Raw genomic sequence first — 57,671 nt, forward strand, 5'->3', positions numbered from 1 at the left:
AAGTTCAGATTGGCCGAGAAGTTGAGGTCAGGCCTTGCTTTTGGGTCCTGGGAATGGGACCACGAAATCTGGAAATCACTCTGATTGGTGTAGCGACCTATTTCCGCAAAAATAGGCCGGCCTATGATCAATCGGTTATAAATAATGTTGAAATTGCCATTGAATTTATATCTGCGGGCATATCGGGTAGTATTTCGGAGTTGAAAACCACCCATCGTAAAAATGTCGGCCGAAAACAACATGTCGTAATACTGGCTTGCAGCCCAGTAAAATCCAAGGTTGGTAAGTCCGTAACCCCTTTGAGCATTATTGGTATACCCCGGTAGGATGATTCCGGATTTTTGCCTTTGTATAGTAGGAAAAAATCCAAATGGAACAATGACAGGTGTAGGGATATCGAGCATTTCGAGAAATGCAGGTCCTGTTACAATTTGCTTGCCCGGGATGATTTTTGACTTCTGGGTTACAATACGAAAGTGCGGATGCTCATGGCTGCACGTGGTAAACGATGCTCTTCTGATATAAAGTACCTGATCGTCCATCATCTTTACTTCCTCTCCGTGCAGAAATCCTTCGCCCTCTTTGGTGATTACTTTTTTGATTTTGGCCTTTTTCGTATCGAAATTATAACGAATCGTATCGGTGTTGTACGATTTGCCATCCTCTGTAAACACGGGTTTTTGAATCACTCTTCCGGCAGAATCTCTGATACCCATTGCGATCAGTTCATTTTCTTTGAAATATATGATGATCAGACCAGCCTGTAGAGTGATGTTCTGATATTCGACACGGGCATTGTTGTAGAGCCTGGCAGTATTTCCATCCAGCGATATCGAGATGGTATCATCAGCACTGTATTGTACTTTACTCTGAAGGGCAGAGGATTTTTTAATTACTCTTGTTGACTCACCGAGATTCGCAGGTATTACCAGCGAGTCTTCAGACTGTGCTACTCCACGGGCAGAGTGCAAAAGGAACATCAACCCACATATAAAAGTTAAAAAGTTTCGCTGTGTAAGTTCAATCAACGGAAAAAAAACTGATAATTTTGAACCAAAGCTCAAGGCAGCAAAGGTATTTTGTATTAGGAACGAATTTTGAAAATATTGGTTAACAATTGTTGGAAGTTTACAATGAAATCCGGAATTAACTTACGAAGTGCCTTGGTCTTTGTCTGTATGATTCTTTTTTTACCCGGATTTGAAACGCTCAAGGATATCAACGATGGAGCCATCCGTACAGTGGTCATAGACCCAGGTCATGGAGGTCAAGATACTGGCAACAGGGGTACCGGCCGAAAACCAAAAAAGGAAAAAGACATCGCACTGGAAGTATCCTTACTTGTTGGAAAATACATACGTGAAAACCTACCCGATGTAAAAGTAATTTACACTCGCGACAGAGATATCTTCGTGCCACTTTATGAGCGCACCAACATTGCCAACCGCGCTAAGGCAGATCTCTTCATCAGCATCCATTGCGATGCTTACACATCTCCTGCGGCTTTTGGTTCCACAACCTTTGTGATGGGAACAACCCATAGCGACGAAAACATGCGCGTTGCCATTCAGGAAAACTCCGTAATCTTTCTGGAGGAAGATTACAAAGTGCGCTATGAAGGTTTTGATCCTACAAAACCTGAGACATATATAGCTCTTACGCTGTATCAGAATGCCCATTTAAATCAAAGTATCGAATTCGGACAAATGGTTCAGGACCAATTCAGAGATCGGGCCAAACGAAAAGACAGAGGAGTCCGCCAGCAACCGCTTTATGTAACTTGCCGCACCAGTATGCCCGCCGTGCTGATCGAGTTGGGATTTCTTACCAATCCTGCAGAAGAAGAATTCCTGAACAGTAAAGACGGACAGGAAATTATGGCATCGGCCGTTTATCGCGCTGTAAAGGAGTATAAAAACACTGTAGAAGCAAGAACAAGAAAATCGATCCCAGCACTTAGAGAACAAACAGCTGACAACAATCTATCCGCCTCCGCTCAGGCACCAGCAGCGCCTGGTAATCAAGCCTCCCAAAGCCACATACCCAATAATACCACAGATAATTCAGCAGCTGAAAACCATGCTCCCGGAAATAAAGGAGTGCATTTCAGAGTTCAATTAGAAACCACAACTTCCCCAAAACCCAAACAAGACAAGCTCTTTCAGGTAGATACTCGTATAATAGAAGTGAAAGAAGGCAACCTGTACAAGTATCAGATCTGCTGCTTTAATTCTCTGAACGAAGCAGTACAAATTCAAAACAAAATTCGAAAAAACGGGTACAAAGACGCTTTTGTAGCTCCGTACCACGGAGATCAACGCATCTCAATAATCGATGCCGAGCGCCTCCAACAGTCAAAATAAAAATGTTATTCAGCCAAGTAGAATCCCATTGGGCTGGTAAGAGGTTGTAATATTGCAAAAAATTTTAATAAATTGAAATTCTCAAGGGAATTCAAAGCCGGTTTTATCGCCATTCTTTCCATTGCTTTTTTGTATTGGGGAATCAACTTCTTGAAAGGAAACGATATATTTGTTACCAAAACAACCTTTTACGCCGTATTTGACCAGGTGAATGGCCTTGCAAAAGCACAGCCCGTCATATTAAATGGTTATAACATCGGTCAAGTAGACCAGATTTACTTCTCCGATGCATCTGGTAAAAAGCTGATTGTTCAGTTTTCAATCAGAGAAAAAATTTCCCTTACTCGCAATACCATAGCCATGATAGCCACAACGGACTTGCTCAGCGGCAAGTCCATTGTACTCAGACCGGGCGATTCTGCTGAGCTCTTAAAGTCTGGAGACACGCTGACTTCAGCCCTTGAAACAGGTTTTGCCGAGGAACTCGTACAACTAAAAGACAATTTTGAAAACATTACACATCACCTGGATTCCTTGCTCATCAAAGTCAACACCATACTGGATGAGCACAATGTAAACCAGCTTCAAAAGAGTATATCCGTCATCAATAGAACCATTGACCAAAATGCAGAGAAAATTTCCAATATAGTTAGCAACCTGGAGCGAATCTCTCAAAGCATTGCAGGTCAGAATTCCGCCCTCAACCGGACGCTGGAAAATGCTGCTGAAATTACAGAATCTATCAAAGACGAAAATCCCGCCCGACTGATCGCTACCTTACAGCAAACCACAGGTGAGTTAAAAAAAATTCTGGAAGATATTAACTCCGGCAGAGGCAATCTGGGTAAAATGGCTCGGGACAGCCTCTTATATCAAAACCTTCTCATTACCACCGACCAATTGAACAAATTAGTACTTGACCTGAAATACAATCCCAGGCGGTACATCAATGTTTCCGTATTTGGCAAAAAGACAAAACCATATTCAGACCAGGAAATTCATAATAAATTCAGGGAAGAAAAACCTTTAAATCCCTAAATTTGTCTAAATTATAAGATGTTGACAGTATGAGTTTTGGATTGAGCAATGTGATATTCCTGCTTGCGCTATTTACGGCGATTTATTTTTTCGCAAAAAATGTAAAGAAGATACGACGCAACATACTTCTTGCGCGCGATTCACTCAGAACTGACCAACCAGCTACACGCTGGAAAATCATGACAAGGGTGGCACTTGGTCAAAGCAAAATGGTAGTCAACCCCGTGGCCGGTTTGTTTCACATTGTGATCTATGCAGGCTTCTTGCTAATTAATATTGAGGTGCTAGAGATAGTTCTCGATGGAATACTAGGCACTCACAGGCTTTTTGCACAGCCGCTTGGCGCGCTTTATACAGCCGCTATCAATTTTTTTGAAATACTTGCAGTGGCAGTGATCGTGGCATGCGTGGTGTTTTTGTGGAGGCGAAATGTGATGAAAATCGACAGATTCAGGAAACCAGAATTACAGGGATGGCCCTTTAGAGATGCCAATTACATTCTGATTATTGAGATTGTGTTAATGATAGCATTACTTTCCATTGGAGCAGCTGAAGCCAATATGGAAAATCCTCCTGCAGGTCCGTTTATTATCTCATCCCTATTGGCACCTGTGTTTTCCGGCCTCTCACAAGATGGGTTGCACATCGCCGAACGCATAGCATGGTGGGCACATATCCTTGGAATCTTGGCATTTCTGAATTATCTGCCATTTTCAAAACATTTTCACATAATACTTTCTTTTCCAAATACCTGGTACGCTAAATTGACACCCTATGGAAAATTTCCCATACACCAAAGGGTTAAAAAAGAGGTCGAATTGATGCTTGATCCTCATGCAGACCCATATACCGCCCCCTCAGATCAATCTCAGGAATCTTCTGAAAAGTTTGGCGCAAAAGATGTGATGGATCTCACCTGGGTAAACGTGCTCAATGCATACGCCTGTACAGAATGCGGAAGATGTACCGCTGAATGCCCGGCAAATCAGACCGGAAAAAAATTGTCACCACGCAAAATAATGATGGATGTGCGTGATAGGGCAGAAGAAATTGGCAGAATTATAGACGCAAACGGTGGAAAATTCGTAGACGATGGCAAAAGTCTGCTCGATCATTACATCACCAGAGAAGAAATTTGGGCCTGTACCAGTTGCAATGCTTGTGTAGAAGCTTGTCCGGTGCTCATTGACCCATTAGACATCATCATGCAGCTGCGACAATATGTAGTGATGGAAGAAGCTAAAGCACCTCAAAGTCTGAATCTGATGATGACAAATGTGGAAAACAATGGCGCACCATGGCAATTTGCCCAAGCTGACAGAGCTAACTGGGTATACCAATAACTAATAAACGCAGCTATTGACAATGGAAAAGAACAATTTTCCCCTACTATTGGATGCTGAAGAAAATGGGAAGAAAATCAGCCCTCAACTTCCACCCGGGGTTAAAAACTTTCTTATTGATATCGACGGTACTATTTGCGAAGATATTCCCAATGAAGAACCATGGCGTATGATAGACGCCAAAGTGTATCCAGATGCTTTGAAAATTTGTAACCACTGGTACGAGCAAGGGCATATCATCACCTTTTTTACATCAAGGACGGAACAGCACCGGGAAGTGACAGAAACATGGCTCAAAAAGCACGGCTTCAAGTATCACGGCATCCTCTTTGGAAAACCACGCGGTGGCAATTATCATTGGATTGATAACCACATAGTCCGGGCTACACGCTACAAAGGAAAATTTACCGATCTAGTAGAACGAAATGTAACCATAGAGGTTTTTGAAGAATAATGAGCATTCGCCTTACTACTTGCTATCTGGTCAGCCTGTTGTTTTTACTTCACTCAGCATGTAAAAAAGATTCAGAGATTATCATTCCCGTACACCAGGCAACCCTTGGCATTATACGAGATTTTAAAGATTTTAAAAGATGTCTATCATCCGATGGTGACACATTTGTTGCCCGCCATAAATCGGATACCACATTTATGGCTGGTGAAACAGTCAATAATCAAAGACCGGTCTTCCAGGTAATACGTCATATTCTTTACATCAGCGAAATCGATTTAGAAATTACCTTTGAAATCACGGCAGATTATCATCCTGACCAATTGACAAGAATACATGACAAAGTTTTAATGAAAATTGTGAGCAATGACAAATTCAATGAGATGACCCTTGTCACTTTACCTAAAGATTGGGTATGTCTCAACAATTGTGAATACAAATCGAGTCTGGAATTGCTGGGTCAGACCTATCAATCTGTCCTGTGCATGAGATTGCCGGAACATCCAAATATTTACTACAGCATTGGAAATGATGGAAAATTTGCAGGATTTTCCTGCAGTGCTGGTAAAATATACAGATGGATTGATTAACAGTTTGATTATGACGGAAAAAGTAAAAACTATGGCCGAATGGGCGGCCGAAGGCAATACACCCGAAATACTATTTTGGGTGGGATGTGCCGGATCATTTGACGATAGGGCTAAACGAATCACAAAAAGCCTGGCTTCGATTTTACAAAAAGCAGGGATTACCTTCGGTATATTGGGTACTGAAGAAAGTTGTACAGGGGATCCTGCCAAACGAGCCGGAAATGAATTTTTGTTTCAGATGATGGCCATGCAAAATATTCAAATTCTCAATGGTTATGGCATAAAAAAAATTGTGACCGCCTGCCCCCATTGTTTCAACACTCTAAAAAATGAATATCCTGAACTTGGCGGTGACTACCAGGTCGTTCATCATTCCCAGCTCATCGATGAGCTGTTAAAATCTAATCAATTGAGAATTGAAGGCGGCAGCTTCAAAGGCAAGAAAATCACGTATCACGATCCATGTTATCTCGGAAGGGCCAATGGCGTGTACGAAGCTCCAAGAGCAGTGATTGAAGCGCTGGATGTGGACCTTGTGGAAATGAAAAGAAGCAAAGCAAAGGGGTTGTGCTGTGGAGCTGGTGGCGCACAAATGTTTAAAGAACCAGAAAAGGGTCATAAAGACATCAATATAGAAAGAACAGAAGAAGCCCTTGCTACTGGTAGTGAGATTATAGCAGCTGCATGCCCGTTTTGCAATGTAATGATGACCGATGGGGTTAAAAATAAAGAGAAAGAGCAGGAAGTAAAAGTTTTGGACATCGCCGAGCTGATCAATGCAAGTCTTTGACGCTATCTTCCTGTTGCCCGCGCAATACTATCAGGGTAGTCCGTGATAATTCCATGAACCCCCATTTTTATTAGCTTTAATGCAGTAGGTATGTCGTTCACAGTCCATGGAATGAGCTTTATTCTCCTGCTGTTACAAAACTTTACCCATTGTGGTAGAATGTGGCTGTAATGTGGACTCATTACATCCGGTAAAAATCCCAACATATCGAGCTTCTCCGAGGGTTTTTCATCCGCATCGATGAGCAGGGCAAGTCTTAAAGCAGGATGAGCTTGCCTCAAATATTGCAAGGTAGGAAGGTGAAAGCTCTGTACCAGACATCTGTCGACGATCTTATGCCTGTAGATTACGCCAGCCACAAGGTCAGCAAAGGCCCTGTAATCGGGGTGAAAAATACCCTCCCATTCATCCCGGGCTTTTATTTCTATATTGTAATAAAATTTCTTTCCTTTGTTTTTGGCAAATACTTCTACAGTGTCAATTACATCAGATAGTTTCGGTTTGAAATATTCTCTTTGTTTCTGTAGTGGAAAGCGAGGATGAGGATATGTGCCGCATTTGGTTTTTTTTACCTGCTCATAGGTAAATTCATAAATGTTGTAGGCTTCTTGTGTGCTTTCATAGATTCGGTTGCCATTCGGGTCGAGACATATTTCATGCTGAAAGAATGGCTCATGAGATAGGATGACCTGTAGGTCTGAGGTAACTACCACATCCATCTCAAGAGCATCGACGTCCATCTGAAGGGCGGCAATCATACCGTAAATGGAATTTTCCGGCCAGTAACCCCGGCAGCCCCGGTGTCCGTGTATTTCGATATTGCTATGCTTACAACTTGTAAAAATGCCCGTAATTAACAGCAACAGGCCAATTCTTAAGTCGTCTGATGTCACTTTCTAAATTTTGCAAGCTCATCCCATTGCTCTGGAGTCAGTGCCTCCAGAAAATTCATTTCTCCTGCACCTTGCAACCATTCCCCACCATCGATTACTACCACTTCCCCATTGATAAATGAGGCGTAATCACTTACGAGATATGCAGCCAGATTGGCCAGTTCACTGTGTTCACCAGCCCTTCGAAGGGGGATTTCGTTGATGACATTTAATTTTTTGTCCAGCCCACCGGGAAACAGCCTTTCCCAGGCTCCTTTTGTAGGAAATGGCCCCGGAGCAATGGCTACCTGTCTGATTCCATACTTAGCCCACTCTACTGCCAGACTCCGGGTCAGAGCCAGCACGCCTGCCTTGGCCATCGCCGAAGGCACCACATACCCACTACCGGTAAAAGCATAGGTGGTTGTAATGTTGAGCATTACTCCAACGCATTTTTTTTCAATCCATTTTTTGCCCACAGCTAGTGTGGTGTTTTTTGTTCCTTTAAGCACTATGTCGATTACTACATCAAAAGCATTGGCCGACAGGCGCTCCGTGGGGGATATAAAGTTACCGGCTGCATTGTTTACCAACACATCCAGTTGTCCGTATTTCTCAAAAATTTCATCGGCCAGTTTTTCAATCACCTCGCTTTCGCGCACATCACCGCTGATTCCGATCACCCGGCCTTCAACTCCAGAGGTATTAATCTCTTCTGCCGTCCGATCGAGGACTTCCTGCCTTCTGCTGGTGATCACCACAGTAGCTCCCAGCTCTGCAAAATATTTGGTCATTGATTTTCCCAGTCCGGTACCACCACCAGTGACCCAAAAAACCTTATCCCTAAAAGTGCCCGGAGGCATCATGGACCCGGTATTAGCTGTATTCAACATAGTTTGACCTTTGGTTTTTTTTACCTATTCTTGCCTGCAAATAAAACCTATGAAGCCACAATTTGCAGCTCTATTTGCTCTTTTCTTGGTTTTTTCTTGTAAACCGTTTAATTCATCAAATACTATGAAACCTCCTGTAGCAAAAAAAAATCCCAAAATACTGGAAATTCATGGAGATAGGCGAGTGGATTATTACTACTGGCTCAATGAAAGGGAAAATCCTGAGGTCATCGATTATTTAAAACAGGAGAATCAATATACGGATTTTGTAATGGCTGAGCTAAAGCCATTGAAGCAAAAGATTTTTGAAGAGTTGAAATCCAGAATTATAGAAGACGAAAGCTCGGTGCCTTATGAGCGAGACGGATATTTTTACTACCACAGATTTGAGAAGGGAAAAGAATATCCGATTTACTGCCGCAGAAAAGGGAGCCTCGAAGCACCGGAAGAAATTTTGCTGGACCAAAATCAGCTGGCTGAAAATAAGAAATTTCACAGCATCGGAGGCCTGTCCGTCAGTTTCGACCATCAATTGCTAGCTTTTTCGGAGGATTTCATAGGTCGCCGGCAATACATTATTCGAATTAAAGACTTAAGAACTGGAGAGATATTACCAGACAAAATAGAAAATACTACCGGCCAAATCGTCTGGGCTTCAGACAATGCTACCCTGTTTTACAACATTAAAGATGACGCTTTGCGTTCGTACAAAGTCTTCAGCTATAATTTAAAAACGAAAGAGCAGAGGGAAATTTTTCATGAAAAAGATGAAAAATTCAGCTGTTATGTTTACCCGTCGGCCTCTCGTAGATTTATTTTGATCGGAAGCAACAGTACACTTACATCGGAAATCAGATATCTGCCAGCTGACCAGCCGGAGGGTGAATGGAAAGTGTTCCATCCAAGAACTCATGGCGTATTGTACTCAGTAGCCGATGTGAACGATTATTGGATGATTCGAACCAATATCGATGGCGCCGAAAACTTTAAGATTATGACCACACCCTTCGGTCGTACACCAGCTGATAATTGGAGAGATGTAGTTCCACACAGAAACGAAGTGTTTTTGGAATCCTTTAAGCTGTTTGTATCGCTCATGGTAGTGGAGGAAAAGTACGATGGACAAACACATCTGATCGTGTACGATCATAAGGGGGTGAAAAAAGATGAAATATCTATGCCGGAACCTACCTACTCGCTCGCCATTGGCATCAATGAAAATCAAAAATCTCCCTGGGTGCGATTTGAATATCAGAGCATGGTCACACCTCCATCTACCAGAGAGTACAACCTCTTTACCAAAGAAATCCGGGTATTGAAAACCAAAGAAATACCCGGATACAATCCGGAGGACTATTTGAGTGAATACATCTTTGCCCAAGCTTCGGATGGCGAGCTAATACCTATATCTTTGGTGTATCGCAAATCCACCAAATTGGATGGAACAGCTCCCGGGGTCCTGTATGGATACGGAAGCTATGGTTACAGCCTTGAAGCCACTTTCAATGCCAATCGCCTCAGCCTGCTTGACAGGGGTTTTGTATATGCCATTGCGCACATTCGGGGCGGTCAGGAAAAGGGAAGAAGGTGGTATGAGGATGGTAAGTTTCTCAAAAAGAAAAACACCTTCACCGACTTTATTGCCTGTGCCGAATTTCTCGTCGAAAAAAAATATATAGATCCTTCCAGGTTGTTTGCCTGGGGAGGTTCTGCCGGCGGATTATTGATGGGGGCCGTGGCCAACTTGCGACCCGACCTCTGGCGTGGGATGATTTTGGACGTGCCCTTTGTAGATGTTGTCACTACCATGCTCGATGAGTCACTGCCGCTTACTGTAGGCGAATTTGAAGAATGGGGAAATCCAAAAGACCCGGAGTATTACTACTACATGAAGAGCTATTCTCCCTACGACAACATCGAGCAAAAAAACTATCCGGCTATGTTGGTTACAACTGGGTTGCACGACTCTCAAGTCCAATATTGGGAACCGGTAAAATATGTGGCCAAACTCAGAGCCACTAAAACCGATACCAATCCCTTATTGCTTTACACCAATATGGACGCAGGACACGGTGGGGCCTCAGGCAGGTTTAGATATTTGGAAGAGGTAGCTTTAAAGTTTGTCTTTTTGCTTGACCTTGCCAACCTGGCCATCAACGAATTGCCATAAAAAAACCCCGACATCCCGTCGGGGTCTATGGCCTGAGCCAAAACTATGAAAACTCTACTCCATTTATTAAATTTCAATTCACATACCATATTTGAAAATATTTCTAAAAAACTGATAATCAGATGATGGGTATTTTCGTTTGGCATAAATCTTTTCCTTTTTTCGGAAAAAAATTCCAAAATTTGGAGTTCTTGAGTCTTTTCCTGCTTTCCATAATGAACAGTGCGCCTTCTTTTGCGCAACACGAAGAACTCCGGCAACTGGCCAACGCCCTGTATTCAGCAGTTTCTGATACGTATGACAGAAAGCTTTACAACCTGGCAACCAGAGATCACGGCAAGATTCGTCAAACCAACCCTGAAACAATCGAAATGCTGCTCACTACCTTATCAAAATCAGACGAAACCGGCCGTAAAATGAGGGCCTACATCACCCTATATGCATATTCGGACCGGGACGAATGCCGGTTGGCTTCCGACTTTTGGTTAAAGCATTTTATAAAAGGCAATTCCATGAAGCCCAACAAAAAAACCACAGTCAAAAACACAGAACATCACTATTTTGTCCTATTCAATGCTGAGTACATACTGATAGTGGATATTCCGTGCTTTGAACTCGACCAGCAAGCATGGAAGTCCTTAAAAAAGAACGTATTGAAAATTTTTGAAGAACCTTTAACCTCTGCCCTCGAAATCAATTGCAAAGGCGAGGCAGTTTGGTCGCTCAGCGCATATTAATCATATCCGATGAATATAGAACAATTTCTCAATCCGATAATCCTGTTTTTTTTTCTTGGGGTGCTGGCACATTTTGTAAAAAGTGATTTTCAACTTCCTCAGTCCATCACTAAGTTCATTTCTTATTACCTGCTGATGAGTATCGGTCTGAAGGGAGGTTATGAGTTACATGAAAATCCCATTACCATCCAGGTATTATTAATCCTGATCTCAAGTCTGGCCGGTTCATTGCTGATTGGTTGGTATGTCTTCCATTTTTTCAGGAAGCGGACAGACATTGAAAATGCAGCAGGTATAGCCTCTACTTATGGCTCTGTTTCTGCAGTTACGTTCATTACAGCCGTTTCTTTTCTCGAGCAGCATGAGATTTCCTACGGAGGATATATGGTAGCTGCTCTCGCTTTGCTTGAACTTCCAGCCATCATCCAGGGGATTTTTTTTGTCAGAAAAAATCAGCCCGATCAGCAGTTGGGTCTTTCTGCTCTGATTGTCGACACATTAACGCATGGCTCCGTGTTCATTCTGTTGGGATCAGTTCTGATAGGTGCCATTTCAGATCACGACCTCATGGAAGACATCAAACCATTCACACACAGTATTTTTAAAGGAATGCTGTGTTTTTTTCTAATGGATTTGGGCATAGTAGCAGGCCACAGAATGAGTTTTCTCCCCAGACTCGGAAAACGCGTCATAGTTTTTGGTCTCATCGCACCCTTGGTTCATGCCATAGCCTTCATACTTGTCGGGAGGCTCGTAGGAGCCTCACCTGGCGATGCCTATTTGATGGGTATCCTCGGAGGAGGCGCCTCCTACATTGCTGTACCCGCAGCATTTCGCACGGCAGTGCCCGAAGCAGACCCAGGTATCTATGTACCGTTGGCTCTGGGAATTACTTTTCCCGTAAACATTCTTTTCGGCATACCTTTATATTACCAAATCGTCCAATGGCTATGGCAGTAAAAACAAAGCTCGAAATCGTAATCCCCAAACCAGACTTACACCGTCTGAAAAAAATCCTAGAATATCCGGGCGTAGGAGGCTACACCATCATAGACGACGTCAAAGGGCAGGGCCAACGCGGTGAAAAAGACAACCTCGGACTAAGCGACTCATTCACCAATGTAATGGTAATAGTAGTCTGCGATACCGAAATAGCAGAAAAAATTAAAGAACCCATCAAAGCCCTCATCAGCCGGGTGGGTGGAATAGCATACCATCAGGAAGTCAATTGGATTTGACAAACAGCTCTTAAAATTTCTTTAAACATTCTTTACCCCAATTTCCTTTTTTAAACCATATCACACATCCCCTGTCTAAAAAACACATTTTTTACCAACTATGTCGGAAAAATTCGCACTCTTTTTAGTCACTTTTGTATTGATTTTTTCATCCGTTTCAGCTCAAAATTCTACCATCAAAGGCACAATAATCTCTTCTACCGACAATCAGCCCCTGCCCGGAGTCAATGTAGTAGCCCGCAAAACTGCCGACAACCGCCTGGCCGGAGCAGCCATCACAGACCCAAAAGGAAAATTTGAGCTCTCCATCCGAAAAGGACAGCAATACAAAATTCAAATTTCCTTTATAGGATACCGAAACTTTACCGTCGAATTGCTACTAAACAAAGACACCACGCTCGGTACTATCGCACTTCGCCCCGATACCAACCTCCTCGAAGATGTAATTGTCATCGGAGAAGTCATCCCCATACAAGTCAAAGGCGATACTACCGAATACGCAGCCGATGCATTTAAAGTAAATCCCGATGCCAGCGTAGCTGATTTGCTGAAAAAACTACCCGGCATTACCATCGAAAACGGCCAGATTAAATCCCAAGGACAAACCATCGACCGCGTATTGGTCGACAAAGAAGAATTCTTCGGAAACGATGCCCTCAGCATCGTCCAAAATCTACCCGCCGATATAGCCGATCGCATCCAGATTTTCGAAGAGCGCAGCGAGCAAGCCAGATTCTCCGGATTCGACGACGGCCGAGAACGACGCGTACTCAACATCGTCACAAAAAAAGAAAAGCGATTCGGCAACTTCGGCAAACTCGAAACCGGCATAGGCACAAGCGATAGATTCGCAGCCGGCGGCAATATCAACTTCTTCCGAAACAAAGAGCGCATCTCCATCACCGGACAACACAACAACCTCAACCAACTCAATGTAGGCCAGGAAGATCCCTTGGCCGGCTCCCAGTTCCGTCGCTTCCGCCAATTTATGCCCACCGAATCAGCAGTCGACGGTATCAATACCCTCTCCACCTTCGGCCTAAACTACCAAAATAGCAGCACCCGCTGGAAGCTCACGGCAGGCTACAACTTCCGCAATAACCTAAACGACCTCGAAACCAAACGCATACGAGAAACCTTCCTCAATGAATCCACCAGTCAGTTTACCGACGAAAACCGCCTGGCACAGACCACTACCCAAAGCCATCGCTTCAACGGCAGATTCGAATACAACTTCGACTCCCTCCACTCCATAGTATTTATCCCCAATATTAGCTACAACATCACCGACCGCTTTGACTCCACCATCACCCAAACCACCATCGGAAAAGACATCCTACTCAACTCCGGCAATAACCGGCTCAACAATCGCTCCGAAACCATGGCCCTCCAAACCCAACTTATCTTCCGAAAAGCCTTCCTAAAAAAAGGACGAACCCTTTCATTAGATGCCTCCTACAACCAATCCAACACCACGACCCTGAATCTCCTGCTGGCCAACAACATCTTTGCCCTCACCAACCCCGACACCACCTTCCGCGACCAAAAACAAGACCGCATCAACGACGCCCTCAACACCACCGCACGCCTCTCCTTTACAGAACCCCTGTCCTCTACACATTCTCTCGAATTCAACTACGCACCCGAGTACCGCATCACCCGCTCCAACCAATATACCGCAGCCATCACCGCCTTCGGCCAGACCGTCTACCTACCCGACACAGCACTCAGCAACGAATTCGACAACTTCATCCACACCCAAAGAACCGGCCTGAAGCACCAATACCGCAGTACCGACGAAAAAGTTACCCTCACCACAGGCCTCGACTTCGCCTATACACGCCTCTTCAGCCAGCAGCTCTTCCCCAAAACCAAAGAAATCGACCAACCCTTCCGAAACTTCTTCCCCTCCATCTTCTTCCGCTATCGCATAGGACCCCGCCAAAACTTCCGCATCAACTATACCACCACCAATAACCTCCCCTCCGTCAGCCAGCTCCAAAACGTCATCGACAACTCAAACCCCCTGGTCCTCACCACCGGCAATCCCAACCTCCTGCAAGAATTCACACACAACATCCGCATCGCATACGGCTTCTTCAACTTCAGCGGCAAAGGCGGCTTCATGAGCCTCTCCTACGGCCTGACCAACAATGTCATCTCCAACGTATCCAACATCCTCCTCCAGGATACCATCCTACCCGATGGAACCCCCGTCAAACGCGGCACTCAAATCATCACCCCGGAAAACCTCCCGGCACGCACCAATGCCAACTTCTTTGGCGCCTTCAACATGCCCATCTCAAAACTCAAAATCAACCTCAGCCTCATCGGCTCCCTCGGATGGCTCCAAAACCCCTCCCGAATCAACGGAATCGACAACCGCGTCGACAACTACTCCACCAATGGCGGCATCGGCATCAGCAGCAACCTCGGAGAACGCATCGACTTCAACCTCCGCACCAACCTTACCTACTTCATCGTCACCAACCGACTCCAGCCCGAACTCAACAACAACTACTACCTCAACCTCAACTCCGCCTCAGCCACCATACTCCCCTGGAAAGGCCTCGTCCTCAATTTCGACCTCGTCCAAACCCAATACTACGGACTGGCCGACGCCATCAACCCCAACTTCATACGGCTCAACTCCTACATCGGCTACAAATTCCTCAAAAACCGCGCAGGCGAATTCCGCCTCTCCGTCTTTGACCTCCTCAACCAAAACACCAGCATCAACCGCACCGTCAGCGAACTCTTTGTTGAAGATACCCAATCCCTCGTCCTAAACCGCTTCTACCTCCTTTCCTTTATCTATCAGTTTCGCAACTACAAAGGCAACCGGGCTCCCCAACCCGCCACCCCCGACGTCATGATGCGCTGACCGTTTTACCACTTTCCTTTTTTTTTATTGGGCCGTGCCCCCTGTGGCGAGCATCGGCCTGCAGCCGAGAGCTCACCACAGGGGTCGGGCTGCTCCGGGGTACGCTTCGCTCCCGTGCTTCGCACCGCCCTTGCGGGCGCCCTCCGCATCCCTCACGGAAGCACACAGCAAACTCCTCTTACCATCAAACGACCATAAACCCAAATCAGCTATTAAAAAGATTTTCATGCACAATGTAAAATCCTCAATACCAGGACCAATAAGCATATGCACCTCCCTCCAAATCCTTTTATACTCAAAAGAACCAGATACCCTCCCGGAAAATCTGGACAAAAAGAGCCCACTCCTACCGACACACCACCTCGTGTACCCCATCTTAAAACCTGGACACATTACCCCCTCTAAGACCTGATCCCTCCAATCACCACGACCTCCAGGTCAAAATACCAAAAACCACAGCCATCAGATAACCTGAAAAACCTGCTCACCCTCCCCGTAGAAACCAAAACTTCCAACCCATCTAAGCATTCCCAATGGTGGACATAAGTCACGCAACTCAACGAACTTCGGAAGGGATATAAAAGAAGAGGACATCACCACCAAATCAGCGCAAAAAGACCGCACCATGCGAAAGCAAACCCGCAAAACCACCAGTCCATTGCAACATCCTTTTCCAAAACCAGCATCCAGACACATCACCTGAGCCAAATACAAAGCCCGTCGGCTTGAAATTTTAAATACACGGTCAACAGTTCAAATCCCTGGCGACCATCATAGACTACCTAGCCTCATTAGTCCGTATTGTGCCTTTTTTAATAGCCCAGCACCCCCCGAGTATTTTACTTTGCAATTTGAATATCTGTCCCCATGAATCCTTCAAAAAAAGTATTTGATAACATCCTCCAGGCCATAGGCAATACACCTCTAATACGTCTCAACCGAGTCGCACAAGACATCCCCTGTCCCGTATATGCCAAAGTGGAGTACTTCAATCCCGGCCACAGCACCAAAGACCGCATGGCGCTCAAAATGATTGAAGACGCTGAGCGCGACGGCAGATTAAAACCCGGCGGCACCATCATCGAGTGCACCAGCGGCAATACAGGCATGGGGCTGGCACTTGCAGCCGCTGTAAAAGGTTACAAGCTCATCTGCACCATGAACGACAAGCAAAGCAAAGAAAAAATGGATATCCTTCGGGCCATGGGTGCAGAAATCTACGTATGCCCAACCAACGTACCACCAGAGCATCCCGACTCCTACTACTCCGTAGCCCGTCGCCTCAATCAACAAATTCCAAACTCCTTCTTCCCAAACCAATACGACAACCTGAGCAATCGTCAGGCACATTATGAAACTACCGGACCCGAAATCTGGGAACAAACCGAAGGCAAAATCACCCACTTTGTAGTAGGCGTCGGCACAGGAGGCACCATCTCCGGAGTAGCCAAATATCTGAAAGAGAAAAATCCCGACATAAAAATCTGGGGAGCTGACACCTATGGTTCGGTCTTTAAAAAATATCACGAAACCGGCATATTTGACAACAACGAAATTTACAGCTACATCACCGAAGGCATAGGAGAGGACATCCTTCCGGCTAATGTCGATTTTTCGTTAATAGACCTTTTTGAAAAAGTAACCGACCGCGACGGAGCTTTATTGGCCCGAGAGTTGGCTAAAAAAGAAGGGCTTTTTCTTGGCTATTCAGCTGGCAGTGCTTTTGGTGTAGTTCGTCAGTTAAAGCACCTGCTGAAACCCACGGACCTTGTCGTCGTACTCTTTCATGACCATGGCAGCCGCTACGTCGGCAAGATATACAACGACGATTGGATGCGCGAGCGGGGTTTCTTACCGCAAAACAACAAAGTGGCAAAAGACTTTGTAGACCGCCACTCCCGATTGCCACTCCTTCGGATAGGAGTAGGAGAGCCGGTAAGCAATGCCATCCGACTGATGCGAAAATACTCCATCTCCCAGCTGCCCGTAGTTAAAGACGATACGTTCATCGGCTCCCTTGACGAAAGAACACTTCTCGACGCCTTGATCGAAGACCCCTCAGCCGTCGACAGGCTCGCCGGTGAGCTGATGCGGAAACCCTTTCCAATCGTAGAAGCCACCACCCCGGTAGAAGAGTTTCGCCAATTGTTTACCGCTGATTGTGGAGCTGTATTAGTTCATCTCGGCGATGGAGAATATCACATCATCACCAGAAACGATCTGATAGCCCAGCTGGGATGACCCGAATTCTCCTGCGTTGTTCTGGGACTTCCATTCCGATTTTTTAAAGAGCGGTCACGCGATATACATTTGTCAATCCCAACAAACCTTCCACGTTATGTCCCGTCCGGTTACCCTCGGAGAGTTTATCATCGAAAAACAAAAGGATTTTCCCTATGCATCCGGAGAATTATCCCAATTGCTTAGTTCTATCCGATTAGCCTCGAAAATTGTAAATCGTGAAATTAACAGAGCAGGACTCGCAGATATTTTAGGCTCAGTAGGACAGCAAAACATACAGGGCGAAACCCAAATGAAGCTCGATGTATATGCCAATGAGGTTTTCATCAATGCGCTCAGAGCCCGTGGATTGGTCGGAGGCCTTGCTTCCGAGGAAAACGACGACTACATCGCTTTCGACGAAGAAATTCACAAAGACAGCAAATACGTCGTACTCATCGACCCACTGGACGGCTCCTCCAATATTGACGTCAATGTATCCGTAGGCACCATATTCTCCATTTATCGAAGGCTGTCAGCACCCGGCACTAAGGTGACGATTGAAGACTTCCTGCAGCCCGGTCACAAGCAAGTAGCCGCCGGATACATCGTTTATGGCAGCAGCACCATGCTGGTATATACCACAGGTCATGGAGTGAATGGGTTTACGCTAGACCCTTCGCTGGGTGTCTTTTTGCTCTCCCACAAAAATATCAAAATGCCGACAAGTGGAACTATCTACTCCATCAACGAAGGCAACTATGTCAAATTTCCGGAGGGCGTCAAAAAGTACATAAAATACTGTCAGGAAAGCGATCCAGCCACGAAAAGACCTTATACCAGCCGCTATATCGGCTCGCTGGTGAGCGATTTTCACCGCAATCTGCTGAAAGGGGGCATATACATCTACCCTCAAGGTACCAATGCACCTAATGGTAAGTTGCGCTTGCTGTATGAGTGCAATCCCCTGGCCTTTATCGCAGAACAAGCCGGAGGCCTTGCCACTGACGGGTACCGGAGAATTTTGGACATACAGCCAAATGACTTGCATCAGCGGGTGCCGTATTTCGTAGGAAGCGCTGATATGGTGTCTAAGGCAATGGAATTTATGAACCAGTTCAATCAAAAATTGTAAATAAACCAAAATCCAAACACCTTGAAAAGAGAGTGGACCACACTAAAAGAGTACGATGAAATACTGTTTGACTTCTACAAAGGAATAGCAAAAATCACCATCAACAGACCCCGATACCGCAACGCTTTTACGCCAAAAACGGTCAAGGAAATGATCGACGCCATGCACATTTGTCGCGAAAATTCCGATATTTATGTAGTAGTGTTTACCGGAGCAGGAGATAAAGCTTTCTGTGCAGGAGGCGATCAAAATGTGAAAGGCATAGGCGGATATGTGGATGATAGCGGTGTACCACGTCTCAATGTACTTGATTTGCAGAAGATGATTCGCAGCATACCAAAACCTGTAATTGCCATGGTAAATGGATATGCCATTGGTGGGGGGCATGTGCTGCATGTAGTTTGTGATCTGACCATTGCCAGTGAAAACGCCATTTTTGGCCAAACCGGCCCTAAAGTTGGAAGCTTCGATGGAGGTTTCGGCTCCTCTTATCTCGCCAGAATTGTAGGGCAGAAAAAAGCCAGGGAGATTTGGTATCTGTGCAGGCAATATTCTGCCAAGGAAGCATTGGATATGGGTCTGGTAAATTGCGTAGTGCCACATGACCAACTTGAAGACGAAACTGTGAAATGGTGCGAAGAAATCATGGAGAAAAGCCCGATCGCTCTTCGAATGATAAAAGCAGGTCTTAATGCAGAGCTCGACGGTCAGGCCGGTATCCAGGAGCTTGCAGGCAACGCCACTTTACTCTACTACTTTACCGAAGAGTCTCAGGAGGGCCGGAAGGCATTTCTCGAAAAAAGAAAACCGGATTTCAAGAAGTTTCCGAAATTTCCATAAGGGGTTCATTAGTTTTTCCTTATTTTGTTGAGCTCTGAAGTGTTCTGTGCTTCAGAGCTTTTTTCTTTGGTTAAAAATCCAGTTGGATTATTGCGAATGTGAAATTTTGTTATTTTAGCTATGGATTAAAGAGATAAGATTTTCAGGTGCTTTTTATTACCCAACATGGAGTTCAGTTTTCCCAAAAGGCAAAATTTTTGGCCAGGCTTAAGACTATGGATGGACCGGTCTATGTATTCGACATTCAACTACACGTAGTTAATCACAACAACTACCCGGTAATGCTTACCAGTAGGCACTATGAAATTATCGATATTTGCAATCAGGTAAGTGAATTATCTGGCGTAGGATTCTTAGGCAATGTGCCGATCATACCTCCCAAAGGTGATTTCTCTTACCACAATATGCTGTATTTTAGGAGTTTTACAGCCAAGATTAAAGGATATTACACAATAATTTCACAGAGTGATTTTTCTGAATTTCGCATTGATATTCCTGAGTTTCAATTTTTTGCTGACCATATGCTCAATTGATATGGTCTATTTGGCCATAGCATTGGTGATCTACTATACCCTTCATTCTGTGTTGGCTGCTGATTTTGTTAAATCTTTGGTACTGAGAAACATTCCACCACATACGTACAGACTGATATACGTTTTGCTGGCTGTAGTTCTTCTGTTCATACCTGTGAAGTATTACCTCTTAGCTCCTGACAATTTGATTGCTGAATCAGGACTTTTCGGCAGATTGATTTTTTTTACTTTAACCATAATCTCGCTCAGAATTTCTGCTCTTTCCTTCAAAAAAGTGAGTTTGACTCAGTTTTTAGGCCTGAGATCATACAGTAGCACTCGCCTTGTGGTCACTGGTGTTTTTCAATTTGTTCGGCATCCACTTTATTTGTCAGTGATGTTGATTCTGACGGGTTGGTGTATCGCTGTGCCAAGTCAGAGAAATCTGATGCTACTTACCATTACCCTGGCTTACATATTTATCGGCTATACATGGGAAGAGCAAAAGCTCATCCAAGAGTTTGGAGAGGATTACAAAAAATACAAAAATCAGGTACCGGCTTTATTGCCCGTTGATTGGAAAGGTTTTCTAAAATACGTTTTTGCTGCATGATTGGGTAGATGCTGTTAGTACAGGTGCATCTACCTTTGTTGCCTGTTAAGATAAATGGCTGTCAATGGAATACAACCATAAGGAAATTGAGCGCACATGGTCAAAGTATTGGTCTGAAAATCAATTGTATAAAGTAGTTGAAGACCCAAATTTACCCAAGTTGTACGTTTTGGACATGTTCCCTTACCCCTCAGGAGCAGGTCTGCATGTGGGTCACCCTCTGGGCTACATAGCCAGTGATATCTATTCCAGATTTATGAGGCACAGAGGGTTTAATGTGTTGCACCCGATGGGATACGACAGTTTTGGACTGCCAGCTGAACAATATGCTATCGAAACAGGTCAGCATCCTGCCGTTACTACCGAAAACAATATAAAGCGCTATCGCAGTCAGCTGGACCTTCTTGGAATGAGCTATGACTGGAGTAGAGAAGTGCGCACTAGCGATCCGAAGTATTACAAATGGACCCAGTGGATTTTCCTCCAATTTTTCAATTCCTGGTACAATAAAAAAACCAACAAAGCAGAACCTGTCAAAACACTACTACAACATCTGGAGGAATTTGGTACAAAAGGTCTGGATGCAGCATGTACACAGCAGCTTTCTTTTACGGCAGAAGAATGGAATACCTGGCCCGAGGAAAAAAAACAGCAGACTTTGCTAAACTACAGACTCGCCTACAGGTCAGAAAGTGTTGTAAACTGGTGTCCGGCACTGGGTACTGTACTTGCTAATGATGAGGTAAAAGATGGTTTATCCGAGCGTGGAGGTTATCCCGTGGTTCAAAAAAAAATGATGCAATGGAGTCTAAGGATCACGGCCTATGCCCAGCGATTGCTCGAAGGGCTGGAGCAAATCGATTGGAGCGACTCCATCAAAGAAGCTCAGAGAAATTGGATAGGTCGCAGCGAGGGCGCTATTGTAAATTTTTATACTCCGGATCAGGTCCCGATCAGTATTTTCACTACCCGGCCCGATACCATATTCGGGGCTACCTTTATAGTGATGGCTCCTGAGCACGATGCAGTAGACCAGCTGACCACTGACGAATTTAAAAGAGCCGTCGAACAGTACCGCGATTACGTAAAATCGCGCAGTGAGCGCGACCGTTTGGCAGATGTAAAGAACGTAACAGGTCAATTTACTGGTAGTTATGTCATTCATCCTTTTTCTGGTGAAAAAATTCCGGTGTATATCAGCGAATATGTATTAGCCGGCTATGGCACTGGTGCCATCATGGCCGTACCTGGCCATGACAGCCGCGACCACCGATTTGCCAAAAAATTTGGACTGCCCATCAAGATGGTCGTAGACCCCGGTAAGCCATGGGATGTAGACGCAGAGACCTATGAAGAAAAAAGCGGTACTTCAATAAACTCTGAATTTCTATCAGGCCTCCCGGTCGAGGATGCTATTTCCGCCATTATCACAGAAATTGAGCGACGTGGCATCGGACATCGGAAAGTAAACTTTCGCCTTCGCGATGCCGTATTTGGCCGTCAGAGGTATTGGGGAGAGCCTATCCCGATTTACTATAAAAACGGGATTCCGTATCCACTGCCAGAAGAATTGCTTCCGTTAGAATTGCCACAGGTAGATGCTTATCTGCCCACCGAAGACGGAGACCCTCCTTTGGCAAGGGCTAAAGAATGGTATTATACTGATGATGAAGGAAATAAATGGCCGTTGGAAACAACCACAATGCCAGGCTGGGCTGGCTCGAGTTGGTACTTTCTGCGGTACATGGACCCGGCAAACGAAAAAGAGCCATTCTCGGCTGCAAAGGAAAAATACTGGAAATCTGTTGACCTGTATTTCGGCGGCTCTGAGCATTCTACCGGTCACTTGCTCTATGCCAGATTCTGGCATAAATTCTTATTTGACCTCGGATTTGTGACCTCCGACGAACCCTTTGCCAAGCTCATCAACCAGGGCATGATTCAGGGCACCAGTGCTTTTGTATACCGGGTAAAAGGACAGAAAAAATTTGTGACCTTTTCAAAAAAAGACGCCTATGACACCCAATCGCTCTATGTGGATGTAAATCTGGTTGAAAACGATGTACTCGATATAGACGGCTTTAAAAAATGGAGGCCGGAATTCATGGATTTTGAATTTGAAACGGAAGACGATGGGAGTTACAGAGTAGGTCGTGAGATCGAAAAAATGTCCAAGTCTAAATACAATGTGGTAAACCCTGACCACATAGTTGAAAAATACGGAGCCGACACGCTCCGCTTGTACGAAATGTTTCTGGGACCTATTGAGCTATCAAAACCCTGGAATACCGATGGGATTACCGGGGTGTACAATTTTTTGAAAAAATACTGGAGACTGCACTTTGATGAAGCGGGCAACTTCTGTGTAAAGGATGAAAAACCGACAGATGCAGAGTTGAAAACCCTTCACAAAACGATCAAAAAAGTGACCAATGATCTTCAAAATTTCAGTTACAACACCTGCGTGTCGGCATTTATGATATGCGTAAATGAATTGACATCCCAAAAGTGCCAAAAACGCGAAGTGCTCCAGCCGCTTTCCGTGCTACTGGCTCCTTTTGCCCCACACATTGCCGAAGAAATTTATCAAAGAATGAACAGCGGTCAATCTGTTCTATTGGCCAGGTGGCCTTCATGGGATGAAAAGTTGCTTGAAGAAGATCATGTGATTTATCCGGTGAGTTTCAATGGAAAAACAAGATTTACGCTTTCACTTTCAAAGTCGCTGACAAGTGAGGAAGTCGAAAAGGCAGTATTAGCCGAGCCAAAAACCGCTAAGTATCTCAACGGAAAAAATCCCAGAAAAATAATTGTTGTTCAAGGAAGAATAATTAACATAGTCATCTGATGAAACTACCCAGACCGTATACTGTATCCGAAATAGCCAATCTGCTGAAGTGTAGATATGAAGGCAATAAAGACCAGTTGATTACCGGATTTAATGAAATTCACAGGGTGGAGCCCGGAGATATTGTATTTGTGGATCATCCCAAATACTTTGAAAGAGCTCTTACATCGGCCGCTACAGTAATATTGATCAACAAATCGGTGGAAATCCCGCCGGGCAAATCATTGTTAATTTCGGAAGATCCCTTCAGAGATTTTAACAGACTTTCATCTTTTTTTAATCCCACCATTTACAACACTACGCCGATTTCTGAAAAGGCAGTAATAGGTGAAGGAACAGTAATTGAGCCTTTTGTCACTATCGGTGAAAGGGTAGTCATCGGAAAAAATTGCGTACTTCACAGCGGGGTACGGATTTTAAACGACACTACTATAGGTGATCATGTCGTCATTCAGGCAAATACCGTGATTGGCTCCCATGCCTTTTACTACAAAAAGCGCCCCGATGGTTATGACAGATTACTGAGCTCGGGTGGAGTGCTCATCGGCAATAACGTAGAGATTGGAGCTTGCTGCACCATTGATCGCGGAGTTACTTCATTGACAATCATAGGACAGGGCACCAAAATAGACAATCAGGTACAAGTCGGACACGATACCGTGATTGGGAAGAACTGTCTTTTTGCATCGCAGGTAGGTATAGCAGGGTGTGTCAATATAGGTGATGAAGTGATTTTATGGGGTCAGGTAGGAATCGCTTCCGGATTAAACATCGGCTCTAAAGCTGTTGTTTTAGGGCAATCGGGTGTAACCAAAGACTTAGAGGGAAATAAAACGTACTTTGGTTCTCCAGCAGAGGATGCGCGCAAAAAATATAAAGAATTAGCTTCCATTCGTGTACTTCCTGAGATAATTGAAAAATTGGAAATGTAATGAACTAACTTATCTCATACCTTTGTCGTTAAATAAAAAAAGTATCTTAGTATGAAAAAGTTAAATCTTCTGTATGTATTCTTTTTGACTGCAGCTGTTTTCAGCTGTAAAAAAGACAACGACAACAATCAGCCTCAACAAAAATCTCTTGCAGACGTAATCGTTGGAGGTTGGGAACTCACTAAAATGGACGTATCGGCCACTGCAATGTTTCTTGGACAACAAGTAAATGTTGTTGGTGTAGGTTCGCAGTTTACTGGGGTTGCTACTTTTAAGGATAACCCAAAGGAAATCAGTTCTACAGCTGGAGCCAGGGTGGCTGTGAGCATTGAGCTGGGCGGCACTTCTATTCCTTTTGATACCCTGGAATTTGAGAATGTTTTTGACCTCTATAAATACGCTGTATTGAGCAATCAGCAAGTACGACTTATCGGGCCTGAAAATGATACCATCCTTATGAATGTCAAATCATTCACTGAAAATACCATTGATATGGAATTTCTTCAAAATATTGAAGATGATGATACAGGTCAGAATGTAGCTACAACTTTTAAGATCAGCGTACGCAAGAAGTAGTTTGCGATCTTGACATTTGTTTTTTCTGTGCCCGGGTATTGCCGGGCAATTTTTTTTAAAAATCGCACACTGATGAATGGAAGATTTTATTTATGAAAAAGTTTTATGGCTCGCGAATCTTATGAAAATGAATCGCTTAAAGTCAATTTTTGCCTTTTTTCTGTTAATGTCAAATTCTCAACAACCAGGCATCTGGAAATTCGGATTTTATAGAAGCTACATCTGCTTTTGCTTCGCGAAGCGAATTATAGGATTTGTAAACAACTCGGAAGTAGGGGGTTCCGGGCAGTTTTATGATTTCATAGGATGGATTGATAGCAGCGAAGGCACGAGCATTTTCTTCGCTGGTGAAGGAACCAATTATAACCATCCAGCTTGCGGAAACACTCTTTTTATCAGTGGATATGCCTGAAGTGGTAGCTGAGGTAGAAGGAATTGTTCCGTTTTGGCCAAAATAATCTCGTCCACGGATAAAAGCCCCATTTCGGGTAAGGACTACGAGTCTGTCGATGAATGCTTTTTGGGATATGTAAGGTTTTTCTTGTTGTTCTGCTGCATGTTCCTTTGGGGACGTAAGAGTGGGAAGGGTGCGTGGACTATCAGTGGATTTTGATGATGGTGTTGCAACATTTGTGGGTGCTGAAGGGCTTTGTTTTGTTTGTTCCGATTGGGGTAAAGGTGATGGAGACGCTGATGTTTTTGACTCTTTTTCAGTAGAGGGAACTTGTTGATCTTTTTTGGTCTCTTTTGTAGAATAAGTGGTTGTGCTATCAACGGGTGTTTTCGAAGCCGATTTTTCTGTGGTTCGAGAGTCTTCATATTCAATTTCATAAGTATTGAAAGCAGAACCAGTGGCGGATGTTGCGGATGTTTTTTGCGAAAGCAACGCCTGCATTTTTCTCACTCCATAGGGTATGGAAGATTCCTGATAGTCGATGATTTGTGATGAGATGAGAATCTTATTTTCTCGTGAAAAGTCTGGTATTTCAATGCTTCTCTGGACTGTGCTTGTCCGCTTGGGAAGAGGGCGAGGATTGGTACGGTCGATGCGCTCTTTACGAAGATAGTAGTCGTAGAAGATTTTTTGAAGGAGCGGTTGGTAATATTCCCAGAAGAATTTTCTGCGATCGTTAAAGTCCTGATTGTTGTAAAAGAGTTTTCGAAGCCAATAAATTCCTTTAAAATAAGAAGAGATATATCCGATTGGATTGTCACTGAAATCACCGGCAAAGTAAAATCGCAAATTTTCGGCGGAATCACCGATCACTGCCGGGTAAATTTTGGGGATCTTATAGTACTGGAGAAAACTGTCGCCACGTTCGTTGGTGTGTACTTTGTAATTGGCTATGACATTGGATTCTGAATACGGTATCACCACATCCTGCCAAAAGGGATATCGAAGAAATTCCGGGATTTTATAGTATTCAGCGTATTTTTTCTTGGTATTTATGACCGGTATTTCTGAGATCAGATCTTTTTCTTTAGTCAGTATGAAAACAGTTCCCCATTCGCTTACGTATGCGATTCCTGGTCCTTTATAGTTCCATCGGTTTTCTTGTGTTTGATCATGAAGTCGAACCATCCATTTAGGGATATCCTGGTTTTTTGCAGTGTCAAGTTCGGGATAATAGCGAAGTGTCCAGCCTGTGTATCTGAATTGGAACAAGTCTTCAAGTGCCTTTCGCACATCATATGGGGTCGGGGAGGCCACCAGGTTGAATTCGCCGATCAGGAGCTTTCGTTGTTGAAAAATTTTTTCCATCAAGGTGACTTCTGAAAAGTTAGCTCCTCCATAAATCAGTGAAGAACGTTCGTTGATATCGCCTTTCAGATACCATTCGTTGGAATACACTCCATAGGCATCTGTGTAGTAAAACATATCGTAATATTGGGAAATGGAATCAAGCTGCTCGTCAGAATACAACGTGAGGTCTTTTACTTTAAACTGAGGCCTGTTGGTTGGAAAGAAGCCAAAGTAGTCTTGAGAAGCCCGATAGCGAGAAAGATTTTCCTTTGTAAACCGATTGTAATTGAGCACCCACATCAGGCTCATGTGCTCGTCGTAGGAAGTACGCGACACCGTTTTGTCCAAAATGAAGATTCGCATGGGCTTTTTAGGCCAGAAGTACCAAGCCAAAAAACTCCACAATGGGGTGAAAATGATCAAAATAACAAAAAGCTTCCGGAAGAAATACTTTCGTCTGGATGGCTTTTTTTCCTTTTCTGGTTTTGAGGAGGTAGCAGCGCTCACTTTGATATATTCTGGGATACTCAATAGTATTGAGTTTTTTTTGATGTAGTAAAAGTTGAAATAATAATTTTCAATAATCAATTGTTGATAATCAAGGGAGTAAGACTGAAATTTTTCGGCGATGTACTACATGGATATCAACAATAAATAGATTGCTTGTGGTATAGAGAAACAGTCTTTGTCAATAAGTTTATAACAAGCACAAAAACAATATTATAAGTCAGTTATTTCAATCCTAAATGTGCGTTGATTAGTGTTAAAATAAATGAATTAGGTTAAAATAGATGTACTGATTTCAGTTGATTAAAGGAGCAAGTCTTCTTGGTATCTGCTTCAAAAGCCGGATTGAACATTCTGTTCCTTTATTTGTGATGTGAGTAAAAATTCAACTTATTCTATTCATATTTGTGTGGTGAAATGCGATTTTTAGATTGGACCTTGGATACAAAATAAGAGAATAGTGATTGGTAGCCGTTACTACATTTTTAACTATGAAAAATTGGATAGTTGTTTTGTTTTTCTTATCGATGCAATTAGTCTTTGGACAGGAGCGAAAAAGCTATTGGGTAGAATTTTCCAATAAGGGGACTTCTTTTGATCCTTTCAGTTATTTTGACCCTAAAGCCATTGAACGCCGAATTGTGAACGAGGTGAACTTATGGGACAGCACCGATTTTCCTGTTAATGAAAGGTACGAGCGTTCGCTTGAAGCGTGCGGTGCAGAGGTCATTTACAGCTCCCGTTGGCTAAACGCTTCGTATGTAAAAGCCGATTTACAAACCATCGAACGCATCAGGAAATTTCAATTTGTAAAAGAAGTACTACCAGCTGAAAGCGAAATTATTTATGCTGAAACAACACCTGACGAATTGGTAATGTCCAATGAAAATAATTCGATAGCCGACCTTTCATTCATGCAAATTCACCTGATGAACGGATTTCTGTTTCCCAAAAACAATATAACAGGCAAAGGCGTGAGGATTGCCGTATTTGATGGCGGTTTTCCAAATGTAGATGTTCATAGGTCTTTTGAGCACATACGAAACGAGGGCAGAATAGTGGGAACATTTGATTTTACGAAAAACAGGGCAAATGTGTATCGAGGAAATAGTCATGGTCTTGCTACCTTATCAAACATCGGCGGGTACAACGCAGAAAAACAGCTACTCGGTTTGGCACCCGATGCAGAGTATCTGCTCGCCGTGACAGAGATCAACTTAGAAATTTTAAAAGAAGAAGTTTGGTGGGTAGCAGCGGCAGAATGGGCGGATAAAAATGGAGCCCATATCATCAACAGTAGTCTCGGATATACTGAGCCGCGCTATGCTCCAATGCATATGAATGGCCGGTACACGATGGTAAGTCGCGCTGCCAACATAGCTGCCTCCAAGGGTATTCTTGTGATTAATTCAGCAGGTAATGAGGGTGCTACACCCAGCTGGCAAATCATCGGGGCACCTGCAGATGCCGACAGTGTTTTATCTATAGGAGGTGTGAATCCAGAGAATGGGATAAAAATCAATTTTTCTTCATTTGGCCCCACTGCTCATCGAAAACTGAAGCCCAATGTAGTAGCCAGTGGTACCACCGTAGCTGCCAGTGGTAAAAATGGATATAAAATCGTAAACGGTACCTCGTTTTCAGCTCCCTTGGTCAGTGGCTTTGCCGCCTGTGTAATGCAAATGAAACCCGGCCTCAAAACCATGGAATATTTTAATTTAATACAACAATCAGCGCATTTGTATCCCTATTATGATTATGCCCATGGATATGGGGTTCCCCAGGCTGATTTCTTTTTTGATGGAAAGCCAATAAAAGAGGCCACTTTTTCGGTGGTGTACAATGATGACTCTACCGAGGATGATGTTGATAACAATCTAACGAAAACAATCAATGAAAATGCACAAAACAAAAAGCCTAAAGCATTGATCATCCGGCTAACCAATAAACATACACCAGAAGCTGAATTTAAAGGGTTTGACTACTTTTATTTTCATTTGGCGGATGCGAACGGTGAATTGGTTGACTATGAGGTTTTGATTCCTGAAAAAGAATTTACTCTACACATATCTCATCCAAAGGCCGTAACTTTCAGGGCCTATTACAAAGGATATTATTTTGAAATGAACTTATAATTTTCTACACATGAAATATGCTCTATTCATTTTGTTTGTAGGGTTAGGGACAATGACTTTTGGCCAGACCACTGTACTTAAAAAGCCAAAAAGCGTTTTCGATGAAGACTATTCATATGGCAAAAACAGAAAACACTACGTTCACAGCGGCTTTTCGATACTAGGAGGGATCTCAGCCGATCAACTGCCTGATCTTGAATTTTCTGCTTTTAATTCAGGTGCATTTCAATTTTTCATTCTCTACAAGTATAAGCTCAACAACATTTTTTCGCTCACATCGGAATTTGCCTTTGGAGGTACTGGCATAGTATACACATACAAAGGTTCCTTACCACTTTACCCATCTGTATTTTCGGAGCACAGAAGTGACATTATCAACAGAGGTGAAATTGAGTTGAGGCAAAACCTGCGTATACGATTCGGAGGTGGGCCTAATCGAATAGGCACCTATCTGGAAGGAGGGGTGCTGGGAGGCTTTGCGACTACGAATGACTACATCCACCGTGGCGTATCCATCTATAATACTCGTATGGAAATGAAGTTTATCAACGAATCGGTAATCTTGGCAGATGGGAACAGCTACCGAATACATCGCTGGTATTATGGTTTTAGAGGTCGCTTTGGGTTCAATCGGTGGTCACTTCCTGTGCAAGTGGTCAGAGCGGGCAGTGTAAACTGGGTGTTAGCAGGAATAGAGTTTTCCTTTTTATAAACGAAAAAGATGTTTTCGAAAAATGACAGAAATTGATATAAAAAACAAATTTCCCGAATTTGAAACAGAACTTATTAAAGAAATTTTGCAAAATGCAGTAATCAGAGATTACATGGCGGGAGACTACATCATCCAGACAGGACAGTACTTTAAACATTCGATGCTCATCTATGAAGGGGTGGTGAAGCTCTATCGCGAGGGTAGTGATGGAAATGAATTTTATCTCTACCACATCAAATCCGGCGAACCCTGTGCCCTGAGCATGAACTGCGCTATCCGCCAGGAGCGAAGTGAGGTGATCGCCAAAGCTGTGACAGACTCGACTTTGATCTTCGTATCATCATCGATGGTAGAGCGATGGATGCTTAAATATCCCGGATGGAATCGATTTGTATTGGACAGCTACAGAAGGCGTTTTGAGGAGATGCTTGAGACTATCGATCAGATCTCCTTCAGGGCACTTGATGAGCGACTTGAATTTTATTTGAAAAGACAAAGAGAAATTTTTGGTTCAAATGAGATCAATATTTCTCACCAGCAAATTGCCGATGAGCTTAACTCTTCGCGTGAAGTGATTTCAAGGTTGCTTAAAAAGATGGAACAGAGAGGGTGGGTAGAGCTTCATAGAAATCAAATTGTTTTGAAGCCTGAATTTAAGTAATTGTTATTTTTACAAAAAAATTTCTGCCTTTTGAGAAAAATCTACTCACTTTCATTGGCATTGCTTCTGACTGTTTCGCTCAGTGGCCAGCGATATCTGACAGAAGTGTTTACACAGATTGATTCCATTAAAGACATTCAGTACGGTCAGGCACTTGCATGGAACAATGACACAGTTAAGCTTTATTTTGATCTCTACAAGCCAGCGAACGATAGCATCAACAATCGTCCTCTGATCATCCTAGCGCATGGTGGGTCATTTATATCTGGCAGCAGGCAGGATGAGCTCATAAATGATTTATGTCGTCGGTTTGCCCGCAGGGGATATGTTACCGTTTCAATTTCCTACAGATTAGGAGTCAACCAAATGAACTTCCTCAATATTTCAGAGGAGTTTATCATGGCTGCTGTGAGGGGTACTCAGGATTTCAATGCTGCCGTGCGGTTTTTTAAAAAATCATTTACCCAGGGCAATCCTTATGGCATTGATACTACAAGAATAGCAGCCGGCGGGTACTCGGCGGGTAGTCTTGCTGCTTTGCATTCGGTGTTTTTACGAGACACCAATGTAGTGTCGCAGCAGGTCAGATCGTTGATTAATTTGCTGGGGGGAATAGAGGGCAATAGCGGAAGTGCCGGATTCAACTCTCAGTCGCATCTGGTGATCAATATTGCCGGTGCTGTGCTGGATACTCAAATGATATTGTCTGCGTTTTTAAAGCCGGTTATCAGTTTTCACGGTACTGCGGACAATACAGTCAAATTCGGAAGAGGTTTTGTGCAGGTCATTGGATTTAATATTCTCCAGTTGGATGGCTCGAGTCTGATCGATGTAAGAATCAGAAATCTCGGTGGGAACAGCAGCTTGTTTGCTTTTCAAGGGGTAGATCACGACTTGCCGTATGATGCTGCCCGAAGAAATACCATTGTGACCGAAACTGCCAAATTTTTATTTGCATGGCTGAACGGCACTTTGGGTCAGAGAGAATTTGCTGATCTAAGGGTGGCTGTCTATCCGAATCCTGCACGAGAGTGGCTTTCGGTGACAGTGGAACAAGGTGCGGTTTTGAAAATTTACTCTGCTACCGGACAATTGCTCCTTGAGTCGAGACTTAGTGCCGGTGAGAATCAGATTGATGTTCAGAAGCTTCCGAGAGGACTTATGTTTTTGAACCTGGTGGAAGGGCAACGGTCTGTAACCAGGAAAGTTCTTTTGCAATAATTTAACTTAGGGTGATAACGGGCGATGGCATAATTTTGCGGCCCGTAAAATGGTCCGGTAGCTCAGCTGGATAGAGCAACTGCCTTCTAAGCAGTAGGTCAAAGGTTCGAATCCTTTCCGGATCACGTTGTGAGCCACCTCTTGTGAGGTGGCTTTTTTTTTCTGTGAGTGCATATGGGCAAGTGAGGCTACAGGCGGGGGCAGTGGGGTGATGTCAGATTCATTTGGGACTGCAAGAGCTTTTTTGCTGGGCTGACATATAGAGGAAGGTGGGCGGATGGTATGGGAGGGGTGATTCCATTGAGAGGGGTAGTGCGTGAGGGATGCGGAGGGCGCCTGCAGGGCGGTGCGCAGCGCAGCGGAGCACGGGAGCGAAGCGCACCCCGGAGCAGCCCGACCCCGCGCGGTAAGGCCGCAAGGCCGGCGCGGGGGCACGCCCAAAAAAATATTTGCTGAGGAATGGACAGTGACTTGTTTTAGTGTAAGTCTTTTTAGTTTGGAAGACAGTGTAAAGAAGCGGAGGAGCGGGTATTGGAAGCGAGCTTCGGATGCTGAGAGATCGGTGTCTATTCAGCGGTCACTCTTCACCACCTTCGGTAAGCATGAGGTATTCCATTATGTTTTCGGTGTTGATGACTGCGGTGATGGTGTTGTTTTCCAGTACAGGGGCTATAGGGATTTGATGCTCGTGCATGAGTCGATAAGCTTCTTCCATGCTTTGGTCGGGACTGAGTGTAAGGTTAGAAGGTTTGTAACATTGGCCGACGGTGGTGTCTTCGGGTTGGTTGCTCAGATGGGCAATGAGTAGGTCCCGGGTGAAAATGCCGACGGGTCTGCCTGTGTGATCGACGACGACAAATTCCTTTTCGGCTCCACTGAGGATTAATTCTCTGACTTGTGCGAGTGTGGTATCCAGGCTGAGCAGTGTGAATCGGGTCATGAGCGCGTCGCGCACCTGGTGAAGGCTCAATACGGAGGTATAGCGGACGCTGTTGTATTCCTGTGCTGCGCCGAAGAAGACGAATGCGCCAATAAGGATTAGAAAGGGATTGCCCATGAAACCTTTGAAGATGAAGATTACAGCGAGTATCTGGCCAACGATCATGGCTATTTGGGTAGCTTTAAGGCGGCCAATGGCCATAGCCAGTACGGAGCGAAGCACTCTGCCGCCGTCCATTGGAAAGGCCGGGATCAGATTGAAGACTGCCAGGAGTAGATTGACGGCTGCAAGGTTGATCAGAAAGGTGGAGGGGGAAATGGTGAGACTGGCGTTTTCGAGGTCGATTCCTTGAGGTGTGAGCCAGCTTGCCAGTAGCCAAAATAGAATTCCCAGGACTACGTTGACCAGAGGTCCGGCCAGGGTGACGGCGAGTTCCTGGATGGGTTTTTCTGGGATTTTTTCCAGGGCTGCGATGCCTCCGATGGGATAGAGGGTGATGCTTCGGGTGTGAATGCCGTAGTAGAGGGCGGTGAGTGCATGCCCTAACTCATGCAATACGACACATGCAAAAATAGCCAGTACGAAAACAAGTGCCCAGATGACCTGGGGAGTATCGGCTCCTGCACGGACGTTGATAAAAGCTACATAGCCCAGAATGAGCAGGAAGCTCCAATGGATTTTAATGGGAATGCCCTGAACGTGACCTAAGAGTACGGAGGAGGATGTGGTTTTCATGGTATTAGGGTATGGATGTGATAGAATCCGGCTGATGCCCTGTATCTGGGGTCTTTGTAGTGGTCGAAGAGCTCATCTATGAGGGCTTTTACTTTGTCGAAACCGATTTCCTTGCCCCATTGCAGCAGTCCTTTTGGGTAGTTTGCTCCGTACATCATGGCATTGTCTACGGCTTGTGGATTGGCTATGCCAAGGTAAACGGCATCTACGGCTTCGTTGATGAGCATGCTTAGAATTCTTTGAAATATGGTATTGGCGGTTTTTTCGGTGAGTGGATGTATTTCTGTTGGGGGATTTTGGGAGCGGTAGTCATAAAATCCGATTCCGGTTTTTCGTCCAAGGCGTCCGGATTCCATCATGCGCTGCTGCAGGATGGAAGGTCTGTAGCGGGGGTCGAAATACATTTGTTCAAATACTGAATAGCTCACTGTAAAGTTAACGTCTAGACCGATGAAGTCCATCAGTTCAAAAGGTCCCATCCGAAATCCTCCCAACTGTTTCATTACCTGGTCGATTTGCTGGGGGGTAGCTAATTGTTCTTCTGCTATTTTGAGGGCTTCGCCGTAGTAGGGTCGGGCTACGCGATTTACGATGAAGCCTGGGGTGTCTTTGGCCAGGGCGGGTACTTTGTCCCAGGACTTCATGAGTGATATTAATTTTTCGGTTATTGTAGGATGAGTGTTAAAACCGGGTATTATTTCGACAAGTTTCATCAGGGTGGCTGGGTTGAAAAAGTGTAGTCCGGCAAATTTTTCTGGTCGTTTTAGGGTGCTGCTCAGTTTATTGATGCTCAGACTGGATGTATTGGTGCACAAGATGGTGTCTTGTGTGAGCTGTTCGACCTGTTGAAAAAGCTGTTTTTTTGCGTCAAAATTTTCTGCTATGGCCTCAATGAAGAGATCGGAACCGGCTATGTGGGTAAGGTCATTGGAATAGAAAATTCTATTGGAGATTTCAGACGGATTTTCGCTGATTTTTCCTTTTTCGGCGAGTTTTTTAAGGTTGTTTTGAATGGTGTTTTCAGCTCTTTGAAGGGCTGAGTCGGAAGTGTCGAAGAGAATGACAGGATGACCCATCTGGGCTGCCCATTGGGCGATTCCCATACCCATAGTGCCTGCGCCTGCTATTGAGATTTTTTTCATTTATTCTTTTTTATATGCTTTGAGTGTGATATAGAAGGTGGTTCCTTTTCCTTCCTGGCTTTCAAAGGCGATTTGGCCTTGGTTTTTATCCACAAGTTCTTTTACCAGGACAAGCCCAAGTCCGGAGCCTTTTTCTCCGCTGGTTCCTTTGGAAGAGGTTGTGGCGAGTGAAAACAGATTTTTTTTCACATTTTCATTCATTCCAATTCCTTCGTCCCGGATGGTTATTTGTACCATATCATCGGCAAACCGGGCAGAGATATGAATTTTTCCATCTTTATGAGAAAATTTTATTGCATTGGACAGCAGGTTTCGTAGGATGAAATACAGGCTGTTTTCGTCGCAATACAGGATAATTTCCTTTAGATTTTCGGTGTGTATAATGAGGTTTTTTTCCCGGATGTTTATATCAAAACCTTCAAGTACTTTTTCCAGCACTTTGCTCAGGATTACGGGGGTGGGTTGAATTTTCAATCCATTGAGTTGGTTGGAAGCCCAGGTCAGCAGGTTGTTGAGCAGTTCGCTGGCGTTTTTTAGGCTCAAATTCAGTAGTTTCAGATAGCCTTTGATTTCCTCAGTGCTGACCATGTCGTAATTGTGATACAAAAGGTCGCTGATGGCCTGACTGTTGTACAACGGGTTTTTGAGGTCGTGTGCGATGATGGTGAAAAATTTGTCTTTTATCTGATTGGCTTCTTTGAGTTGCTTGATTAATTCGAGGTTTTTCTTTTGTTTGTGTTTAAGCTCCGTAATGTCTCTTGCAGTACCTAAGATGATGATTCTGTTTGATTTTGGAATTACCAGTTTTTTCAAATGAGTCTGCCAATATCGAGGCCCTCCGGGAAGCTCGAGGTATTCTTCGTATGTGATGGTTTCATCTGTAGTGAGTGCTTGTTTGTAGTTGTTTTCAAGGATGGTTCCCAGCTCATCGCCTACCAGCTCACGAGGGGTTTTGTTGTGAATCATTTCGAAGGAGATTCCGGTCTTGATCCGGTGGATTTTGTTGGTGGTGATGTATCGGAATTCTCCGTTTTTGTATTCTATTAAGAATATTGCATCGCTGGAATTAAAAAAGACATTTTCGTAGAAATACCTCAGTTCGTTGATTTCTTCAAATTCGCGGAGTGTTACCTTGTCGTCTGCAGATACGTATACGTGCTGCTGGTCACCTTTCAGCTCATAGTGTATTTTGTAGATTACTTCTTCGTATGGCCGATTGTAGAAATAAAAATTGCCAAATGGGGATGCATCGAGATTTGAGACAAACATTTGAAAAAAAGTACTGTTGAAATTGTACTTTGACTCGAGTAGTTTATAGGACATAGGGAGTTGAATTTTTTCGTTTATATTCAGTAATTCCAATGCCTCATCATCCATTTCGGTAATGTAAAAGTCAGAAATTGTATCGAATTCATCTCTGATAATTTTTATTTTGAACGTGTATTTTTTTTCTGGTGTTGGGGTCATTTTTTTACTGTAACAAGAACTTATTGATTGTGTGAATAATTTCGTCTTTTGTATACGGTTTGGCGATGTAATCGTCAAAACCTTCATTGAGAAATTTTTCTCTGTCGTCGGCCAGGGCGTAGGCGGTGAGTGCGATGATGGGTATTTCCTGTTTATCCGGCAGTTTTCGAATTTCTTTCATGGCTTGGATTCCGTCCATTCCTTTTCCCAGATTGATGTCCATAAGGATAAGGTCAAAATCTCGGTTTTTCACCTTGGCTATGCCGTCTTCCGCGTTTTGTGCCAAAGTGATGTGGTACAGCTTACCGAGGCTGATTTGCAGTAGTTTTTGGTTGAGGTAGTTGTCTTCGACGTATAAAATGGAGTTGGATCTTGATTTTTTTGGGGTTACGATGGTTTTTTCGGGTTTCAGCGTACGATTGGGCAGCGTGACGGTAAAGGTGGAGCCTTTTGAAATTATGCTTGTGACCCGGACTTGTCCGCCAAGGTGGTTTACCAATTTTCGCACGATGCCCAGACCTAGACCTGAGCCTTCGTAATGTCTGTTGTATCCCTCGCTGAGTTGTTTAAAATCCTCAAAGATTTCATCCAGTTTTTCTTCTGGAATTCCAATGCCAGTATCTTCTATTTTCAGAGTACATTCGCTATGGGTCAGGTGATAAGATACATTTATACTACCCTTTTCATTGAATTTAATTGCGTTGGAAATCAAATGTTTAAGGATTATTTCAATTTTTCCGCCATCACTTACAAAGGGTATATCAGGAATGATTTCACTGGATAATTTCAGGGATAAATTTTTGGCTTTCGCCTGATAATAAAAGGAGTTGCAGACTTTTTTTACGATTTTTTCCAGGTCTATGGTTTCATTTACCAGGGTGACAGTATCGGATATGAGCATCGTAAATTCATTGATGCTGTTGAGCGTTTGGACCATTCGGTTGGCTGATTGGGTCAGTCCATCGATATACGTCATGGCATCCTGACTGAGCTCCGTGTATTTGAGCAAGTCGGTAAAGCCGATGATTCCGGTGAGTGGAGTTCTGAGTTCGTGGGATAGATTTTCGAGAAAGTGGTTTCTTATTTTTTCTTGTTCGTGAAGGCTTTTGATGGTGTTTTCGAGATTGTGCTGATGGATTTTAGCCTCGGTATTGTTGATGAGCTGAAAGATTTGATACGTTTGGTCGATGGTGGTGGAGTAGATGTTGAAGAATATTTCTTTTGAAGCATATTTTAGGCACAGTTCACCATCAGTGGTTTCTGTGATGTATTTTTTTACGAAAGCTTCAGGTGTACTTTTGAGTACACTCATCAGCCTGTCAAATGCTGCATTGTAATAGACGATTTCTGTCTGTCGAAGGATAATGAGGGGTATGGCATTTTCCTCGATGATGCGACGAAAGATCAGCAGATTGTGGTCTTTTATCATACATCTACGTTGATTTTGTATGGACAATGGTCACTGTGGACTACATCCGAGAGAATGACCGCGTCTTTGAGGTGTGGCAGCAGGTTTGGGGTGAGCATTTGATAGTCAATCCGCCAGCCTTTGTTTTTAGCCCGTGCGCCGGCTCTGTAGGTCCACCAGGTGTACTGGTGGGGTTGGTGGTTGATTGCTCTGAATGAATCAATCCAGCCGCTGCTTACAAAAGTGTCAAACCATTCTCTTTCTTCGGGTAGGAATCCACTGCTGTTGGCATTTCTGATAGGGTCGTGAATGTCAATGGGCTTGTGACAGATGTTGAAATCGCCTGCGATGATGACCTTTTCATAGGTTTTTTTTAAGTTTTCGGTAAATTGGAGGAAGTCATCCAGAAATTTCATTTTAAGGTTTTGCCGCTCGTCACCACTGGAACCTGAGGGAATGTAAACGGATACAAGAGAAAAATTCGGATATTCGTTTATGAGAATACGGCCTTCGCTATCGATGTAATCGATTCCGCAGCCGATGATGGTTTTCAATGGTTTGGGCTTTGAGAGAATGGCTACGCCGGAATATCCTTTTTTTTCTGCGCTGTGCCAGGCGATGTGATAGCCCAGGCTTTCAAAATCATCAGCATTAATTTGGTTTGAGTCTGCTTTTACTTCCTGCAGGCATATAATATCGGGGTTTTCTTGCTGCAGCCAGGACAAAAAACTCTTGTTGATGGCGGACCGTATGCCATTTACGTTGTATGTAATGATATTCATCCGGGAATCGTTAGTTTGTAATCCCTTAAAAACAAAGGCGAAGATAAAAGGTTGAAATGAAACGAACATGGAAGGTGCATTGGATTATTTGTGCGATTTTACCGGTACTTTCTGTGTTTGGTCAGAATTTGAATCCCAGATATCACGAAGTGAAGCGCATCTTCGTTTATGGAGATACGCTTTTGCTGCCCTCGGATGTTTACGCTCCATCTCTTGTTTTGAGGAGCAATGGTGTAGCGGCAGATTCCTGTTTCAAATCATCGGGACAATATGTTGTATTTTACTTTGTGTGCGACAGTGGTGAGGTAGAAATTTCCTATTATACGTATCCTCCAGACTATCTTTCACTTTCCCAGGGGCTTGACCGAAAACTGATACAACCCAAAGGAGCAAAACGCAGCGATGTACAGGCGATGACTTTGAAGACTCAGAATACCGGGGGGTTGTTTGACAGTGACCTGGCCGGAATTTCGCGTACGGGTGCTATCAGCAGGTTTGTGCGTGCCGGGTCGAACCAGAGTCCTGTGTTAAACTCAACTCTCGACTTACAGCTATCCGGTCTTTTGAGAGACAGTACACGAATCAGAGCATCTATTACCGACAACAGAGTGCCGGTGCAAGCTGACGGTTACTCTCAACAGCTGAGAGAAATCGATCGGATTTTTATTGAAATCTCACATCCGAAAAGAGGTAAAGTCACAGCCGGAGATTATCAGATTCAGAACCTTGGGCATTATTTTCTGAATTTTGATCGTCGAATTACCGGGTTTGGTCTGGAGACTACTGCCGATATTTCGGAGACGATGAAAGTCAGGGCCAGTGCCAATGCAGCTGCTTCACGGGGAATTTTTGCCAGAAATACATTCATGGGGCAGGAAGGCAATCAGGGCCCTTATAAGCTATTTGGTAACAACAATGAGCTTTTTATCATCATCATATCAGGTAGTGAAAGGGTGTATCTGGACGGAATGTTGCTAACCCGTGGGCAGGAATATGATTATGTAATGGACTACAATACCGGAGAAATCACTTTTACGGCCTTGCGCCCTATCACAAGGGAACGCCGGATTGTGGTCGAATTCCAGTATACTTCTCTGCTGTATCTGCGTACGATAGCATATGGGGAGCTGGCATTGGAGTCCGAAAAATTTCAGATTGAACTGGTTCATTACGACGAGACCGACAGCCGTACACAAACCCTTTTTCAGGATCTGACCGAAGCGGAAAAGCAAATCATTGCGCAGGCCGGCGCTGATTTTGGCCGTATGAGAATTCCGTCGGCAGTGCAGGTGGAGTATTCTCCGGATGAGGTGCTCTATGAAAAAATTTTACAACCGGGATTTGGGGAGATATTTGTTTTTTCCAGAGATAGTACCAAGGGTCTCTACCGGGTTCAATTTACCTTTGTAGGTCAAGGCAATGGAAACTACATCCCATCCAACAATACGGTAAACGGGAGAGTATTTGAATGGATACCACCGGAGAATGGTCGTCCGCAGGGGAGCTATGAGCCGATAAGGCAATTGTTGCCACCGCAAAGCCTGAGTGTATCGTCGGCAAGAGCTGCCTACAATGGCGGAAAATTCGGAACCTTGGAGCTTCAATCGGCTTTCAGCCGGCTAAATCTAAACAGATTTGCTTCAGGGGTTGCCTCACAAGAGGGGTTTGCTACCCGCCTGACCTATGGGATAGATCGCAAACTGGGAGCGTCCAGATTACAGATCGGTGGGTTTTCGGATGTCATGACTGCTGATTTCAGAACCGTGGAGCGTGTTCGCCAGGTTGAATTTCAGCGCGACTGGTCTATAGCCGATACTGCATTGAGGGGTACTCAACTGCTGGCCGGTGTGCATTTGCGTCTGACAAGGGATACGCTCCTCAACGTTTTTAATGAGGTATCTCTGCTCCGGCAGGGCGATGATTTCCGGCTTAAATATTCCGGAGAACTGCACGTAAACAATCAATATGTAGCAATAAACAGCCGATTTTCAGCGCTTAAAATACAGGGACCTGTACTGGACGGGACATTTCTCAGACAGTTGGGCGATTGGTCATGGAAAGCCGGCCAACGGTCAAGTATTGGTGTGAGGACAGATGTTGAAAGCAATCTCAGAAGTGACACGCAGCAGTGGATCGATGGTTCTTACAACTTTTTTCAGGCAGAGCCTTACTGGAGGATATACGGAAACAGAGGACGGAATTTTGAACTCTTTGCTTTGTTGCGGACGGATGATACGGTGTACACTGGTGGTATTCAACGGGCTGCCGTGAGCAGGGGAGGTGGGATAAAGGCTGACTGGAAATTTGGTAAAAACGCAGACTTGGGTGCTTCTGTGCTTTACCGACACATCAGATATGATCCCATCACCGGCCAGCAGGACTTTGCGGCTTACACCGGCAGGGTGCGTTTGCAGCAGCGCTGGATGAAAAATGCACTTATTTCAAATACTTTGCTGGAAACAGGAACGGGCACGGAGCCACTTCGCGTTTTTAGCTACATTGAAGTACCGGCAGGCACAGGTACACATACCTGGATCGACTACAACGGAAATGGCATTAAGGAACTGGATGAATTTGAGCCGGCGCGATTTCCTGCTGAAGCCAGATTTATCCGGATTTTTGCACCTTCTTCTGAATTTACACGTGTAGAAGTGAGCAAAATCTCTCAGTCACTGCTCTTTAACCCTGTAAATATGGGTCAGCGGTGGTCGGGGTTCAGAAAATTTTTGACCCGATTCAGCCTGCAGTCTACCTTGCAAACCGACAATCGCCGGCAACTTATCAGAGCAGTCAACACACCGGTACACCTGCCCGGCTCGGGGCCCGATAGTCTCACTCTTGGCTCGTTGATACTGGTGCGGCAGACGCTGTTTTTCGACCGTACCCGAAGCAAGTTTGGATGGGATGCCAACTACCTTTTCAACCGGTCTGCCAATTTGCTGGCGTTTGGGGTGGAAGAGGTCCGTAGCGTAGAGTATCCGCTGAACATTCGCTACAAAATCATTCCTCCTCTGCTGGCGCGTTTAAAGCTCAACTATGTAAACAGGGAGACACGCTCGATGAATTTTGTGTCGAGGAATTTCAGCTTTGATGAGTATTTGGCCAGTCCCCGAATCGAATTTCAACCCGGAGAGAAATACCGCACTATTCTCTCCTATGAATATTCATCAAAAAATTCCGCATCGGCTTTGCTCTCCAGCCATCGGCTGATCAGTGAACAATATCTGGCTTCTGCTTCGAGATTTGTGACTACAGCTACCATTCAATACGTGGTCAATTCATTTACGGGCGATGCTAATTCGCCTCTGGGGTTTGCCATGCTGGAGGGGTTACAGCCGGGACAGAATTTTATTGTGACTTTGCTGGCACAGAGAAACCTGGTCAATGGTCTTCAGCTGAGTCTGACATACGAAGGGCGTTTGGGCAGCGGTCTCGGGATACTTCACAGCGGTGTTTTTCAGGTCAAAGCTTTTTTCTAACTGTATCTGTTGCTTTACTTTTGGTGGATAAACTGAGCGTTATTGAATGAAAACGGCCAGAATAGTTTTGTACTTCATCATCGGAACCATTGTCTTGTTGTACGGGGTTTCCTTTTTGTTGCCTTCTACCTATCAGGTGGAACGAAAAACAGTCGTGAAGGCAGATTATGAAACCGTTTTTCCGATGATTTCCAATCTTAGAGAACACGTGATGTGGTCGCCATGGCGTGAGAGGGACTCATCTATAAGCGAAATCTTTCTGGGCGAAGACGGTAAGCCGGGCTCCATCTACCGATGGAAGGGCAACGATGAGGTAGGAGAAGGCGAGCAGGAGATTACGGCCGTGCGACCTGACCGTGTGGATATGGAAGTGAGATTTTTACAGCCTTTTAAAACCAGCAGCTCTGCCTGGCTGACAATAGACACAAAAGACCTTGAAACGGTAGAAGTAAAATGGGGATTTGCCGGTAAAATTCCAAGGCCCCTGAACCTGATGTTGCTGTTTACGGACTTTGAACAGGCCATCGGGAAGGATTATGATGCGGGCTTACAAAAGCTTAAAACTCTGGCGGAGAAGCGATTTGAGAGTAAAGATCCCTTCAGGGATGTGGTGGTGCAGGAGGTTTACTTTGACCCTAGGTATTTTGTGTACAGATCCCTGGAGGCAACCCAAGACTCCGAACTGCTGAATAAAGTGCTGGAAACCGGCGAAAAACTAAAGTCTTTGGCTGAAAGGCGCGGTTTGGAAATTTTTGGCAATCTGGTATTGCAGTTTGTTCGCCAGCCATCCGGAGGCTTTGTGGTACACGTTGGCTTCCCTTTTGCCCGCTATACGGCTTTGCCTGGTTATCAGAGCGGGATGCTGCCGGATGGTGAATTCTATTTTGCTGGTATCCAGCTAGGTAGAGCTTCTTTGATGGAAATGGCGCAACTGGTGTCCCGCAAGAGTGGCCTGGAGGCTGTGGATAGTTTTATGGTTGATTTTCTTGAATACCGGCAAATCGCAGAGACCGGTAATGGTCTTGTGGGAGTCTTTGTAAGCAAAAATGAAAGTAATCAACAATAAGGAAGCATAAATTGCAATCGGTAAGCCCATAGCTTTGTTTTTACGGACCTTGGCCGGGGTGGGTGACATAAATTTTTTTGCTAAAGGTTTGCGTTGTGCTTTTTTCTTCTCACAATGTCTACACAACAATCTCCGTGTAATGGGGTACGTGGATATAGAGAGGCATGGATCTGCATGGAGTGCAGCGGGTACCGGGTGGTGATGGGTTGGGTGGAGGTGTGTTGATTGGATTTTTTATGGGTGCACTATATATACGGCCCTGGAAGCTACAGAGGTTGCTCTGCGTGAGGGATGCGGAGGGCGCCTGCAGGGCGGTGCGCAGCACGGGAGCGAAGCGCACCCCGGAGCAGCCCGACCCCGCGCCTTACAGGAATAGTAGCAAAAGCAGGCGCGGGGGCACGCCCAAATAAAAAAAGGCATGCAGCGGATGCATGCCCTTGGAAGGATCAAATGGTGTATGCGGAGGGATTAAAGTGCAGGGAGAATGACTTTGTCGATGGCGTGGATGACTCCGTTTGAGGCTGTGATGTCGGCTTGTATCACGGTGGCGGTGCGCTCGTTGGCATCGGTGATGGTGACTCCGCCCTGAGTGTTTACGGTAAAGGTGCCGCCATTGAGGGTGGTGACTACCTGGCCGTTGGTGAGCATATTGCTTGTGACTCTGCCTGCTACGACGTGGTAGGTGAGTACGGCTTCGAGGACTGGAGCGGGAATATCGTTGAGCGATGAAACACCCAGCTCTGTGAGCAATGCGGTGAATGCTGCATTGTTTGGGGCGAATACTGTGAAGGGACCTTCGCCACTGAGTACTTGTGCATAGTTGACGCTTAAATCGGAGCGGGTGAGGGCTTGTACAAGAATGCTGAAATCAGCATTGGCCTGGGCGATCTGGACGATGTTTTGCTGCTGGGGCTGTTCGTTGTCCTTGTTGTCATCGTCTTTTCTGCAGCTGACGAGCATGGCACCTGCCAGCATCCATGTACATACATTGAAAAGTACCTTTTTCATAGTTATAGGTATTAGAAATACAATGAGTTAATGTTGGGATGTATGAAGATGTTTACAGAGATGGTTGTTTTAACAGATCGTTACCAAATGGTGGTGGGGCATTAATTTTTGGTTAAATAAGGAAACGAAATAAACCTAAAATGTTTCCGTAGGTTATCAGCGATGTAAAATTTGTATCGAATTCTCAGTGCATGATTCAAACGGATTTCAAAGGTTTTTTTCCATCGATGGAGTTGATCGAGCAATTATCGCCCGAACAGCAGATTCTGGCCGGGGCGGTAGTGCTTTTCAGCCGGTTGGGATTGCGAAGTGTGACGATGGACGACCTAGCGCGTGAGCTGGGAATATCGAAAAAAACCTTATACAAATATTACAGAAACAAAGCAGACCTTGTGGACAAAGGGGCTGAGCTGGTCATTGATCACATCAAGGAATTTTGCGGGCAAATATGTCCAAAGGAGGAGAATCCCATCGATGAGCTCTTTATACTGGATGAAGGGATGCGAAATTTTAACAAGATGCAGCATCAGGGCGTTCAGTTTCAGCTCCGGAAGTACTATCCGAATACTTTTTTCAAGATCAAAGAGGCCCAGCGGAAGAACTTTATGGAGGTGACTACGCAAAATCTTGTGAAGGGTATAGAGCAGGGCTGGTATCGCAATGATTTTGATGTGGAAATTATTGCAAATCTGCACTACAGCAGGATCCTGATGATTATGGACGAACAGTATTTTCCGGTGAGTGAATTTGATTGGGAGAAGCTGACAAGAGAGGCACTGATCTACCACATCAGAGGGATTGCCTCTGCAAAAGGACTGGAATATCTGGAAAATAAATATTCTCAAAAGAGCAATGAACAAAGGTAAACTTGTGCTATCAGGGCTTGCTTTGATGGCTCTATCGGTACAGTTGGCAGCACAGCGAGCATTTTCGCTCCATGATGCCAGAAGGTATGCTACCGAGCATGCCTACTCTGTAAAGGACAAACAGCTTGAGCTCGAAAAGGCTAAAAAAACCATAACGGAGACAGCAGCTATCGGTCTTCCTCAGGTGTCGGCCGAGGCCAGGCATCAGTACAATCCGCAAATCCCACAAACCCCACTGCCTGCAATACTACTTCCCAATCCGCCGGAGGGAGTGGACTTTGTACTGGTGCAGTTTGGAGTACCTCACCAGAGTACCTATGGACTTCAGGCTTCGCAACTGCTGTTTGATGGTTCGTACATCGTGGCCCTTTTGGCTACACGGGTGTTTAAGGAATTGGCCAGAAACGACCTGGAAGTGTCGCGAGTGGAGGTACTGGACAATGTAACGCGTACCTATGGTACAGTGATAATGACGGGCGAACTGGTAAGCATCCTGGAAAACAACCTGGAAGTGCTGCGCAGAATCTACCGCGATAATCAGAAGCTTTACAACGAAGGCTTTATCGAAGAGCAGGATGTGGATCAGGTCGATATACTCGTCAATACAGTTTCCAATCAGCTGGACAATACACGCCGGCAACACGAAATTGCTCTGATGCTGCTCAAGTTGCAGATGGGCATATCGCTGGAGGAAAACATTGTGCTGACCGATGGTCTTGAAATTTTTGAAGCCATCGACCAGGATGCGTTTGAGCTGATGAGCAAACCATTTGACCTGATGGCGGACTATGAATATCGCGGAATTCTGCTTCAAGAACAGGCTGCACGTCTACAAGTAAAGCGCTACCAGATGAATTACCTGCCGTCGGTAACGGGCTTTATAAATCACCAGCAAAATATGTTTGGTAATGAATTTAAGATGTTTGACTTCAACAGATATTGGATACCGGTTACAGTGATGGGGGTCAGCCTGAACTGGAAAATTTTCACCGGTTTTGACCGATATGCCAAAACTTCAAAGGCCAGACTTGATCTGCTGAGGGTTCAAAACGCAAAAAAACAGGTAGAAGATGCCAAACAAGTCGAATACGACAGAGCAAAAAGCGAATTTGAATTTTCGATCAACAATATGAGAATCCGAAGAAAAAATTTGGAAACTGCCAGCCGGGTGAGAGAGAAAACCCTCATAAAATACAGGGAGGGGGTGGCAGGAAGTTTTGAGCTCACTCAGGCAGAAAATCAACTGCTCGATGCTCAGAGCCAATATGTTCAGTCGATGATTCAGCTTATCAACGCCCATTCGGCATTAAATAAGATTTTAGGTAATTACAACAACTAACACAAAACGATGAAAAAAGTACTCCCTTATTCGGTAATTTGTGCTTTCGTGGCAGTTTCCTGCAGCAATTTGGGAAATCAAGCTTCGGATTCGGAGTTGGAGATGCTTTACTCCAAACGCGATTCGCTGATGCGCCACATCGACAAGACCAACATGCAGCTGGCTGAAATCAACGAACGAATTGCAGAACTCGACAGTACAGCCAGGTTTTACACGGTCTCTGCGCACATTGTTGAGCCTGGTCTTTTTGAGCACTTTGTAGAAGTGTACGGCACCGTGGGCAGCGAAAAAAACACCATCCTTTTCCCGGAAACCGGGGGTGTGATCACTGCTATATCCGTGAAACCCGGCCAGCCGGTGAGCCGGGGACAGATACTCATTCAGCTAGATGGCTCCCTGCTGCTCAGCAGCATCAGTGAAGTCAAAACACAATTGGAGCTTGCCACATCGGTATTCGAAAAGCAAAAAAGGCTCTGGGAGCAGAAAGTGGGCTCTGAGATTCAGTACCTCCAGGCCAAAAACAATAAAGAATCTCTTGAAAGCAGACTTCGCACCCTGGAAAAACAATACAGCCAAACCATGGTAAGAGCCCCTTTCGATGGAGTGGTGGATGAAATTTTTCCAAAAGTAGGGCAGTTGGTCGGTCCGCAGACCCAGTTGATTCGCCTGGTCAATCTGGACAACATTTACATCGAAGGAGAAATCTCCGAAACCTATTCCGGGCTGATTCAGCCCGGCTATGTTGCACGGGTGAGGATTCCTGCCACAGACTCCGTTTTGGAGGCAAGAGTTACCTCCGTGGCCAAATTCATCAATCCTACTAACAGGACATTTAAAGTCAGGCTCGAACTGCTCGACAAACAAATCCGTTTGGTACCCAATGCTCTGGTTTCAATCATGATCAAAGATTACGAAAATCCTGCAGCACTGATCATCCCCGTACGGCTGATTCAGCAGGATCCCGAAGGAAATGATTTTGTTATTACTCTGGAAAAAACTGGTCAGACCATAGGAGTGGCGCGCAAGAAAGTCATAAAACCAGGACGTAGCTACCGAAATATGGCTGAAGTACTATCCGGGATAGAACCCGGTGCTCTCCTGGTCGACAAGGGTGCCCGAAACGTAAAAGACGGACAGAAAGTACGAATAATGGATGCTTTGAGCGCACTAGAATAAAAATGCTATGGAAACCAAGGGACTTATCAAAAAGGAATTCAGGATCAGCACTTTATCGGTTGACAATAAAACCACTGTATTTGTGCTGTCCTTCATCCTGTTTATCGGAGGGCTGATAGCTTACAAAGGCATGCCCACAGAAACCTTTCCCGAAATCGTAAGCCCGGAAATTTATGTCGGCACAGCATATCCGGGCTATTCGCCGGTAGATATAGAAAAACTGGTGACCCGCCCGCTCGAAAAAGAAATCAATGGCATCACCGGGATTGAAGAAATCAATTCCACCTCAGTGCAGGGATATTCGACCATACAAGTGAAATTCAATTTCGACGTTACCCCGGACGAAGCCCTCAGAAAGGTCAAAGACAAGGTAGACCAGGCCAGAAGCAACAAAGACTTTCCCAAGGACCTGCCCGCTGAGCCCAATGTATTCGAGCTCAACTTTGCCGAGCTCATACCGGTGCTCAATATCAACCTCAGCGGTGAATTTTCCCCTGACCAACTCAAGCAGTTTGCCGAGTACCTGGAAGATAAAATCGAAGCCCTTCCCGAAATTTCCAAAGTCGAAATCCGCGGCATGGACGACAAAGAGTTGCGCGTCAGCATTGACCAGTCTAAGCTTGAGCTGCTCAACTTGAGCTTCGACGATATAGCCAATGCCATCAGAAGCGAAAACGTTTCGGTAGCCGCAGGTGATTTCCTGGTGGATGAATACCGGCGAAACATCCGTGTGATAGGCGAATTTAAAGACCCCTACGACATCGGAAACGTTATAGTAAAAAATGAAAATGCCGAAGTCGTCTACCTGAAGGACATTGCCGACATTTACTTTGGCGAAGTAGAAAAAGAATCTTATGCACGCGAATTTGGGCAGCCAGTCGTGATGCTCGACGTACTCAAGCGCAGCGGAGAAAACCTCATCATCGTATCCGACAAAATCAACAACATCATCCGGGAAGCCCGTCAAAACTACTTCCCCGAAAACCTCAGAATTTCCATCACCAACGACCAAAGCGACCGCACCCGAAATCAGGTAGCTGAGCTCGAGAATTCCATCATCTTCGGCGTCCTGCTCGTAGTAGCCGTTCTAATGTTTTTCATGGGACTGCGCAACGCTCTATTCGTCGGCATTGCCATACCGCTGAGCATGCTGATCAGCTTTATGGTGCTCAGCTCATTGGGCGTCACACTCAACACCATCGTGCTCTTCTCCCTGGTGCTTGCCCTGGGTATGCTGGTCGACAATGGCATCGTAGTAGTAGAAAACATCTACCGGCTTCTCTCCGAAGGCAAACCACTGATCCGAGCCGCCAAAGAAGGAGTGGGCGAAGTAGCAGCAGCCATCATAGCCTCCACAGCCACCACCGTAGCCGCCTTCATCCCTCTGGCTTTCTGGCCGGGCATTTTTGGCGAGTTTATGAAATACCTGCCCATCACCCTCATGATTGTGCTCGGCTCTTCCCTGTTTGTAGCATTGGTCATCAATCCCGTACTGACCTCCGTTTACATGAAACTCAAAGAAGATCAACCCAATATGAAGCGCATCTGGCGCATTACCGCCATTCTCATGCTCCTCGGAGCAGTATTTATTACCGCACGCATATATTGGTTAGGAAACCTTTTGATAGTAGCCGGCCTGATCGGACCTTTCAACCACAAAGTGCTCATGCCACTTTCAGCAGCATTTCAAAACCACCTGCTGCCGCGCCTTGAAGAAGCCTATGAACGCCTGATCAAATTTGCCCTACGCGGCCGAAACCCCATCTATTTCTTTATCGGCACCATCCTGCTGCTCATCGTCAGCTTCGCATTGGTCATCGCCTTTCCGCCCAAGGTGCAATTCTTCCCCGTCAATGAACCCAACCGCGCCGAAGTGTACATCGAGCTGCCCATAGGCACCGACGTCAACACCACCAACCAGTTCACCCTGCAAATAGAGCAGGAGCTCATGCACATCTACGACCGCTTTACCATCACCGAAAAAACCGAAACCGGCACCGATACCACCTACAACTTCCTCATCTCATCCATCATTTCCCAGGTTGGCAAGGGCGCCAGCGATCCCAATCAGGGCCCCTCACAAGCAGCCACTCCCCACAAAGCCAAAATCACCGTAGACTTTGTAGAGACCAAAAAACGCCGTGGCGTTAAAACCTCAGAGGTACTCGAAGACATCCGGGAAGCCCTCCGCAAGTATCCGGGAGCACAGATCACCGTGAGCAAAGATCGCCAAGGCCCTCCGGCAGGTGCACCCATCAGCATCGAGCTCTCAGGCGACAATTACGAGCAGCTCTATGCCGAAGCCGAAGCCATCAAAGTCTTCATCGACAATGCCAACATCTTCGGCATCGAAGAGCTCAAACTCGATGTAGACCGTGCCAAACCCGAGCTGCCCATCATCGTAGATCGCACCAAAGCACGAACCCTCGGCGTGAGCACCTACCAGATCGGAGATGCCCTGCGTACCGCCCTCTTCGGCCGCGAAGTCAGCACCTTCAAAGACGGCAACGACGACTACCCCATCAACATCCGCTATAAAGACCAATATCGCTACGACCTCGACCGCCTCATGGATACCCGTATAACCTTCCGCGACCAGGCCACCGGCAAAATCAAGCAAATCCCCATCTCCGCCGTAGCCCAGCCCGTCAAATCGGTTACCTTTTCCTCCGTAAAGCGACATGACCTCAAGCGGACCATCACCATCACCTCCAACGTACTCGAAGGCGTCAACGCCACCGCCACCGTCCAAAAAATCAAACGCCTCCTCCAAAACTATGAGCTACCCGATGGCATTACCCTGCGCTTCACCGGCGAACAGGAAAAACAATCCAAAGAACTCGGCTTCCTCTCCAAAGCCCTTATGGTCGCCGTCTTTTTAATATTTCTGATACTCGTCGCCCAGTTCAATTCCGCCTCCACCCCATTGATCATCATGATTACTGTTGTTTTCTCCCTCATCGGAGTATTTCTCGGCCTGGTCATCTTCCGTCAGGACTTTGTCATCATCCTTACCATGATAGGCATCATCTCACTGGCAGGAGTAGTGGTCAACAATGCCATAGTACTCATCGACTATGCCAACCTGATCATGGCCCGGCGCAAAAAAGCCCTCGGCATCAACCCCAACGACCGACTTCACCTCACCGAAGTCTACAATTCCATCGTCGAAGCCGGCAAGAAGCGCCTACGCCCCGTACTGCTCACCGCCATCACCACCATCCTTGGCCTCATACCACTGGCCACCGGCATGAACATCGATTTTATCCGCCTCTTTACCCACTACAATCCCGATATCTACTTCGGAGGTGACAATGTCGCCTTCTGGGGCCCGATGAGCTGGACCGTCATCTACGGACTCACCTTTGCCACCTTTCTTACCCTGATCATCGTACCCGTAATGCTCTATCTGCTCAACGGTCTCAAATACCGCCTCGGCCTGCGCATCGTCAAGACTAAGGTCTAAACTCTGCTCCCCTTCATACCACACACCACACCCGCCACTGCTGGCGGGTTTTTTATTTATTTTCTTAGGGCGTGCCCCCGCGCGCCGGCCACCTGCCGGTAGCCTTACCGCGCGGGGTCGGGCTGCTCCGGGGTGCGCTTCGCTCCCGTGCTCCGCTGCGCTGCGCACCGCCCTGCGGGCGCCCTCCGCATCCCTCACGCAAGTGCCGGAACCCTGCTCAACTCCCGGTGATTTCCCAAAATTCTACTCCCTGCATAGCAACCATTCTCAATCACCTACAAACTGCTCAATCGCACATCCACACACCTAATTAGAAATCAAACAGAAAAAAGAGCCAGCCGGCTTGGTTGTCCTCAGGAAGTATCGGCACAATCAGACACCCCCTCAGCCCTCCGATACATCCTGCTGCTTCAAAGGAATGTCATCAGGCAGCAGAAGACTGTATAAGCAGGAGGATAGTGCAAAGAAATATGTTGTACCAGATTTCAAAACATAAAAACCTGCACCACACACTCATCCGTATTTCTACCATTAACATTCATCAATCCAAAAAGCGAATTGTACATATACATAAATGCCCCCTATCAATGCCGGTTTACAAGCGAAATCCGGCAGGATCTACTTCCCCAACATCGAGCTGAATGAAACATGGATATACAGTTATCCTTCTATGATTCAAACAATTAGTCCACATTGCTGCCATGAGCCACAGATAAAGCTTCAAAGTATTAACTAAATCTGAAACCGAAAGCCTGCCCTTGCCCATTCCGCAATTGGACACAATACCTAATTAACTTTGTCCAATCCCAGTAGAAATGAACATCTTTCAAAAACCCACAGCAGCAGTTGTACTCGAAGACGGACATGTGTTTTTCGGACACTCCGTCGGCATCGAAGGCGAGGTCGCAGGTGAACTTTGCTTCAACACCGGAATGACAGGATATCAGGAGATATTTACAGACCCCTCCTATTTTGGTCAAATTATGGTCATGGCCAGTGTGCACATAGGCAACTATGGAGTCCGATTTGAAGAAAGCGAATCAGACCATATCAGAATCAATGGGTTGGTTTGCAGAAATTTTACAGTAAAAGGTTCAAGACCCGGCAAAGACACGGAGCTTTATGAATTTTTTGCCAACAGTCGCACAGTGGCTGTTAGCGGTGTGGATACACGAGCTCTGGTACAGCACCTACGAGACCACGGTGCTAAAAATGCCATTCTCACCACTGACCTTACCAACCTGAAGGAGGTGAAATCACGCGCACAAGCCATACCATCGATGGCAGGCATGGAGCTCTCCTCAAAGGTGACTTGCCGCGAAGCGTATAGCCTTGGAGATGAAAAGGCCACCTACCGCGTGGCAGTACTCGACCTCGGAGTAAAGAAAAACATCCTTCGATGCCTTGTTGAGCGCGATGTTTTTGTGAGAGTATTTCCAATGAATGTAAGCACTGAAGAATTCTTCTCATGGGCTTGCGACGGATATCTCATTTCCAATGGCCCGGGCGATCCGGCTGCAATGCCACAGACTACTGCCTTCGTGCAGCAAATTATCCAAACCGGAAAGCCGGTGTTTGGCATTTGTCTCGGCCATCAGATCATAGCCCTTTCCCAGGGGCTTGAAACGTATAAAATGCATCACGGCCACCGCGGTATCAATCACCCCGTCATCAATACTGCGACCAAAAAAGGAGAAATCACCTCCCAAAACCACGGATTTGCTGTAAAAAATCAGTCTTTTGGACCGTCAGCCTCCCTACTTTTGACCCACAGCCACCTGAACGATGGAACTGTAGCTGGCCTCAGGCTGAGCGATTGTCCGGTATTCTCCGTGCAGTACCACCCCGAAGCCGCTCCGGGTCCTCATGACAGTCGCTATCTGTTTGATGAATTTATAAATCTGCTTAACCAACATAAAAAGGATGAGTACAATTGCTAAAGTAATCGGAAGACAAATCCTCGACTCAAGAGGAAACCCTACGGTAGAAGCTGAAGTGTGGCTGGAAACCGGCGAAATGGGACGCGCTGCCGTGCCATCAGGTGCCTCGACCGGCATTCACGAAGCAGCAGAATTAAGAGACGGCAACAAAGAGTACTACCTGGGCAAAGGAGTACTCAAGGCTGTGGAAAATATAGAAGAAATCGATGAAGAGCTGGAGGGAATGGACGCACTCGATCAGACATTGATCGACCAGACAATGATAGAACTCGATGGAACAGAAAACAAAAGCAGACTCGGTGCCAATGCCATATTGGCCGTATCGCTGGCAGCCGCAAGGGCAGCTGCTCAATTCACAGGCCTCCCGCTGCATCAGTACATAGGGGGAATTTCAGCCCGTACTTTGCCCGTACCGATGATGAATATCCTAAACGGAGGTGCACATGCCGATAATGCTATTGATTTTCAGGAGTTTATGATTGTGCCGGTTGGGGCGCCTACCTTTTCGGAAGCTCTGAGGATGGGGGTAGAAATCTTCCATCATCTGAAGAGCGTCCTCAAGAAAAAAGGCTACAGTACCAATGTAGGTGATGAAGGCGGATTTGCCCCCGACATACAATCCAATGAAGAAGCCATCGAAACAGTACTCCAGGCCATAGAAGCAGCAGGCTACCGGCCGGGAGAGAACATCTTCATAGCGATGGATGCTGCCGCCTCGGAATTATTCGACAGCAATACAGGTACCTATGTGTTTAAAAAGTCATCTAAATCCAGGAAAACGGCTGGTGAAATGGTGGACTACTGGAAAAACTGGATTGAAAAATACCCCATTATCTCCCTGGAAGATGGCCTGGCAGAAGACGACTGGGAGGGTTGGAAGCTGCTCAGTCAGGAGCTTGGCAAAAAGGTACAGCTAGTAGGAGATGACCTCTTTGTGACCAATGTAAAAAGGCTTTCAGCAGGTATCGAACAACAGATAGCTAACTCCATCTTGGTCAAAGTAAATCAGATAGGAACGCTCACAGAAACCATCGCAGCTGTAGAAATGGCCCACAGAGCCGGATATACCAGCGTGATCAGTCATCGCAGTGGCGAAACGGAAGATGCTACCATTGCCGATCTGGCCGTGGCGCTCAATACCGGTCAGATCAAAACAGGTTCGGCCTCCAGAAGTGACCGGATTGCTAAATACAATCAACTGTTGCGCATTGAAGAATACCTCGGAAATTCGGCATATTTCCCGGGTATCAGAGCATTTAAGTTTTGAATTTTATTCACCCAAATCCATTAGAAAATGATAACAGATAAACTTAAAGAACACTTTCGAAGCAAAATTGAACCATACAACAAAAAGGTCAAAGACTTCGTAGCCCAATACGGCGATCAGAAAATGGGCGATTACACCATATCCCAGGTATATCAGGGGATGCGTGGCATCACAGGCCTTGTCTACGAAACTTCAAAACTCGACCCTGAGGAAGGCATCCGCTTCAGAGGGTATACCATTCCGGAGCTGCAGGCAAAACTACCAAAATACCCGGGTGGCAAACAGCCTCTTCCCGAAGGGCTCTTTTACCTGCTGCTTATGGATGAGCTACCAGACGACGATGCAGTTCGCAGGATGAGCAACAACTGGGTGCGACGTGCGCAGGTGCCTCCCCACGTGTTTAAAGTAATTGATTCTTTGCCACAGCATGCCCATCCGATGACACAATTTATCGCCGGCATCACCGCTTTGCGTACAGAGTCTGAGTTTCAGAAAGCCTACCGCCAGGGAATTGGCAAAAAAGACTATTGGGATCCGGTGTATGAAGACGCCATGAACCTGATCGCCAGATTGCCACGTGTGGCAGCCTACATCTATCGCCGTACCTACCGAAGTGGCGATCATATCGAACCGGATCCTCGCCTGGATTACTCAGCCAATTTTGCTCATATGCTTGGATTCGACAATCCGGAGTTTTATGAGCTGATGAGGCTGTATCTGACCATACACGCCGATCACGAAGGTGGCAATGTATCTGCTCATGCCATTCGATTGGTAGGCTCTGCTCTCAGCGATCCTTACCTGGCTTTTGCGGCTGGAATGGCCGGCCTCGCCGGACCGCTTCACGGACTGGCCAATCAGGAAGTGATCCGCTGGGTACTTGATATGAAGAAAGAACTCGGCGGGGGATTGCCGACAAAGGAAGAAATCGCCGAATATGTTAAGAAGACCTTGACCGAAGGCAAAGTGGTGCCCGGATTTGGCCACGCGGTACTCCGTAAGACCGACCCCAGATACATGGCCCAGAGGGAATTTGCGCTGGAATACATGCCTCATGATCCAATGTTTTTGCTGATTTCAAGAATCTATGAAGTCGTGCCCGGAATACTTGAGGCGACCGGAAAGGTGAAGAATCCTTGGCCTAATGTGGATGCTCACTCCGGTCAGTTGCTGATGTATTACGGACTGGTGGAATACGATTTTTACACCGTGCTCTTTGGTGTATCCAGAGCTCTGGGAACTATGGCCAGCCTTATCTGGGACCGCGCTCTGGGATTCCCGATTGAACGACCGGGATCTACCACCACAGACCTTCTGATGAAAAAGTTTGCAAAAGAGTAAGGTTGTCTGTTTGAATCGATAAAGGTCCTGCGTACAAGCAGGACTTTTTTTTATACAAGGGCCTGTACCTTTGAAACTTAAGTAGGTTTGACTTCAAAAACAGTAGACGTAACATCCTTGAAATCAAATTCATCTTCAAAAATCATTGGAAAGCCCTTCACCATATTCGGGCTTACGTTTTATCACGAAGATTCCAGTTTTAAAATCGGTACTGACGCGCTCTTATTCAGTGCGGTAATCAGGGGGATCAATGACATAAGCAGTGTACTGGATGTCGGCTGTGGCTGTGGCATCGTCGGGTTGTCGTACATCGGAAAACACCGCACGGCACGGCTTACGGGCATTGATGTGCATCTGCCCTCTGTACAAAGGGCTGCAGCAAATGCTGCTTTAAATGGTCTGAACGACAGGTCAGTATTTTATCAGGCTGATTTTACCCGATTTCCAACGGATGAAAAGTTTGATTTGATCGTCTCCAATCCACCGTATTTTCAAAATCACCTTAAATCGATGTCTGAAGAGAAAAACTTGTCCAGGCATTTAAGCGGAGAGCTTACGTACGATGTGTTGATTAGCAAGGCAGCCGAGGTTTGTGGTAAATTCACATCCCTAATTCTTCCTTGGTTCTACCGCGACAGAGTGATCAGGTTAGCCGTAGCAGGGAGATTACATTTGTGCAGAGCTATTGATTTCTGGTCTAAGCCGTCGTCAAAACAACCGGTTCGGTCGGTACTGGTTTTCAGCAAAGTGCCGGGAAAAATGCCGGTCGAAACCGAGCGTTATTTCATTCGAAACGAGGACAACTCCTACCACAGCGATTACTCAAAGCTCATCGGAGCGTAAAGTAAAGGGAAGTCTCAGAGAACACTATGCTGTGAACCAAAGAATAAAATAGCGACAAGCCATCGGATCTTTACAACTTTTGAGGGTAGATATTGTTAAAAAGTTGATTTTTGCGGTTTGGAAATGAGTAGAGTAACAGAAATATTGACCGGAAGGTCCAATGGGGTAGAAATACCCTTGATTGCAGGTCCGTGCAGCGCAGAGAGCTATGAGCAATTGAGGGCTACGGTGATACAGCTCAAGGACATACCTAATCTGATAGCTGTAAGAGCTGGTGTCTGGAAGCCAAGAACGCGCCCTGGCAGTTTTGAGGGCATAGGGGAGTATGCGCTCAGATGGATAAGTGAGCTAAAGAAAGAAACCGGGCTTCCCTTTGCGGTAGAGGTGGCCAACAGTTGGCAGACTGAGCTGGCCCTCAAAGCAGGGATCGACATTTTGTGGCTGGGAGCACGCACTACGGTCAATCCTTTTTATGTACAGGAAATTTCAGATAGCCTCAGAGGTGTGGATGTGCCCGTAATGGTCAAAAATCCCATTCATGCTGACCTGGGCCTTTGGATTGGAGCGGTAGAACGCTTAAAAAAATCCGGAATCAATCGCATTGTAGCCGTGCACAGGGGATTTTTTACTTCGGGCACCAGCGTGTTTCGCAACGATCCCAAGTGGGAAATTCCGGTAGAATTCCGAACGCTCTGCCCCGATGTTCCGCTGATGTGTGATCCCAGCCATATATCGGGCAAGAGGGATTACATCTACGAAATCAGCCAGGCTGCGCTGGATTTGGAAATGCATGGGCTGATGATTGAGTCGCATTACAATCCTGATGTGGCCTTGAGCGATGCCCGGCAACAAGTAACCCCGGCTCAGCTAAAAGAAATCATGAAGGCGTTGGTACGCCGTGCCGACCACACTAAAAATCCCTTTGCTTGCCGGGAACTGGAGGCTCTGCGATCAAAAATTGACCATCTGGACCACGAGATTCTGCAACTGCTTGAAAAACGCAAGGGGCTTGTAGAGGCTATCGGCGAGCTGAAAAAAGAGCACAATATCACCATTTTGCAGTTTGAAAGGTGGTTTGAAATCGTAAAGGACCGCAGTAAGGTGGCCCGTTTGCTGGGGCTAGATGAGCAGGTGGTTCTGGAAATTTTTCAGTTGATCCATCGCTCGAGCATTCAGATACAGCAGCAAATACTAAATGCCAAACCTACAGATGTGTAGGAAAAAGTCTGTTTCGGATTGATTTGAAGGTCAAAATTTAAATTGATTGCCAGATAAACACGGTTTTTGAAGTGCCGAGATCACAAGGGAAGTCAGGTGGTTATTCGTTATTTTTTGGATGTTTGGAATTTAGAGATACAGGATTGTAGGGGTGGACTTTTTT

General features: G+C 45.5%; 44 protein-coding genes and 1 tRNA gene (1 of these 45 cut by a window edge). 35 read left to right on the top strand and 10 right to left on the bottom strand.

The window, feature by feature from the left end; translation table 11 throughout:
- A protein-coding gene (locus tag DES35_RS07890; protein WP_114366286.1) for a putative LPS assembly protein LptD crosses the window boundary here: on the bottom strand, positions 1-980 show its start. It extends 1,609 nt beyond the left edge of the window; only the first 980 of its 2,589 coding nucleotides appear in the window; the start codon lies at positions 978-980; the stop codon falls past the left edge of the window.
- A gap of 153 nt (positions 981-1,133) precedes the next feature.
- On the opposite strand from DES35_RS07890, the gene DES35_RS07895 reads away from it, so the two are divergent.
- The 6 genes from DES35_RS07895 (at position 1,134) to DES35_RS07920 (ending at position 6,575) form a co-directional block, all read left to right on the top strand.
- Entirely contained in the window at positions 1,134-2,363 is a 1,230-nt protein-coding gene (locus tag DES35_RS07895; protein ID WP_114366287.1) for an N-acetylmuramoyl-L-alanine amidase, read from the top strand.
- Positions 2,364-2,435: 72 nt separating this feature from the next.
- Positions 2,436-3,401, top strand: a complete 966-nt coding sequence (locus tag DES35_RS07900) for an MlaD family protein (protein ID WP_037358338.1) — start codon at positions 2,436-2,438, stop codon at positions 3,399-3,401.
- 29 nt (positions 3,402-3,430) lie between these two features.
- On the top strand, positions 3,431-4,744 hold the full coding sequence (locus tag DES35_RS07905) for a 4Fe-4S dicluster domain-containing protein (RefSeq protein ID WP_114366289.1): 1,314 nt from the start codon (positions 3,431-3,433) through the stop codon (positions 4,742-4,744).
- A 22-nt stretch (positions 4,745-4,766) separates the two neighbouring features.
- Positions 4,767-5,198: an LNS2 domain-containing protein gene (locus DES35_RS07910; RefSeq protein WP_114366290.1), complete on the top strand. Its 432-nt coding sequence runs from the start codon at positions 4,767-4,769 to the stop codon at positions 5,196-5,198.
- The gene (locus tag DES35_RS07915; RefSeq protein ID WP_114366291.1) at positions 5,198-5,785 is read left to right on the top strand and encodes a hypothetical protein; all 588 of its coding nucleotides are present in this window, start codon (positions 5,198-5,200) and stop codon (positions 5,783-5,785) included. The genes DES35_RS07910 and DES35_RS07915 overlap by 1 nt, the downstream gene beginning before the upstream one ends.
- A gap of 10 nt (positions 5,786-5,795) precedes the next feature.
- Positions 5,796-6,575: a (Fe-S)-binding protein gene (locus DES35_RS07920; protein ID WP_114366366.1), complete on the top strand. Its 780-nt coding sequence runs from the start codon at positions 5,796-5,798 to the stop codon at positions 6,573-6,575.
- Between the two features lie 2 nt (positions 6,576-6,577).
- Here the strand turns inward: DES35_RS07920 and DES35_RS07925 are convergent, their stop codons facing one another.
- Entirely contained in the window at positions 6,578-7,468 is an 891-nt protein-coding gene (locus DES35_RS07925) for a glycerophosphodiester phosphodiesterase family protein (protein ID WP_160171973.1), read from the bottom strand.
- Positions 7,465-8,340 (bottom strand): SDR family oxidoreductase, encoded by an 876-nt coding sequence (locus tag DES35_RS07930; RefSeq protein ID WP_037358348.1) that lies wholly within the window; start codon positions 8,338-8,340, stop codon positions 7,465-7,467. Before DES35_RS07930 ends, DES35_RS07925 begins: the two co-directional genes overlap by 4 nt.
- A 124-nt stretch (positions 8,341-8,464) precedes the next feature.
- Between DES35_RS07930 and DES35_RS07935 the strand changes: the two genes are divergently transcribed.
- The 13 genes from DES35_RS07935 to DES35_RS08000 all read left to right on the top strand — a co-directional run bounded on the left by DES35_RS07935 (position 8,465) and on the right by DES35_RS08000 (position 25,045).
- The gene (locus DES35_RS07935) at positions 8,465-10,510 is read left to right on the top strand and encodes a S9 family peptidase (RefSeq protein ID WP_037358351.1); all 2,046 of its coding nucleotides are present in this window, start codon (positions 8,465-8,467) and stop codon (positions 10,508-10,510) included.
- A 191-nt stretch (positions 10,511-10,701) separates the two neighbouring features.
- Positions 10,702-11,247, top strand: coding sequence for a hypothetical protein (locus tag DES35_RS07940; protein ID WP_125039430.1), 546 nt, complete (start codon positions 10,702-10,704; stop codon positions 11,245-11,247).
- A gap of 9 nt (positions 11,248-11,256) precedes the next feature.
- Positions 11,257-12,207 (top strand): sodium-dependent bicarbonate transport family permease, encoded by a 951-nt coding sequence (locus DES35_RS07945; RefSeq protein WP_114366293.1) that lies wholly within the window; start codon positions 11,257-11,259, stop codon positions 12,205-12,207.
- The gene (locus DES35_RS07950) at positions 12,198-12,485 is read left to right on the top strand and encodes a P-II family nitrogen regulator (RefSeq protein WP_125039431.1); all 288 of its coding nucleotides are present in this window, start codon (positions 12,198-12,200) and stop codon (positions 12,483-12,485) included. Before DES35_RS07945 ends, DES35_RS07950 begins: the two co-directional genes overlap by 10 nt.
- A gap of 100 nt (positions 12,486-12,585) precedes the next feature.
- Positions 12,586-15,369: a TonB-dependent receptor gene (locus DES35_RS07955; protein ID WP_037358360.1), complete on the top strand. Its 2,784-nt coding sequence runs from the start codon at positions 12,586-12,588 to the stop codon at positions 15,367-15,369.
- A gap of 867 nt (positions 15,370-16,236) precedes the next feature.
- Positions 16,237-17,610, top strand: a complete 1,374-nt coding sequence (locus DES35_RS07965) for a pyridoxal-phosphate dependent enzyme (protein WP_037358363.1) — start codon at positions 16,237-16,239, stop codon at positions 17,608-17,610.
- 97 nt (positions 17,611-17,707) lie between these two features.
- Positions 17,708-18,724 carry a class 1 fructose-bisphosphatase gene (gene fbp, locus DES35_RS07970; RefSeq protein ID WP_114366294.1) on the top strand — a complete coding sequence of 339 codons (1,017 nt, stop codon included), beginning with the start codon at positions 17,708-17,710 and terminating at the stop codon, positions 18,722-18,724.
- 21 nt (positions 18,725-18,745) lie between these two features.
- Entirely contained in the window at positions 18,746-19,564 is an 819-nt protein-coding gene (gene menB / locus DES35_RS07975) for a 1,4-dihydroxy-2-naphthoyl-CoA synthase (RefSeq protein ID WP_244906337.1), read from the top strand.
- Positions 19,565-19,761: 197 nt separating this feature from the next.
- Complete coding sequence (locus DES35_RS07980; protein ID WP_125039432.1) at positions 19,762-20,097, top strand: ApaG domain-containing protein; 336 nt, start codon at positions 19,762-19,764, stop codon at positions 20,095-20,097.
- Between the two features lies 1 nt (position 20,098).
- Complete coding sequence (locus DES35_RS07985) at positions 20,099-20,689, top strand: methyltransferase family protein (RefSeq protein WP_114366297.1); 591 nt, start codon at positions 20,099-20,101, stop codon at positions 20,687-20,689.
- A 64-nt stretch (positions 20,690-20,753) separates the two neighbouring features.
- Positions 20,754-23,537 carry a leucine--tRNA ligase gene (gene leuS / locus DES35_RS07990; RefSeq protein ID WP_114366298.1) on the top strand — a complete coding sequence of 928 codons (2,784 nt, stop codon included), beginning with the start codon at positions 20,754-20,756 and terminating at the stop codon, positions 23,535-23,537.
- Positions 23,537-24,469 carry a UDP-3-O-(3-hydroxymyristoyl)glucosamine N-acyltransferase gene (locus DES35_RS07995; protein WP_037358375.1) on the top strand — a complete coding sequence of 311 codons (933 nt, stop codon included), beginning with the start codon at positions 23,537-23,539 and terminating at the stop codon, positions 24,467-24,469. Before leuS ends, DES35_RS07995 begins: the two co-directional genes overlap by 1 nt.
- Before the next feature lie 51 nt (positions 24,470-24,520).
- Positions 24,521-25,045, top strand: a complete 525-nt coding sequence (locus DES35_RS08000) for a hypothetical protein (RefSeq protein ID WP_037358378.1) — start codon at positions 24,521-24,523, stop codon at positions 25,043-25,045.
- Between the two features lie 169 nt (positions 25,046-25,214).
- Here DES35_RS08000 and DES35_RS08005 read toward each other — a convergent pair whose 3' ends face one another.
- The gene (locus tag DES35_RS08005; RefSeq protein WP_125039433.1) at positions 25,215-27,320 is read right to left on the bottom strand and encodes an SPOR domain-containing protein; all 2,106 of its coding nucleotides are present in this window, start codon (positions 27,318-27,320) and stop codon (positions 25,215-25,217) included.
- 467 nt (positions 27,321-27,787) lie between these two features.
- Here DES35_RS08005 and DES35_RS08015 point away from each other — a divergent pair, with 467 nt between their 5' ends.
- From DES35_RS08015 to DES35_RS08035, 5 genes are all read left to right on the top strand, one after another.
- Positions 27,788-29,431 carry a S8 family serine peptidase gene (locus tag DES35_RS08015; protein WP_114366301.1) on the top strand — a complete coding sequence of 548 codons (1,644 nt, stop codon included), beginning with the start codon at positions 27,788-27,790 and terminating at the stop codon, positions 29,429-29,431.
- A gap of 10 nt (positions 29,432-29,441) precedes the next feature.
- Entirely contained in the window at positions 29,442-30,143 is a 702-nt protein-coding gene (locus DES35_RS08020) for a hypothetical protein (protein ID WP_125039434.1), read from the top strand.
- Positions 30,144-30,165: 22 nt separating this feature from the next.
- Positions 30,166-30,804 (top strand): Crp/Fnr family transcriptional regulator, encoded by a 639-nt coding sequence (locus DES35_RS08025; RefSeq protein WP_114366302.1) that lies wholly within the window; start codon positions 30,166-30,168, stop codon positions 30,802-30,804.
- Between the two features lie 30 nt (positions 30,805-30,834).
- Positions 30,835-32,025 carry a T9SS type A sorting domain-containing protein gene (locus DES35_RS08030; RefSeq protein WP_170125724.1) on the top strand — a complete coding sequence of 397 codons (1,191 nt, stop codon included), beginning with the start codon at positions 30,835-30,837 and terminating at the stop codon, positions 32,023-32,025.
- A gap of 51 nt (positions 32,026-32,076) precedes the next feature.
- Positions 32,077-32,150, top strand: a tRNA-Arg gene (locus tag DES35_RS08035).
- Between the two features lie 452 nt (positions 32,151-32,602).
- Here DES35_RS08035 and DES35_RS08040 read toward each other — a convergent pair.
- From DES35_RS08040 to DES35_RS08060, 5 genes are read right to left on the bottom strand one after another with little or no spacing between them, the layout of a single operon-like run.
- The gene (locus DES35_RS08040) at positions 32,603-33,700 is read right to left on the bottom strand and encodes a site-2 protease family protein (RefSeq protein WP_114366304.1); all 1,098 of its coding nucleotides are present in this window, start codon (positions 33,698-33,700) and stop codon (positions 32,603-32,605) included.
- Positions 33,697-34,842, bottom strand: coding sequence for a 3-hydroxyacyl-CoA dehydrogenase NAD-binding domain-containing protein (locus DES35_RS08045; RefSeq protein ID WP_051889285.1), 1,146 nt, complete (start codon positions 34,840-34,842; stop codon positions 33,697-33,699). The genes DES35_RS08040 and DES35_RS08045 overlap by 4 nt, the downstream gene beginning before the upstream one ends.
- Positions 34,843-36,309, bottom strand: a complete 1,467-nt coding sequence (locus DES35_RS08050; RefSeq protein WP_170125725.1) for a sensor histidine kinase — start codon at positions 36,307-36,309, stop codon at positions 34,843-34,845. It abuts the gene before it with no gap.
- A 4-nt stretch (positions 36,310-36,313) separates the two neighbouring features.
- Positions 36,314-37,738 (bottom strand): ATP-binding protein, encoded by a 1,425-nt coding sequence (locus DES35_RS08055; RefSeq protein ID WP_114366306.1) that lies wholly within the window; start codon positions 37,736-37,738, stop codon positions 36,314-36,316.
- Positions 37,735-38,499 carry an exodeoxyribonuclease III gene (locus DES35_RS08060; RefSeq protein WP_114366307.1) on the bottom strand — a complete coding sequence of 255 codons (765 nt, stop codon included), beginning with the start codon at positions 38,497-38,499 and terminating at the stop codon, positions 37,735-37,737. The genes DES35_RS08055 and DES35_RS08060 overlap by 4 nt, the downstream gene beginning before the upstream one ends.
- A 56-nt stretch (positions 38,500-38,555) precedes the next feature.
- Here DES35_RS08060 and DES35_RS08065 point away from each other — a divergent pair, with 56 nt between their 5' ends.
- Entirely contained in the window at positions 38,556-41,978 is a 3,423-nt protein-coding gene (locus DES35_RS08065; RefSeq protein ID WP_125039435.1) for a hypothetical protein, read from the top strand.
- A gap of 46 nt (positions 41,979-42,024) precedes the next feature.
- The gene (locus tag DES35_RS08070) at positions 42,025-43,044 is read left to right on the top strand and encodes an SRPBCC family protein (RefSeq protein ID WP_051889287.1); all 1,020 of its coding nucleotides are present in this window, start codon (positions 42,025-42,027) and stop codon (positions 43,042-43,044) included.
- Between the two features lie 468 nt (positions 43,045-43,512).
- On the opposite strand, the gene DES35_RS08075 is transcribed toward DES35_RS08070, so the two are convergent.
- On the bottom strand, positions 43,513-44,052 hold the full coding sequence (locus DES35_RS08075) for a fasciclin domain-containing protein (RefSeq protein ID WP_114366309.1): 540 nt from the start codon (positions 44,050-44,052) through the stop codon (positions 43,513-43,515).
- 191 nt (positions 44,053-44,243) lie between these two features.
- On the opposite strand from DES35_RS08075, the gene DES35_RS08080 reads away from it, so the two are divergent.
- The 9 genes from DES35_RS08080 to DES35_RS08120 all read left to right on the top strand — a co-directional run bounded on the left by DES35_RS08080 (position 44,244) and on the right by DES35_RS08120 (position 57,508).
- Positions 44,244-44,918, top strand: a complete 675-nt coding sequence (locus DES35_RS08080; RefSeq protein WP_037358400.1) for a TetR/AcrR family transcriptional regulator — start codon at positions 44,244-44,246, stop codon at positions 44,916-44,918.
- Positions 44,905-46,257 (top strand): TolC family protein, encoded by a 1,353-nt coding sequence (locus tag DES35_RS08085; RefSeq protein WP_037358402.1) that lies wholly within the window; start codon positions 44,905-44,907, stop codon positions 46,255-46,257. Before DES35_RS08080 ends, DES35_RS08085 begins: the two co-directional genes overlap by 14 nt.
- 9 nt (positions 46,258-46,266) lie before the next feature.
- Positions 46,267-47,433, top strand: a complete 1,167-nt coding sequence (locus tag DES35_RS08090; protein ID WP_037358404.1) for an efflux RND transporter periplasmic adaptor subunit — start codon at positions 46,267-46,269, stop codon at positions 47,431-47,433.
- 7 nt (positions 47,434-47,440) lie between these two features.
- Positions 47,441-50,899: an efflux RND transporter permease subunit gene (locus DES35_RS08095; protein ID WP_114366310.1), complete on the top strand. Its 3,459-nt coding sequence runs from the start codon at positions 47,441-47,443 to the stop codon at positions 50,897-50,899.
- 815 nt (positions 50,900-51,714) lie between these two features.
- Entirely contained in the window at positions 51,715-52,839 is a 1,125-nt protein-coding gene (gene carA, locus DES35_RS08100) for a glutamine-hydrolyzing carbamoyl-phosphate synthase small subunit (RefSeq protein WP_114366311.1), read from the top strand.
- Complete coding sequence (eno, locus tag DES35_RS08105) at positions 52,823-54,106, top strand: phosphopyruvate hydratase (protein ID WP_114366312.1); 1,284 nt, start codon at positions 52,823-52,825, stop codon at positions 54,104-54,106. Before carA ends, eno begins: the two co-directional genes overlap by 17 nt.
- Positions 54,107-54,133: 27 nt before the next feature.
- A complete protein-coding gene (locus tag DES35_RS08110; RefSeq protein WP_114366313.1) occupies positions 54,134-55,447 on the top strand; it encodes a citrate (Si)-synthase, eukaryotic in 1,314 nt (437 codons plus the stop codon).
- Between the two features lie 87 nt (positions 55,448-55,534).
- Entirely contained in the window at positions 55,535-56,290 is a 756-nt protein-coding gene (locus DES35_RS08115) for a methyltransferase (protein WP_114366314.1), read from the top strand.
- Positions 56,291-56,413: 123 nt separating this feature from the next.
- Entirely contained in the window at positions 56,414-57,508 is a 1,095-nt protein-coding gene (locus DES35_RS08120) for a chorismate mutase (protein WP_037358540.1), read from the top strand.
- Positions 57,509-57,671 lie beyond the last annotated feature (163 nt).

This window comes from Schleiferia thermophila, assembly GCF_003337435.1.
GTDB lineage: Bacteria > Bacteroidota > Bacteroidia > Flavobacteriales > Schleiferiaceae > Schleiferia > Schleiferia thermophila.

Excerpts from the sequence above, each read along its gene's own strand:
- DES35_RS07895 (WP_114366287.1), top strand. The coding sequence starts at position 1,134 with ATGAAATCCGGAATTAACTTACGAAGTGCCTTGGTCTTTGTCTGTATG.
- DES35_RS07905 (WP_114366289.1), top strand. The coding sequence starts at position 3,431 with ATGAGTTTTGGATTGAGCAATGTGATATTCCTGCTTGCGCTATTTACG.
- DES35_RS07910 (WP_114366290.1), top strand. The coding sequence starts at position 4,767 with ATGGAAAAGAACAATTTTCCCCTACTATTGGATGCTGAAGAAAATGGG.
- DES35_RS07915 (WP_114366291.1), top strand. The coding sequence starts at position 5,198 with ATGAGCATTCGCCTTACTACTTGCTATCTGGTCAGCCTGTTGTTTTTA.
- DES35_RS07920 (WP_114366366.1), top strand. The coding sequence starts at position 5,796 with ATGACGGAAAAAGTAAAAACTATGGCCGAATGGGCGGCCGAAGGCAAT.
- DES35_RS07930 (WP_037358348.1), bottom strand. The coding sequence starts at position 8,340 with ATGTTGAATACAGCTAATACCGGGTCCATGATGCCTCCGGGCACTTTT.
- DES35_RS07935 (WP_037358351.1), top strand. The coding sequence starts at position 8,465 with ATGAAACCTCCTGTAGCAAAAAAAAATCCCAAAATACTGGAAATTCAT.
- DES35_RS07945 (WP_114366293.1), top strand. The coding sequence starts at position 11,257 with ATGAATATAGAACAATTTCTCAATCCGATAATCCTGTTTTTTTTTCTT.
- DES35_RS07950 (WP_125039431.1), top strand. The coding sequence starts at position 12,198 with ATGGCAGTAAAAACAAAGCTCGAAATCGTAATCCCCAAACCAGACTTA.
- DES35_RS07955 (WP_037358360.1), top strand. The coding sequence starts at position 12,586 with ATGTCGGAAAAATTCGCACTCTTTTTAGTCACTTTTGTATTGATTTTT.
- DES35_RS07965 (WP_037358363.1), top strand. The coding sequence starts at position 16,237 with ATGAATCCTTCAAAAAAAGTATTTGATAACATCCTCCAGGCCATAGGC.
- fbp (WP_114366294.1), top strand. The coding sequence starts at position 17,708 with ATGTCCCGTCCGGTTACCCTCGGAGAGTTTATCATCGAAAAACAAAAG.
- DES35_RS07985 (WP_114366297.1), top strand. The coding sequence starts at position 20,099 with ATGGTCTATTTGGCCATAGCATTGGTGATCTACTATACCCTTCATTCT.
- leuS (WP_114366298.1), top strand. The coding sequence starts at position 20,754 with ATGGAATACAACCATAAGGAAATTGAGCGCACATGGTCAAAGTATTGG.
- DES35_RS07995 (WP_037358375.1), top strand. The coding sequence starts at position 23,537 with ATGAAACTACCCAGACCGTATACTGTATCCGAAATAGCCAATCTGCTG.
- DES35_RS08000 (WP_037358378.1), top strand. The coding sequence starts at position 24,521 with ATGAAAAAGTTAAATCTTCTGTATGTATTCTTTTTGACTGCAGCTGTT.
- DES35_RS08015 (WP_114366301.1), top strand. The coding sequence starts at position 27,788 with ATGAAAAATTGGATAGTTGTTTTGTTTTTCTTATCGATGCAATTAGTC.
- DES35_RS08020 (WP_125039434.1), top strand. The coding sequence starts at position 29,442 with ATGAAATATGCTCTATTCATTTTGTTTGTAGGGTTAGGGACAATGACT.
- DES35_RS08025 (WP_114366302.1), top strand. The coding sequence starts at position 30,166 with ATGACAGAAATTGATATAAAAAACAAATTTCCCGAATTTGAAACAGAA.
- DES35_RS08040 (WP_114366304.1), bottom strand. The coding sequence starts at position 33,700 with ATGAAAACCACATCCTCCTCCGTACTCTTAGGTCACGTTCAGGGCATT.
- DES35_RS08045 (WP_051889285.1), bottom strand. The coding sequence starts at position 34,842 with ATGAAAAAAATCTCAATAGCAGGCGCAGGCACTATGGGTATGGGAATC.
- DES35_RS08050 (WP_170125725.1), bottom strand. The coding sequence starts at position 36,309 with ATGACCCCAACACCAGAAAAAAAATACACGTTCAAAATAAAAATTATC.
- DES35_RS08055 (WP_114366306.1), bottom strand. The coding sequence starts at position 37,738 with ATGATAAAAGACCACAATCTGCTGATCTTTCGTCGCATCATCGAGGAA.
- DES35_RS08060 (WP_114366307.1), bottom strand. The coding sequence starts at position 38,499 with ATGAATATCATTACATACAACGTAAATGGCATACGGTCCGCCATCAAC.
- DES35_RS08065 (WP_125039435.1), top strand. The coding sequence starts at position 38,556 with ATGAAACGAACATGGAAGGTGCATTGGATTATTTGTGCGATTTTACCG.
- DES35_RS08070 (WP_051889287.1), top strand. The coding sequence starts at position 42,025 with ATGAAAACGGCCAGAATAGTTTTGTACTTCATCATCGGAACCATTGTC.
- DES35_RS08075 (WP_114366309.1), bottom strand. The coding sequence starts at position 44,052 with ATGAAAAAGGTACTTTTCAATGTATGTACATGGATGCTGGCAGGTGCC.
- DES35_RS08080 (WP_037358400.1), top strand. The coding sequence starts at position 44,244 with ATGATTCAAACGGATTTCAAAGGTTTTTTTCCATCGATGGAGTTGATC.
- DES35_RS08085 (WP_037358402.1), top strand. The coding sequence starts at position 44,905 with ATGAACAAAGGTAAACTTGTGCTATCAGGGCTTGCTTTGATGGCTCTA.
- DES35_RS08090 (WP_037358404.1), top strand. The coding sequence starts at position 46,267 with ATGAAAAAAGTACTCCCTTATTCGGTAATTTGTGCTTTCGTGGCAGTT.
- DES35_RS08095 (WP_114366310.1), top strand. The coding sequence starts at position 47,441 with ATGGAAACCAAGGGACTTATCAAAAAGGAATTCAGGATCAGCACTTTA.
- carA (WP_114366311.1), top strand. The coding sequence starts at position 51,715 with ATGAACATCTTTCAAAAACCCACAGCAGCAGTTGTACTCGAAGACGGA.
- eno (WP_114366312.1), top strand. The coding sequence starts at position 52,823 with ATGAGTACAATTGCTAAAGTAATCGGAAGACAAATCCTCGACTCAAGA.
- DES35_RS08110 (WP_114366313.1), top strand. The coding sequence starts at position 54,134 with ATGATAACAGATAAACTTAAAGAACACTTTCGAAGCAAAATTGAACCA.
- DES35_RS08120 (WP_037358540.1), top strand. The coding sequence starts at position 56,414 with ATGAGTAGAGTAACAGAAATATTGACCGGAAGGTCCAATGGGGTAGAA.